General features: G+C 71.2%; 52 protein-coding genes (2 of these 52 only partly in view). 18 read left to right on the top strand and 34 right to left on the bottom strand.

Translation table 11 applies throughout. The annotated features are described in order from the left end of the window. On the bottom strand, positions 1–351 hold the 5' end (the start) of the coding sequence (locus AB0K28_RS11870; RefSeq protein ID WP_364368259.1) for a glycerophosphodiester phosphodiesterase family protein. It extends 555 nt beyond the left edge of the window; 351 of the gene's 906 nt are visible here — the first part of the coding sequence; its start codon is at positions 349–351; its stop codon lies beyond the left edge, outside the window. Between the two features lie 109 nt (positions 352–460). Here AB0K28_RS11870 and AB0K28_RS11865 point away from each other — a divergent pair, with 109 nt between their 5' ends. Further along, positions 461–1108 carry a GNAT family N-acetyltransferase gene (locus AB0K28_RS11865; protein ID WP_364368256.1) on the top strand — a complete coding sequence of 216 codons (648 nt, stop codon included), beginning with the start codon at positions 461–463 and terminating at the stop codon, positions 1106–1108. 7 nt (positions 1109–1115) lie between these two features. Here the strand turns inward: AB0K28_RS11865 and AB0K28_RS11860 are convergent, their stop codons facing one another. The 3 genes from AB0K28_RS11860 to fbaA all read right to left on the bottom strand — a co-directional run bounded on the left by AB0K28_RS11860 (position 1116) and on the right by fbaA (position 3966). Further along, on the bottom strand, positions 1116–2399 hold the full coding sequence (locus tag AB0K28_RS11860) for an adenylosuccinate synthase (protein WP_345393817.1): 1284 nt from the start codon (positions 2397–2399) through the stop codon (positions 1116–1118). Between the two features lie 99 nt (positions 2400–2498). After that, the gene (locus tag AB0K28_RS11855; RefSeq protein WP_345393820.1) at positions 2499–2909 is read right to left on the bottom strand and encodes a DUF3151 domain-containing protein; all 411 of its coding nucleotides are present in this window, start codon (positions 2907–2909) and stop codon (positions 2499–2501) included. Positions 2910–2943: 34 nt separating this feature from the next. Beyond that, positions 2944–3966 (bottom strand): class II fructose-bisphosphate aldolase, encoded by a 1023-nt coding sequence (gene fbaA, locus AB0K28_RS11850; protein WP_364368252.1) that lies wholly within the window; start codon positions 3964–3966, stop codon positions 2944–2946. Between the two features lie 130 nt (positions 3967–4096). On the opposite strand from fbaA, the gene AB0K28_RS11845 reads away from it, so the two are divergent. Further along, positions 4097–4810, top strand: a complete 714-nt coding sequence (locus tag AB0K28_RS11845; protein ID WP_364368249.1) for a VTT domain-containing protein — start codon at positions 4097–4099, stop codon at positions 4808–4810. Positions 4811–4874: 64 nt separating this feature from the next. Beyond that, a complete protein-coding gene (locus AB0K28_RS11840; RefSeq protein ID WP_364368247.1) occupies positions 4875–5342 on the top strand; it encodes a hypothetical protein in 468 nt (155 codons plus the stop codon). Positions 5343–5464: 122 nt separating this feature from the next. Here the strand turns inward: AB0K28_RS11840 and pyrE are convergent, their stop codons facing one another. Continuing rightward, positions 5465–5998: an orotate phosphoribosyltransferase gene (gene pyrE, locus AB0K28_RS11835; RefSeq protein WP_345393832.1), complete on the bottom strand. Its 534-nt coding sequence runs from the start codon at positions 5996–5998 to the stop codon at positions 5465–5467. 374 nt (positions 5999–6372) lie between these two features. On the opposite strand from pyrE, the gene AB0K28_RS11830 reads away from it, so the two are divergent. Further along, the gene (locus tag AB0K28_RS11830; protein ID WP_364368246.1) at positions 6373–8748 is read left to right on the top strand and encodes a sigma-70 family RNA polymerase sigma factor; all 2376 of its coding nucleotides are present in this window, start codon (positions 6373–6375) and stop codon (positions 8746–8748) included. Positions 8749–8934: 186 nt separating this feature from the next. Then, positions 8935–10302, top strand: a complete 1368-nt coding sequence (locus AB0K28_RS11825; RefSeq protein ID WP_345393844.1) for an NYN domain-containing protein — start codon at positions 8935–8937, stop codon at positions 10300–10302. A gap of 66 nt (positions 10303–10368) precedes the next feature. Here AB0K28_RS11825 and AB0K28_RS11820 read toward each other — a convergent pair whose 3' ends face one another. Continuing rightward, a complete protein-coding gene (locus AB0K28_RS11820; RefSeq protein ID WP_345393847.1) occupies positions 10369–10998 on the bottom strand; it encodes a response regulator in 630 nt (209 codons plus the stop codon). A gap of 3 nt (positions 10999–11001) precedes the next feature. Then, positions 11002–15195: a HAMP domain-containing protein gene (locus AB0K28_RS11815; protein ID WP_364368242.1), complete on the bottom strand. Its 4194-nt coding sequence runs from the start codon at positions 15193–15195 to the stop codon at positions 11002–11004. Positions 15196–15666: 471 nt separating this feature from the next. Here AB0K28_RS11815 and AB0K28_RS11810 point away from each other — a divergent pair, with 471 nt between their 5' ends. Then, entirely contained in the window at positions 15667–16860 is a 1194-nt protein-coding gene (locus AB0K28_RS11810) for a GAF domain-containing SpoIIE family protein phosphatase (protein ID WP_345393850.1), read from the top strand. Between the two features lie 114 nt (positions 16861–16974). Here AB0K28_RS11810 and AB0K28_RS11805 read toward each other — a convergent pair whose 3' ends face one another. The 3 genes from AB0K28_RS11805 to rho form a co-directional block, all read right to left on the bottom strand. Further along, on the bottom strand, positions 16975–18741 hold the full coding sequence (locus tag AB0K28_RS11805) for a prolyl oligopeptidase family serine peptidase (protein WP_345393853.1): 1767 nt from the start codon (positions 18739–18741) through the stop codon (positions 16975–16977). Between the two features lie 144 nt (positions 18742–18885). Beyond that, positions 18886–19914, bottom strand: coding sequence for a putative RNA methyltransferase (locus AB0K28_RS11800; RefSeq protein WP_345393856.1), 1029 nt, complete (start codon positions 19912–19914; stop codon positions 18886–18888). A gap of 20 nt (positions 19915–19934) precedes the next feature. Next, entirely contained in the window at positions 19935–21041 is a 1107-nt protein-coding gene (gene rho, locus AB0K28_RS11795; protein ID WP_364368238.1) for a transcription termination factor Rho, read from the bottom strand. Positions 21042–21463: 422 nt separating this feature from the next. On the opposite strand from rho, the gene AB0K28_RS11790 reads away from it, so the two are divergent. Together AB0K28_RS11790 and AB0K28_RS11785 are read left to right on the top strand one after the other, a co-directional pair. Then, the gene (locus tag AB0K28_RS11790) at positions 21464–21607 is read left to right on the top strand and encodes a hypothetical protein (protein WP_355415261.1); all 144 of its coding nucleotides are present in this window, start codon (positions 21464–21466) and stop codon (positions 21605–21607) included. 9 nt (positions 21608–21616) lie between these two features. After that, a complete protein-coding gene (locus tag AB0K28_RS11785; protein WP_364368235.1) occupies positions 21617–22360 on the top strand; it encodes an MBL fold metallo-hydrolase in 744 nt (247 codons plus the stop codon). 131 nt (positions 22361–22491) lie between these two features. Here the strand turns inward: AB0K28_RS11785 and AB0K28_RS11780 are convergent, their stop codons facing one another. Then, a complete protein-coding gene (locus AB0K28_RS11780) occupies positions 22492–24393 on the bottom strand; it encodes a nitrate- and nitrite sensing domain-containing protein (protein WP_364368232.1) in 1902 nt (633 codons plus the stop codon). A 62-nt stretch (positions 24394–24455) separates the two neighbouring features. On the opposite strand from AB0K28_RS11780, the gene AB0K28_RS11775 reads away from it, so the two are divergent. Further along, positions 24456–24881, top strand: coding sequence for a hypothetical protein (locus AB0K28_RS11775; RefSeq protein WP_364368229.1), 426 nt, complete (start codon positions 24456–24458; stop codon positions 24879–24881). 24 nt (positions 24882–24905) lie between these two features. Here the strand turns inward: AB0K28_RS11775 and AB0K28_RS11770 are convergent, their stop codons facing one another. Further along, positions 24906–25265: a hypothetical protein gene (locus AB0K28_RS11770; protein ID WP_345393862.1), complete on the bottom strand. Its 360-nt coding sequence runs from the start codon at positions 25263–25265 to the stop codon at positions 24906–24908. 75 nt (positions 25266–25340) lie between these two features. Between AB0K28_RS11770 and AB0K28_RS11765 the strand changes: the two genes are divergently transcribed. Continuing rightward, the gene (locus AB0K28_RS11765; RefSeq protein ID WP_345393864.1) at positions 25341–25868 is read left to right on the top strand and encodes a DUF6886 family protein; all 528 of its coding nucleotides are present in this window, start codon (positions 25341–25343) and stop codon (positions 25866–25868) included. Here the strand turns inward: AB0K28_RS11765 and AB0K28_RS11760 are convergent. From AB0K28_RS11760 to xylA, 9 genes are all read right to left on the bottom strand, one after another. Continuing rightward, positions 25834–26805, bottom strand: a complete 972-nt coding sequence (locus tag AB0K28_RS11760; protein WP_364368225.1) for a 2-dehydropantoate 2-reductase N-terminal domain-containing protein — start codon at positions 26803–26805, stop codon at positions 25834–25836. The genes AB0K28_RS11765 and AB0K28_RS11760 overlap by 35 nt on opposite strands. Before the next feature lie 19 nt (positions 26806–26824). Next, positions 26825–27553: a glycosyltransferase family 2 protein gene (locus AB0K28_RS11755; protein WP_345393867.1), complete on the bottom strand. Its 729-nt coding sequence runs from the start codon at positions 27551–27553 to the stop codon at positions 26825–26827. Between the two features lie 60 nt (positions 27554–27613). Further along, positions 27614–28156 carry an AAA family ATPase gene (locus AB0K28_RS11750; RefSeq protein WP_364368222.1) on the bottom strand — a complete coding sequence of 181 codons (543 nt, stop codon included), beginning with the start codon at positions 28154–28156 and terminating at the stop codon, positions 27614–27616. Next, positions 28153–29769 (bottom strand): lysine--tRNA ligase, encoded by a 1617-nt coding sequence (gene lysS, locus AB0K28_RS11745; protein WP_364368219.1) that lies wholly within the window; start codon positions 29767–29769, stop codon positions 28153–28155. Before lysS ends, AB0K28_RS11750 begins: the two co-directional genes overlap by 4 nt. Before the next feature lie 48 nt (positions 29770–29817). Then, positions 29818–30039 (bottom strand): hypothetical protein, encoded by a 222-nt coding sequence (locus tag AB0K28_RS11740; protein ID WP_355415279.1) that lies wholly within the window; start codon positions 30037–30039, stop codon positions 29818–29820. 1 nt (position 30040) lies between these two features. Beyond that, on the bottom strand, positions 30041–31378 hold the full coding sequence (locus AB0K28_RS11735; protein ID WP_364368216.1) for a S8 family serine peptidase: 1338 nt from the start codon (positions 31376–31378) through the stop codon (positions 30041–30043). Positions 31379–31454: 76 nt separating this feature from the next. Further along, complete coding sequence (locus AB0K28_RS11730) at positions 31455–32555, bottom strand: Gfo/Idh/MocA family oxidoreductase (RefSeq protein WP_364368214.1); 1101 nt, start codon at positions 32553–32555, stop codon at positions 31455–31457. After that, positions 32552–33295: a sugar phosphate isomerase/epimerase gene (locus tag AB0K28_RS11725; RefSeq protein WP_364368211.1), complete on the bottom strand. Its 744-nt coding sequence runs from the start codon at positions 33293–33295 to the stop codon at positions 32552–32554. The genes AB0K28_RS11730 and AB0K28_RS11725 overlap by 4 nt, the downstream gene beginning before the upstream one ends. Next, positions 33292–34446: a xylose isomerase gene (gene xylA, locus AB0K28_RS11720; RefSeq protein ID WP_355415287.1), complete on the bottom strand. Its 1155-nt coding sequence runs from the start codon at positions 34444–34446 to the stop codon at positions 33292–33294. The genes AB0K28_RS11725 and xylA overlap by 4 nt, the downstream gene beginning before the upstream one ends. 89 nt (positions 34447–34535) lie before the next feature. Here xylA and AB0K28_RS11715 point away from each other — a divergent pair, with 89 nt between their 5' ends. Beyond that, positions 34536–35648: an ROK family transcriptional regulator gene (locus AB0K28_RS11715; protein ID WP_364368208.1), complete on the top strand. Its 1113-nt coding sequence runs from the start codon at positions 34536–34538 to the stop codon at positions 35646–35648. 218 nt (positions 35649–35866) lie between these two features. Here the strand turns inward: AB0K28_RS11715 and AB0K28_RS11710 are convergent, their stop codons facing one another. Continuing rightward, positions 35867–36934, bottom strand: a complete 1068-nt coding sequence (locus tag AB0K28_RS11710) for an AraC family transcriptional regulator (RefSeq protein ID WP_364368205.1) — start codon at positions 36932–36934, stop codon at positions 35867–35869. 86 nt (positions 36935–37020) lie between these two features. On the opposite strand from AB0K28_RS11710, the gene AB0K28_RS11705 reads away from it, so the two are divergent. Further along, positions 37021–38064 carry an acyl-CoA dehydrogenase family protein gene (locus tag AB0K28_RS11705; protein WP_364368202.1) on the top strand — a complete coding sequence of 348 codons (1044 nt, stop codon included), beginning with the start codon at positions 37021–37023 and terminating at the stop codon, positions 38062–38064. Here the strand turns inward: AB0K28_RS11705 and AB0K28_RS11700 are convergent. Then, positions 38061–39959 carry a serine/threonine-protein kinase gene (locus AB0K28_RS11700; protein WP_364368199.1) on the bottom strand — a complete coding sequence of 633 codons (1899 nt, stop codon included), beginning with the start codon at positions 39957–39959 and terminating at the stop codon, positions 38061–38063. The two genes, AB0K28_RS11705 and AB0K28_RS11700, sit on opposite strands and share 4 nt — an antisense overlap. A 108-nt stretch (positions 39960–40067) precedes the next feature. After that, entirely contained in the window at positions 40068–40442 is a 375-nt protein-coding gene (locus tag AB0K28_RS11695; RefSeq protein ID WP_345393894.1) for a metalloregulator ArsR/SmtB family transcription factor, read from the bottom strand. Positions 40443–40685: 243 nt separating this feature from the next. On the opposite strand from AB0K28_RS11695, the gene AB0K28_RS11690 reads away from it, so the two are divergent. Together AB0K28_RS11690 and AB0K28_RS11685 are read left to right on the top strand one after the other, a co-directional pair. Then, positions 40686–41924: a sensor histidine kinase gene (locus tag AB0K28_RS11690; protein ID WP_364368195.1), complete on the top strand. Its 1239-nt coding sequence runs from the start codon at positions 40686–40688 to the stop codon at positions 41922–41924. Positions 41925–41932: 8 nt separating this feature from the next. Further along, positions 41933–42664 carry a response regulator transcription factor gene (locus AB0K28_RS11685; protein WP_364368933.1) on the top strand — a complete coding sequence of 244 codons (732 nt, stop codon included), beginning with the start codon at positions 41933–41935 and terminating at the stop codon, positions 42662–42664. Here AB0K28_RS11685 and AB0K28_RS11680 read toward each other — a convergent pair. The 8 genes from AB0K28_RS11680 to lanKC all read right to left on the bottom strand — a co-directional run bounded on the left by AB0K28_RS11680 (position 42640) and on the right by lanKC (position 49624). Continuing rightward, complete coding sequence (locus AB0K28_RS11680) at positions 42640–44325, bottom strand: ABC transporter ATP-binding protein (RefSeq protein WP_364368192.1); 1686 nt, start codon at positions 44323–44325, stop codon at positions 42640–42642. The two genes, AB0K28_RS11685 and AB0K28_RS11680, sit on opposite strands and share 25 nt — an antisense overlap. Beyond that, positions 44318–46030 (bottom strand): ABC transporter ATP-binding protein, encoded by a 1713-nt coding sequence (locus tag AB0K28_RS11675; protein WP_364368189.1) that lies wholly within the window; start codon positions 46028–46030, stop codon positions 44318–44320. The genes AB0K28_RS11680 and AB0K28_RS11675 overlap by 8 nt, the downstream gene beginning before the upstream one ends. A 75-nt stretch (positions 46031–46105) precedes the next feature. Then, the gene (locus AB0K28_RS11670) at positions 46106–46273 is read right to left on the bottom strand and encodes a hypothetical protein (protein ID WP_345393906.1); all 168 of its coding nucleotides are present in this window, start codon (positions 46271–46273) and stop codon (positions 46106–46108) included. 36 nt (positions 46274–46309) lie between these two features. Continuing rightward, the gene (locus tag AB0K28_RS11665) at positions 46310–46441 is read right to left on the bottom strand and encodes a hypothetical protein (RefSeq protein ID WP_345393909.1); all 132 of its coding nucleotides are present in this window, start codon (positions 46439–46441) and stop codon (positions 46310–46312) included. Positions 46442–46478: 37 nt separating this feature from the next. Continuing rightward, positions 46479–46616, bottom strand: coding sequence for a hypothetical protein (locus tag AB0K28_RS11660; protein ID WP_345393912.1), 138 nt, complete (start codon positions 46614–46616; stop codon positions 46479–46481). A 31-nt stretch (positions 46617–46647) separates the two neighbouring features. After that, a complete protein-coding gene (locus AB0K28_RS11655) occupies positions 46648–46770 on the bottom strand; it encodes a SapB/AmfS family lanthipeptide (protein WP_364368185.1) in 123 nt (40 codons plus the stop codon). 27 nt (positions 46771–46797) lie between these two features. Continuing rightward, positions 46798–46929: a hypothetical protein gene (locus AB0K28_RS11650; protein ID WP_345393918.1), complete on the bottom strand. Its 132-nt coding sequence runs from the start codon at positions 46927–46929 to the stop codon at positions 46798–46800. A gap of 82 nt (positions 46930–47011) precedes the next feature. After that, positions 47012–49624, bottom strand: a complete 2613-nt coding sequence (gene lanKC / locus AB0K28_RS11645; protein ID WP_364368182.1) for a class III lanthionine synthetase LanKC — start codon at positions 49622–49624, stop codon at positions 47012–47014. A gap of 470 nt (positions 49625–50094) precedes the next feature. On the opposite strand from lanKC, the gene AB0K28_RS11640 reads away from it, so the two are divergent. Next, positions 50095–50802 carry a hypothetical protein gene (locus AB0K28_RS11640; protein ID WP_364368179.1) on the top strand — a complete coding sequence of 236 codons (708 nt, stop codon included), beginning with the start codon at positions 50095–50097 and terminating at the stop codon, positions 50800–50802. A 91-nt stretch (positions 50803–50893) separates the two neighbouring features. Here the strand turns inward: AB0K28_RS11640 and AB0K28_RS11635 are convergent, their stop codons facing one another. Then, entirely contained in the window at positions 50894–51850 is a 957-nt protein-coding gene (locus tag AB0K28_RS11635) for a hypothetical protein (protein WP_364368176.1), read from the bottom strand. A gap of 86 nt (positions 51851–51936) precedes the next feature. Here AB0K28_RS11635 and AB0K28_RS11630 point away from each other — a divergent pair, with 86 nt between their 5' ends. Then, a complete protein-coding gene (locus AB0K28_RS11630) occupies positions 51937–53904 on the top strand; it encodes a histidine kinase (RefSeq protein WP_364368173.1) in 1968 nt (655 codons plus the stop codon). Here AB0K28_RS11630 and AB0K28_RS11625 read toward each other — a convergent pair. Further along, entirely contained in the window at positions 53901–54509 is a 609-nt protein-coding gene (locus AB0K28_RS11625) for a response regulator transcription factor (RefSeq protein ID WP_364368170.1), read from the bottom strand. The genes AB0K28_RS11630 and AB0K28_RS11625 overlap by 4 nt on opposite strands. Before the next feature lie 90 nt (positions 54510–54599). On the opposite strand from AB0K28_RS11625, the gene AB0K28_RS11620 reads away from it, so the two are divergent. Next, positions 54600–55334, top strand: coding sequence for an ABC transporter ATP-binding protein (locus AB0K28_RS11620; RefSeq protein WP_345393942.1), 735 nt, complete (start codon positions 54600–54602; stop codon positions 55332–55334). Then, a protein-coding gene (locus tag AB0K28_RS11615; RefSeq protein ID WP_364368167.1) for an ABC transporter permease crosses the window boundary here: on the top strand, positions 55331–55639 show its 5' end (the start). 2064 nt of this gene lie beyond the right edge of the window; 309 of the gene's 2373 nt are visible here — the first part of the coding sequence; it begins with the start codon at positions 55331–55333; the stop codon falls past the right edge of the window. Before AB0K28_RS11620 ends, AB0K28_RS11615 begins: the two co-directional genes overlap by 4 nt.

Here is a 55639-nt window from a genome sequence, read left to right as displayed (position 1 = left end):
CGGCATGCGGGTCTCGGGCATGGAGACCTGCGTGAGGGCGAACGGGTCGTTGGGGTGGCGCGGCAGGCGTACGCCCACGTCGAGCGTGCGCAGCTGCGCCAGCGTCAGGGAGTTGATGGGCTTGCCGACGTAAGGATAGTGGGGATCGCCGGGGTGGGCCGGCCGCCGGTCGGCGCTGGTGACGGCCGAGACCGTGAGGTCGTGCGTGAGCACGAGCCGGCGGTCGGCGGTGAGCGCGACGTCGAGCTCCAGCGCGTGGACGCCCAGCTCCATCGTGCGGCTCATCCCGGGCAGGGTGTTCTCGGGCCAGAGGCCGCGAGCCCCCCGGTGACCATGTATCTCAACGCGCACAACCGGGACCCTACCTGGCCGGGGGCCCTCTCAGGCAGTGCCACGCCGTGTCCTTTTCATCCTGATACGCCCGGTCGGGCGGATCGGGTCAGACAATAGGCTGTTCTTCATGACGGAGGTTCTCAAAGCAGCCCATTTCCCGACAGTCCGGGCATGGGTTGATGGGTGGGTCATCTCCCGCAAAGCCCCCAGGCCCGTACGCGAGCCCTGGGGCCTGCGCGTGGACGTCGGACTGCCCGGTCACGTGGCCCGCCACGTCGTGGCCGCGCCGACCCCCGAGATCCTCCGCCGCCTGACGGCCACCATCCGCACGCCCGGCACCTGGCTCAAGCTCTGCGCCCCCGCCGAGGCCGTCGAACCGCTGCTCCCGGCCCCCTGGGCCGTCCAGGACCGGGAGTTCATGATGACCGCCCGCCTCACCCGCGACCCCGTGCCCGCGCCACCCGGCTACACGCTGGCCGTCACCACGCGGGCCGGCGTCACCGTGGCCCGGCTGCTCACCGCCGCAGGCGAGGTCGCGGCGCGCGGCCAGTTCGCCGTCGCCGGCCGCACGGCCGTCGTGGACCAGGTGGAGACCGCCGCGGGACATCGCCGCCGCGGCCTCGGCACCGTCGTCATGAAGACGGTCGCGACCACGGCGGCCTCGATGGGCGCCACCACGGGCGTCCTGGTGGCCACCGCCCAGGGGCAGGCGCTCTACTCCACGCTCGGGTGGAGCCTGCACACCCCCGTGACGGCGGCCGTCCTCACCGCGTAGCGCGGGGTCACACCAGCGGGCGCACCACGATCGTCTGGTCGCGGCCAGGGCCCACGCCGATCGCCGAGATCGGGGCGCCGCTCATCGCCTCCAGCGTGCGCACGTACGCCTGCGCGTTCGGCGGCAGGTCCTCGAACGACTTGGCGCTGGAGATGTCCTCCTGCCAGCCGGGGAACTCCTCGTAGATCGGCTTCGCGTGGTGGAAGTCGGTCTGCGTCATCGGGATCTCGTCGTGGCGTACGCCGTCCACCTCGTACGCCACGCACACCGGGATCCGCTCCAGGCCCGACAGCACGTCGAGCTTGGTGAGGAAGTAGTCGGTGATGCCGTTGATCCTGGTCGCGTAGCGGGCGATCACCGCGTCGAACCAGCCGCAGCGGCGGTTGCGGCCCGTGGTGACGCCGTACTCGCCGCCGGTCTTGCGCAGCCACTCGCCCACCTCGTCGGTCAGCTCGGTCGGGAAGGGACCGGAGCCGACGCGCGTGGTGTACGCCTTGAGGATGCCGATGATCTTGGTGAGCCGGTTCGGCGGGATGCCCGCCCCCGCGCACGCGCCGCCCGAGGTCGGCGAGGAGGAGGTGACGAACGGGTACGTGCCGTGGTCGATGTCCAGCAGCGTGCCCTGACCGCCCTCAAGCAGCACGAACTTGTCCTCGTCCAGGGCCTTCGACAGCACCAGCGAGGTGTCGGCGATGTGCGGCTTGAGCCGCTCGGCGTAGGCGAGGTACTCGTCGAGCACCGCCGCCGGGTCGATGCCGCGGCGGTTGTAGACCTTGGTCAGCACCTGGTTCTTCTCGGTCAGCGCGACCTCGATCTTCTTCGCCAGGATGCCCGGGTCGAGCAGGTCCTGGACGCGCACGCCCATCCGGGCGATCTTGTCTCCGTACGCGGGCCCGATGCCGCGTCCGGTGGTGCCGATCCTGGCCTTGCCCAGGTAGCGTTCGGTCACCTTGTCGAGGGCCTTGTGGTGCGGCATGATCAGGTGCGCGCTCGCCGAGATCAGCAGCCGCTCGGCGGAGATGCCCCGCTCGGCCAGCCCGTCGATCTCGCTGAGCAGCACTCCCGGGTCGATCACCACGCCGTTGCCGATCACCGGCACCACCTCCGGCGACAGGATCCCCGTGGGGAGCAGGTGCAGCGCGTACTTCTGATCACCGATGACCACGGTGTGACCCGCGTTGTTGCCCCCCTGATAGCGGACGACGTAGTCGACGTCGCCACCGAGCAGGTCGGTGGCCTTGCCCTTGCCCTCATCGCCCCACTGGGCACCCACGAGAACGGCAGCCGGCATGGTTCAGTCTCCCGAGCACAAAACGAAAACCCCTGACGCAAGCGCGACAGGGGCTCTTGCGTAGAGAGACTACCCGAACGTGCCTATTCGTCCCAAGAGTCAGCCCTTGGTCAGCGCGTCGTAGCCGGTCGCCGTGCTGTCCTTGAGGAACTGCAGGCACCGCTCGGCCTCGTCCTTCTCACCGATCGCCTGCGCGGCGCGGGACAAAGCGTAGAGGCAGCGCAGGAAACCCCGGTTGGGCTCATGCTCCCACGGGATGGGCCCATGTCCCTTCCAGCCGCTGCGGCGCAGCGCGTCGAGCCCGCGGTGGTAGCCCGTACGGGCGAAGGCGTAGGAGGTCACGGCGTGGCCCTGGGCGAAGTATTCCTCAGCGAGAGCAGCCCAGGCCGCCGGATAGGCGGGGAAACGCGCGGCCACGTCGGCGGCCTTGGCACCGGATTCCAGTGCCTGCCTGGCCTCGGGGAGGTCCGGCAGCTGAGTCGGGGGCGGCCCGGCGAGAAGGTTATCCATAGGACAAGTCATACCCGCCGCGCCGCCCAAATGACTAGGAGATCTTCGTCCCAGCGCTCTTCAGGCTCTGGCACGCCTCGACCACGCGGGCGGCCATGCCGGCCTCGGCGGCCTTGCCGTACGCGCGGGGGTCGTAGGTCTTCTTGTTGCCGACGTCACCGTCGACCTTGAGCACGCCGTCGTAGTTGCGGAACATGTGGTCGGCGATCGGGCGGGTGAAGGCGTACTGCGTGTCGGTGTCGACGTTCATCTTCACCACGCCGTACGAGATGGCCTCCTGGATCTCCTCGAGCAGCGAGCCGGAGCCGCCGTGGAAGACCAGGTCGAACGGCTTGTCCTTGCCGTACTTCGCGCCCACCGCGTCCTGGATCTCCTTGAGCACGCTCGGCCGCAGCTTGACGTGGCCCGGCTTGTACACCCCGTGCACGTTGCCGAACGTGGCGGCCAGCATGTAGCGGCCCTTGTCGCCGACGCCCACGGCCTCGGCGGTGGCCAGCGCGTCCTCGGCCGTCGTGTACAGCTTCTCGTTGATCTCGCCGACGACGCCGTCCTCCTCGCCGCCGACGACGCCGATCTCCATCTCCATGATGATCCGCGCCCTGGCGCACTTCTCCAGGAGTTCCTTGGCGATCTCCAGGTTCTCGTCCAGCGGAACGGCGGAGCCGTCCCACATGTGCGACTGGAAGAGCGGGTCGAGGCCCTTGGAGACCCGCTCCAGCGAGATGTCGATCAGCGGCCGCATGAAGCCGTCGAGCTTGTCCTTCGGGCAGTGGTCGGTGTGCAGCGCCACCGTGACGGGGTATTTCGCGGCCACCACCCGCGCGTACTCGGCGAGCGCCGTCGCGCCCGTGACCATGTCCTTGACCGTGGCGCCCGAGAGGAACTCCGCACCGCCTGTGGAGACCTGCACGATGCCGTCGCTCTCGGCCTCGGCGAAGCCGCGCAGTGCGGCGTTCAGCGTCTGGGAGGAGGTCACGTTGATCGCCGGGTAGGCGAATCCGCCGGCCTTGGCCCGGTCGAGCATCTCAGCGTAGACCTCTGGAGTCGCAATAGGCATGATTCATCTCCCTGAGAAGTTACGGCTTCGCGCCAGGGCCCAGTATCCCGGCTCACTACCCGCTGTGGTAGAGACAACGCGCGCTTGATGGTCATCTCGCGCATCCTGGCTACAGGTAGGCTCTCCCCCCGTGGACTCGCTCTTGAATCTCCTTGACCCGACATGGTGGCTGACCCTTTTGGGGGCTTTTGCCACTATCGGAGTGCTCGCCATCATCTTCGCCGAAACGGGGCTCCTGCTCGGGTTCTTCCTGCCTGGCGACTCGCTGCTGGTGGCGGCGGGGATTTTCAGTGCGGCCGAGGTCGCGAAAGGGATGGGCATCGAGCCGCTCTCTTTCCCCCTCCTCGTGATCGGCACACCCCTCTGCGCCATCGCCGGCGCTCAGCTCGGGCATTTCCTCGGTGCGCGATTCGGCCGCAAGATGTTCGACAAACCCGATTCGCGGCTGTTCAAGCGCGACCACGTGGTCAGGGCGGAAGAGTTCTTCGAGAAGTTCGGTCCCGCCAAGGCGGTCATTCTGGCGAGGTTCGTGCCGATCGTCCGCACGTTCATGAATCCCGTCGCCGGCGTGCTCGGCATGACCCCCAAGCGTTTCTTCCTCTGGAACGTCATCGGCGGCCTCGTCTGGGTCGAGGGCCTGCTCTTCCTCGGCTACTTCCTGGGCGGCCAGGTCGACCCCAAGCAGATCGACAAGTACATCCTGCCCGGCGTCTTCCTCATCGTGCTCATCTCGCTGATCCCGATCTTCGTCGAGGCCATCAAGCACCGCAGGGCCGGCAAGCAACTCCCCGAGCCCAGCGGCAAGCACCACCGCGTGCCGACGGGCTTCGACGGCCAATTCTGACCGCCCGCCGCCCGGCCGCTCATGAGCCGGGCGAGGCGGATCATCTCCAGGTACGCTGCCCCCTGTGGGACGCCACAGGTCTGAACCGATGGGCCTCGCCCGATTAGCGCTCCTCGTCCTGGGCGCGTCAGCGGTGGTGGCACTCCTGTTCGTCGGCGGGCGGGCACTGCTCGGCTCGGTCGGCTCGATCGGCGAGGCCGCCCCCGAGCGCTCGCGCGAGCGTGCCCCCGCCACCGACACCGCCACGCCTGACGCGACCTCTGACGCCACCCCGGCGAGCACCGCGCGGGTGCCCACCGTACGCATCGAATGCCTCGCCGAGAACTGCCCCCTGGTCACGGTCCGCGTACCGGGCGGCGACGTCCTCCACTACCGCGACATGAGCCGCGGCGAGGAGGTCAGCTACTTCGAGCCGGAGCTGGACGTGGTCCTGACCGACGCCGGCACCGTCCGCGTCACGGCGAACGGCAAGCCCCGCGAACAGGGCGCCGAAGGCGAACGCGAAGCCTTCACGGTCACGTCCCCCGACTGACGGGCCGGGCGGCCAGAGGCGGGGCCGACCGGTTAGGACGTGAGCTGAGCCGGAACCCGGCGCAGGCCGCCCAGATCAAGCCAGGGCCCAGGCCGGCCGGCGCGCAGGGTGCGTAAGTCGAGTTAGAGGCCGAGGTCGGCCAGTGTGTAACCCGTGCGGTATTCGAGCCCTTCCGCCGTGACGCGCTCGGTGGCGCCACGGTCGACGATCGTCGCGACGGCCACCACCTCGGCGCCCGCCTCACGCAACGCCTCCACAGCGGTCAGCGGGGACGACCCCGTGGTGGAGGTGTCCTCGACGACCAGCACCCGCCGCCCCTTGACCTCGGGCCCCTCGATCCGCCGCTGCATGCCATGGGCCTTCTGCGCCTTGCGCACCACGAACGCATCGAGCGTCCGCCCCCGAGCCGCCGCCGCGTGCAGCATCGCGACCGCCACCGGGTCGGCCCCCATGGTGAGCCCGCCGACGGCGTCGTAGTCGAGGTCGGCGGTCAGGTCGAGCATCACCCGCCCGACGAGCGGCGCCGCCACGCCGTCGAGCGTGATGCGCCGCAGATCGAGATAGAAGTCGGCCTCCTTGCCGGAGGACAGGGTGACCTTGCCGTGCACGATGGCCTTCTTCGTGATCTCGGCCAGGAGGGTGTCGCGATCCGTCATGCGCCCAAGCTTAGGCTCCACCCCACCCCAGCCAGGGCCCAGCCCCACCCGCCCAGCCACGCCGGTCCGCCCAGCCACGTGCCTGCCCAGCCTTGCGCGCCCGCCCAGCCACGCCGGTCTGCCCAGCCACGTGCCTGCCCAGCCTTGCGCGCCCGCCCAGCCACGCCGGTCCGCCCAGCCTCGCGCCTGCCCAGCCTCGCGCCTGCCCAGCTCCGCACGCGCGGGGTCCCGTCCCCCTCCCACGACCTTCGCCCGTGCGGGCGGGAACTTGGGGTTCCGGGACGGGTGCTGGAGTAAAGGCGCATACCCGGTTTAGTCATTGGGGGGAGTGCGGAATGATTGCGCGGGCAACCCCGCGTAATCGTGAGGTCACTATGGGTACTGAATCGCCGCAGAGCGACGCAGAGCTGCTTCAGGCGGTCAGAGAGGGCAATGCCGCTGCTTACGGGCAGCTCTACGAGCGTCACGTGGCGGCGGCGCGCGCCCTGGCCCGGCAGCTCGTCAGGAGCGCCGAGGTCGAGGACGTCGTGGCGGAGGCGTTCACGAAGATCCTCGACCTGGTCGGCAGGGGCGGGGGGCCCGACTCGGGTTTCCGCACCTACCTGCTCACCGTCGTGCGCCGCACGGTCCACGACCGGTCGCGCGTCGAGAGCCGCCAGGTGAGTACGGGCGAGATCGAGCAGTACGACCCGGGTGTGCCTTTCGTCGACCCCGCCCTGGTGGGGCTGGAGAAGTCGCTGATCGCCAGGGCGTACCTGTCGCTGCCCGAGCGGTGGCGGGCCGTGCTGTGGCACACCGAGGTCGAGCGGGCCAGGCCGGCGGAGGTGGCGCCGCTGCTGGGGTTGTCGGCCAACGGCGTGGCGGCGCTGGCGTACCGGGCGAGGGAGGGGCTGCGGCAGGCGTACCTGCAGATGCATCTGGGCGCGCCGCCGCAGCGCGAGTGCCGTCCTGTGCTGGGCAAGATGGGCGCCTACGTACGCGGCGGGCTGGCGCGGCGCGACTCCAAGACGGTGGACGACCACGTCAAGGCGTGCGAGGAGTGCCATGGGGTGCTGCTCGAGCTGACCGACGTCAACAGGGGCCTGCGCGTCATGGTGGGCCCGCTGATCGCCGGGCCGATGTTCGGCGGCTACGCCGCGGCGCTGGCCAAGGTGATGGCGGGCGGCGGCGCCGGGGGTCTGCTGGGCGTGGTGCGGCGGCTGCGCCGGGCGTCCAGGCAGCAGCAGGCCATGCTGGCGGGCGGCACGGCGGTGCTGGTGGCCACGGCGGCCGGGCTGCTGCTGGTGTCCGACGAGCGCCCGCTGCGGGCCGAGCCGCCCGCGTTCACGCCGGTCGCGCAGTCGCCCGCCACGCCCGACCCGGTGCAGGTAGAGGCGCCCCCCGAGACCCCGGTCCCGGTACGCGCCCCGACGCCCAGCGAGGCGCCCGCCCGAGTGCCACCGCCGGCCGACCCCGAGCCGAAACCGGGCCCCGCGCGACTGCGTGCCACGATCGAGCCGCTGGGCGCCCTCGTCCGCGCCGAGCCCGGCATGATCGCCATCCGCCTCCGCAACCACGGCGGCTCCCCGAGCGCCACCCTCACCGCCGACGTCCGCTTGCCGGCCGGCGTGACGCTCATCCCCGCCGCGAAGGGCGGCTCAGGCTTCGCCGTCGCGGGGCCGGTGCGGATGGTGGACGGGTGGAGTTGCCGGCCGGCGGCAAGCGGGGCCAGGTGTGTCAGGAAGGCGCTGGCGGCCGGTCAGGGCACGGCGGTGTTCCTGCGCGTGGCGGTGGCAGGAGAGGCGCCTCACAGCAAGGGGCCTTCTGTGCTCGTCGCGGCCGGAGGGCTTCGAGTGCGGGCCAGAGCCGAGCATGGCGTACGGGCGATGGGGGCGCCGGCCAGATTCGCCACCGACGGGCGGGTGAGCGTGAGGGCGATCGGCAACACGCTGCTGAGCTGCCCGCGCAACGCCATGAGCTGCGCCGAGGCCCGCAGGAGGGCCGGCACCCAGCGTGACAACGACCTGTGGCCGATGAGCGCGCTCGACCTGGACGACCGGCCGGAGACAGAGTCGTCGAGCGGCGCGGCGCTGACGTTGCCGAAGGGCGGCGAGATCGTGTGGGCGGGGCTCTACTGGTCGGCGGCCGGTGAGGAGGCGGGGCCGATCAAGCTGCGCCCGCCGGGCCGGCGGCACTACGTGACGGTCAGGCCCGCCGACGTGGCGGTCCGCGAGCTGCCCCCTGGCCCGGTCTACCAGGCGTTCGCCGACGTCAGCGACCTCGTGGCAGGCGCCCGCAGGAGCGGCACGTGGTGGGCCGCCGACGCCCCCATGCGCGAGGGCGCCGCCCGCCACGCCGGTTGGAGCCTGGTGCTCATCGTGACCGACCCGGACGAGCCGTACAGCCAGGCCATGGTGCTCGACACGGCCACCGTGGTCGGCGGCGCGGCCCGCCGCGTACGCCTCCCGCTGGGCGGCCTCACGCCCGCCGCCGCGCCCGCGAGGGCGGAGCTGGTCGCCTGGGAGGGCGACGCCGACCTCCAGGGCGACAAGGTCTCGCTCGGCTCAGGCCCGCTGACCCCTGTGGGCGGCGGCCGCGACCGCGCGAACGTCTTCGACGGCTCGTCCGGCGGCGTGGCGGAGCTGACCTTCGGCGTGGACGTCGACACGGTCAGCGCCGAGCTCGGCGTCGATCCAGGGCTGACGATCGTCACGGACAAGGACGTGATCCTGTTCGGGGTGGCCGCGCTGAGCGTGCGGGCGCGGCCGTGACCACGAACGGGACAAACTGGTACGGTTCGCCTGATTGGTCTGGCACGACGGCGAGCGCTAGTCGAATCGTCGGGATTAAGCCTCGCGCGATCACCTGCTTTCATTACCCTGAGAGAGGGCCGCCGAGTCCGGTCTCTGACGGTGCAGAGCCAGCAAGGTCGGACCACCAGGAAAGGGGCGGGGTCAGTGGATCGCTGCGCGCTGTTCGTGGACGCTGGCTATCTGCTGGCTGATGGCGCGATGGCCGTGCACGGCACGCGTCATCGCGAAGCGGTCGCCTGGGACTACCCGGGGCTGCTCCAGCTGATGACCAGCCTGTCACGCGAGCGCACCGGCCTGCCGCTGCTGCGCTGCTACTGGTACGAAGCGACCGTCGAGGGCCGCCGCACCCCCGAGCACGACGTGCTGGCCGACATCCCCGGCCTCAAGCTGCGGCTCTCGCGCATCAGGCCGGGCCGCCGCGAAGGCGTCGACGCCCAGGTGCACCGCGACCTCATGACGCTCGCCCGCAACACCGCCATCTGCGACGCGGTCGTGGTCAGCGGCGACGAGGACCTGGCGCAGGTGGTGTGCGACGCGCAGGACCTCGGCATCAGGGTCAGCGTCATCCACATCGCGGCCGAGGGCGGCTGGGCCGTCTCGCGGTCGCTGCGCCAGGAGTGCGACGACCTGGTCGAGCTGGGGGCGGTCCACCTGCGCCCCTACGTCACGCTGGTCACCGGCGTCACCGAGGCGTCCAACGGCCACCACCAGCCGCTCAGCAACGGCCAGGCCACCCACTCGCTGCCGCCCGCCCAGCCCTCGCAGCCGTCGCTGCCGGCGTCGTCGCTGCCGCCCATGCCGAGCGCGCAGACGCCCCAGGTGCCGCAGTCCACCGGCAGCCACGCGGCCGGGTCCTCGTCGAGCGGCCAGGCCGCCTCCTCCGGCGGGTCCTCGTCAGGGCGTGGGCAGCAGCAGTCGCCGCCGGTGCTGCCGACGTACGCGAACTACCAGCCCGAGCAGCCGCCCGCGCCCGCGCCCGCCACCGGGCCCATCCAGGCGCAGCCACAGTCGGGCGGCAACGGCACCGGCCAGTTCCCCGCCCAGCCGAGCACGAGCTATCAGCAGCAGAGCCAGTCGACCACCAGCTACCAGCAGCCGAGCCAGTCGAGCACGTCATACCAGCAGCCCAGCCAGGCCGGCCAGTCGAGCACGAGCTACCAGCAGCAGGCCGCGCAGTCGAGCGGCTCCTACCAGCCCGCGCAGCTCGGCCCCTACACCGGCCCGCAGCCCGCGCCGGTCGCCCCGCCCGCCGCCACGGCGGGCGCGACCACGCTGGCCGACGCCGTCAAGGCCGCCCACAGGGAGGGCCACGACTTCGGCGAGTCCGTCGCCCGCGACGCGCCCGCCCTCTGGCTTGAGGCGGTGCTCGCCCGCAAGCCCCGCATGCCGTCCGACCTTGAGGCCCGCCTGCTCCAGGGCTCGTCGCTGCCGATCGACTTCCTGCTGCACGACGAGGTACGCCACGCGCTGCGGCGCGGCTTCTGGGACGCTTTGGAACGCGCCCGCCAGTGATCCTCACCGCCGCGGCGGTGAGAGATCAGGACAGGGCGTCGAACCCGGCACACAGCCGGGTGGGTGTCAGGACAGGGCGTCGAAGCCGGCGCGCAGGCGGGTCACGCGCTCGGCGAGATCGGACAGCGGCACGGCCAGCGCCGGGTCCTGCGACTTGCGGGCCAGCTCGCGCACCCTCGCCAGCTCGTCCTCGACGGCCGTCAGCCGCCGCGACAGCTCGGGCAGCACCGACGCCTGATCGCCGGCGCCCGGAGGCAGCTCGCCGCTGAGGCGGTCGCGCAGCAGCGAGGCCTGCTCGGCGAGCCGCTTGTTCATGTTGTACAGCTCGGTGAACACCGACACCTTCGCCCGCAGCACCCACGGGTCGAACGGCTTGGTGAGGTAGTCGACGGCGCCCGCCGCGTAGCCGCGGAAGGCGTAGTCGGGCGCGCTGTCGACGACGGTGAGGAAGATGATCGGGATGTTCCGGGTACGCTCACGCCGCTTGATGTGGGCGGCCGTCTCGAAACCGTCCATGCCGGGCATCCGCACGTCCAGCAGGATCAGCGCGAACTCGGTGTTGAGCAGCGCTTTCAGCGCCTCCTCGCCCGATCTGGCGCGCACCGGCACCAGGTCGAGCGAGCTGAGGATGGCTTCGAGGGCGATCAGGTTCTCCTCGCGGTCATCGACGAGGAGGATCTTGGCACGCTCCGGCATCGATCACGACCCTTCGGATGGTGCTGCGGACGCGTCTGAGGTGCTGCCACGCCCTCGGCTGAGCCAGCCGCGCAGGCGTTCGAGCAGACGGTCGACGTCGACGGGCTTGGGCACGTAGTCGGACGCGCCCGACGCGATGGACTTCTCCCGGTCGCCCCGCATGACCTTGGCGGTCAGCGCGATGATCGGCAGGTCGGCGAACTGCGGCATGCGGCGGATGGCGGAGGTCGTGGCCCAGCCGTCCATCTCCGGCATCATGATGTCCATCAGCACGAGCGCGACGTCCTCGTTCCGTTCGAGCTGTTCGATGCCTTCCCGTCCGTTTTCAGCGTAGACCACCGTGGAGCCGTGTCGTTCCAGCACGCTGGTCAGCGCGAAGACGTTGCGGATGTCGTCGTCGACGATGAGGATCTTCGCACCGTTGAGCGGGTCGTCGCCCTGCCACTGGCTGGGCGTCTCGACGGGCGGCTCGACCAGCTCGGGCATCGGCAGGTCGAGCGGCAGCGGCGGCTCGGGCGTGGCGGCGGCGGTGGGCACCTCCTCCGACGGCGGCGTCATGAGCTGGCGCCGTGAGGCGGAGCCGCCGTCGGTGGCGGCCAGCGGGCCGGTGTAGGAGGCGGGCAGGTAGAGCGTGAACGTGCTGCCCTTGCCCAGCTCGCTGTCGACGTGGATCTCGCCGCCGAGCAGCCGCGCGATGTCGCGGCAGATGGCCAGGCCGAGGCCGGTGCCGCCGTATTTGCGGCTGGTGGTGCCGTCGGCCTGCCGGAACGCCTCGAAGATGACGTCGCGCTTGTCGGGCGCGATGCCGATGCCGGTGTCGATGACCTGGAACGCGAGCAGGTCGTCGGCGTCGTGGAGCGTGTCGTCGTCGAACTGCACGCCCGGCGGCGGCGTGGACACGCGCAGCTTGACCTCGCCGCGCGGGGTGAACTTGACCGCGTTGGACAGCAGGTTGCGCAGCACCTGCTGCAGCCGCTGCTCGTCGGCGCGCAGCTCCTGCGGCACGTCGGGCTCGACCTCCACCTGGAAGGCCAGCCCCTTGTCCTGGGCCAGCGGCGCGAACGCGGCCTCCAGCAGGTCGACCATCTTCGGCAGCGAGACCTGGATCGGGTGGATGTCCATCCGGCCTGCCTCGACCTTCGACAGGTCGAGCATGTCGTTGATGAGCTGCAGCAGCGCCGAGCCCGCGCTGTGGATCGTGCGGGCGAACTCGACCTGCTGGGAGGTGAGGTTGCCCTCGGCGTTCTCGGTGAGCAGCTTGGCCAGCACCAGCAGGCTGTTGAGCGGCGTGCGCAGTTCGTGGGACATGTTCGCGAGGAACTCGGACTTGTAGCGCGAGGAGACCGCGAGCTGCTCGGCGCGCTCCTCCAGCGTGCGGCGGGCCTGCTCGATCTGGAAGTTCTGGATCTCGATGGCGCGGTTCTGCTTGGCCAGCAGCGCCGCCTTGTCCTCCAGCTCGGCGTTGGACCTGCGCAGCTCCTCCTGCTGGCGCTGCAGCTCGTCGGAGCGTTCCTGCAGCTCGCGGGTGAGCCGCTGCGACTCGGTGAGCAGGTCTTCGGTGCGGGAGTTGGCGATGATCGTGTTCATCGTGACGCCGATGGTCTCGACGAGCTGCGTCAGGAAGTCGAGGTGCACCTCGCCGAACGGCGTGAACGAGGCCAGCTCCAGCACGCCGAGCACGCGGTTCTCGAACAGGATCGGCAGCACCACGATCTGCGCGGGCGTGGAGCGGCTGAGCCCGCTGTCGATGGTGATGAACTCCGGCGGCACGTCGTCGAGCACGATGTGCCGGCCCTCGGCCGCGGCCTGCCCGACGATGCCCTCGCCGATGGCGAAGCGCCGGCGCGGCCCCCGGTCGGGGCGTACGCCGTAGCCGCCGATGAGGATGAGCTCGTGGTCGCCCTCGGGATCGATGCTGTAGAAGGCGCCGTAGCGGGCCGAGACCAGCGGGGTCAGCTCGCTCATCGTCAGCTTGGCCACTTCGAGCAGGTCGCGGTGGCCCTGCATGAGCCGGGAGATGCGGGCCAGGTTCGACTTGAGCCAGTCTTGCTCCTGGTTGGCCTGCGTGGTCTCGCGCAGGCTGCCCACCATGGAGTTGATGTTGTCCTTGAGCTCGGCCAGCTCGCCCTGCGCCTCGATGGCGATCGAGCGGGTCAGGTCGCCGCGGGCGACGGCGCTGGTCACGGTCGCGATGGCGCGGATCTGGGTGGTGAGGCTGCCCGCCAGCTCGTTGACGCTCTCGGTGAGCCGCTTCCAGGTGCCCTCGACGCCCTCGACGCGGGCCTGGCCGCCGAGCTGGCCTTCGGTACCGACCTCGCGGGCGACTCGGGTGACCTCGGAGGCGAACGACGACAGCTGGTCGACCATGCGGTTGACGGTGGTCTTGAGGGCGAGGATCTCGCCCTGGGCGTTGACGTCGATGCGGCGGGTGAGGTCGCCGTTGGCGACCGCGGTGGTCACCTCGGCGATGTTGCGCACCTGGTACGTCAGGTTGTTGGCCATCGAGTTGACGTTGTCGGTGAGGTCCTTCCAGACGCCCGACACGCCCTTCACCCGCGCCTGGCCGCCGAGCTGGCCTTCGGTGCCCACTTCACGGGCGACACGGGTCACCTCGTCGGCGAACGACGACAGCTGGTCCACCATCGTGTTGAGGGTGTCCTTGAGCTGGAGCATCTCGCCCTGGGCGTCGACGGTGATCTTCTTCGACAGGTTGCCCTGGGCGACTGCCGAGGACACCGCGGCGATCTGGCGTACTTGGGAGGTGAGGTTGTTGGCCATCGAGTTGACGTTGTCGGTGAGGTCCTTCCAGACCCCCGACACACCTCTTACCTGTGCCTGCCCGCCCAGCTGTCCTTCCGTGCCGACCTCTCGGGCGACTCGGGTCACCTCGGATGCGAACGACGAGAGCTGCTCGACCATCGTGTTCATGGTGGACTTGAGCTCGAGGATCTCGCCCTGCGCGTCGACGTCGATCTTGCGGGTGAGGTCGCCGTTGGCGACCGCGGTGGTGACCTGGGCGATATTGCGCACCTGGTACGTCAGGTTGGCCGCCATGGAGTTGACGTTGTCGGTGAGGTCCTTCCAGACGCCCGACACGCCCTTGACCTCGGCCCGGCCGCCCAGCTTGCCCTCGGTGCCCACTTCACGGGCGACTCGGGTGACCTCGTCGGCGAAGGACGACAGCTGGTCGACCATCGTGTTGAGGGTGTCCTTCAGCTGCAGGATCTCGCCCTGGGCGTCGACGGTGATCTTCTTCGACAGGTTGCCCTGGGCCACGGCCGTCGCCACCGTCGCGATGCTGCGCACCTGCGAGGTGAGGTTGTTGGCCATGAAGTTGACGTTGTCGGTGAGGTCTTTCCAGACGCCGGACACACCGGTCACCTGCGCCTGGCCGCCCAGCTGGCCCTCGGTGCCGACCTCGCGGGCGACTCGGGTGACCTCTTCCGCGAAGCCGGAGAGCTGGTCGACCATCGTGTTGACGGTGTTCTTCAGCTCGAACATCTCGCCCACGGCGTCGACCGTCACCTTGCGGCTCAGGTCGCCCTTGGCCACGGCGGTGGTCACCACGGCGATGTCGCGCACCTGCGCCGCCACGCGCGAGGACATCGTGTTGACCGCCTCGGTCAGGTCGCGCCAGCTGCCCGACATGCCGCGCAGGTTGGCGCTGCCGCCCAGCCGGCCTTCGGTGCCCGCCTCGCGGGCCACGCGGGTGACCTCGGAGTTGAAGAGCGCGAGCTGGTCGACCATGCCGTTGATGGCCTTGCCGAGCCGGCGCACCTCGCCGCGTGCCGACCTGTCGAGGTCGATGCGCCGTGACAGGTCGCCCTTGGCGACCGCGTCGATGACGTCGGCCGCGCCGCTCACCGGGCTCACCAGGGCGTCGATGAGCATGTTGACCGACTCGACGCTCTCCGCCCACGCGCCGACGCCGGGCCCGGGCGTCAGCCGCTCGCCGAAGCGGCCTTCCTTGACCACTTCTTTACGTACGCGGGTCAGCTCGTTGGCCAGGTGTTCGCGACGGTCGGCCACTTCGTTGAGCAGCAGCCGCACCTCGCTCAGAATGCCGGGAGGAGCATGAGGAACCCGACGCCGGAAGTCGCCGTCACGCCAGGAGAAGAGAGTCTCCAGGATGGGCACGAGATCCGACTCGGTGTACGTCCTCTCCTCCGGGCTTGGCTCGGCCTTGGCCGTGGTCATGGGGCCTCCTTCACTCGCGACTGGCTCCGGCGAGTGATTCAAGTCTGTCACGATGAGTAGCTCGTAGTCCTGTCCTTGGATTTACCCCAAGTCAGCGGGAAGTGTGGTAGGCACGTGAGGATGACTGCTTCTCCCCATGCGGTGCTCGCTGCGACGTTCGCGCCCGGCGATGCCGCTGTGACGGTTGCGATGAGGTTCACGCGCGAGGTGATGACCGCGTGGGCCACTGGCGGCATGCTCCACACCGCCGAGCAGGTCGCCGGAGATCTTACCGCGCAGGCCGCTGACGAGCCGTTTGAGGTGATTTGGAAGCATTTCGGGGACGCAGTCCAGGTCGAGCTGCGGCAGCGAAACCTCTCCCAAGCTGATCCGAAGGCTCCTTCCGTGCACGTCGAGGAGTGGGGAGTCACCTTTGCGGGCGATTCCCGTGTCCACTGGGCAAGGCTCACGCTACCCGGCTCCACGGACAGCATGGCAGCCGAATGGATGGAGGAGAGCAGCAGAGGGCCCCACTGGCTGGGCTTCCTCGCCGACGCCAGCGACCTGCTCGCCGGCACGCTCGACCCCGACATGGTGCCGGCCATCATCGCCCAGGTCGTGGTGCCCCGGCTGGCCAACTGGTGCGCCGTCTACACCTCCGACAACAACGCGCCGCCGCGCCTGGTCTATCTGTGGCACGCCGACGAGGCGCGCATCGACGGCCTGCGCGAGCAGCTCACGGAGATGGACGTCGCCGCCGCCGACACCAGGGTCACCTCCACCATCCACCTCGCCGAGTGGCAGGTGCTGGCGGTGCCGCTGATGGCCCGCGGCCGCAGCCTCGGCATGATGTGCCTCGGCCGCCCCGACCGCTTCCCCGACGAGGTCATCCAGTTCGCCGACGACATCGGCAGGCGCGCGGCGCTGGCCATGGACAACGCCCGCCTCTACGCCCAGCAGGCCGCCGCCAACCGGGCGCTGCAGCGCAGCCTGCTGCCGCCCAACGAGCCCGAGGTGCCCGGCCTCGACTACGGCGTCATCTACGAGCCCGCCGGCGAGGCCAACGAGGTCGGCGGCGACTTCTACGACCTGTTCAAGGCCGGCGACGACTCCTGGCGCTTCGCGATCGGCGACGTGTGCGGCACCGGCCCTGAGGCGGCCGCCGTCACCGGCCTGGCCCGCCACACGCTGCGGCTGCTGGCGAGAGAGGGCTACGGCGTGGCCGCCGTGCTCGGCCGGCTCAACCAGGCGATCCTGGAGGAGGGCGAGCGGGCGCGGTTCCTCACGCTGCTGCACGGCGACATCACGCCGGTGGCCGACGGCGGCCTGGAGGTGCGCCTGGTCTCGGCCGGCCATCCCGAGGCGCTGCGGCTCAAGCCGAGCGGCAAGGTCGAGGCGGTCACCACCCCGCAGTCGCTGCTCGGGGTCTTCCAGGAGGTCATGTTCGAGGCCGACACCGTGCGGCTCGACCCCGGTGACGTGCTGCTGGCCGTGACCGACGGGGTGACCGAGCGCCGCTCCGGAGGTCGGCTGCTCGACGACGACGGCGGCCTGGCCAAGATGCTGGCCGAGTGCGCGGGCCTGTCGGCCAGGGCGGTCGCCGAGCGCATCCGCAGGGGCGCGGCCGAGTTCGCCTCCGAGCCGAGCGCCGACGACCTCGCGATCGTGGTGCTGCGCGCCCGCTAGCGCCTGCCCGATCATGGCGGGCCCGGGTTCTTGCTGCTCACGTACGTTCTTCCAGCCGGGGAACAGGGTGCCGTGATGCTGACACGTCCGCTGACCTGAGGTCAAGCCCTCTCGTCAGGGGCACCCGACGTGCTTGCGCGCGAAGTCGAGCTGCAGGGCCGTCTGCGCGATGCGTTCGGAGACGACCAGCGAGCCGCGGATGGCGTCGTAGGTGTAGACCTCGTGCTCGCGGCCGTGCTCGGCCAGCCTCGCCACGTACTTCTCGATCTGGCGCAGCGGGCAGCGCGTGTCGTTCTCGCCGGCCAGGATCAGCAGCGGGGCCTTGATCTGGTCGACGTACGTGATCGGGGAGCTGGCCGCGTACCGCTCGGGCTGCTCGTCGGGCGAGCCGCCCAGCAGCGCGCGGTGGTAGGCGCGCAGGCTCTCGGCCTCGTCCTCGTACGACGTCTGGTGGCAGGCGATCGGCACCGCGGCGATGCCGCAGGCCCACATGCCGGGCTGGGTGCCGAGGCCGAGCAGCGCGAGGTAGCCGCCCCAGGACGTGCCGGCCAGCACCGTACGCGTGCCGTCCACGATGCCGTGATCGACCACCCACTCGCGCACGGCCGTCACGTCGGCCAGCTCGATGTGGCCGACGTCGCCGTGCAGCGCGTCGCGCCAGTCGGAGCCGTAGCCGGTGGAGCCGCGGTAGTTGACCCGCACCACCGCGAACCCGGCGTCCACCCAGGCCGCGACCTCGGGCGAGAACTCGTCGCGGTCGTGCGAGGTCGGCCCGCTGTGCAGCAGGAACACCGCAGGATAGGGGGCCGTGCCGGTCTCGGGCCTGGACACCAGCGCGTGGATGCGCCCGCCCTCGCCCTCGACGTCGATGTCCTCGACGGGCACGCTCGGCGGCGCGGGCGGGCCGCCGGCGTTGAGCACGACCTGGCCGCTGGTCGAGCGGATGACCGGCGGGCGGGAGGCGCTCGACCAGGAGTATTCGACGTGGCCGCCGGGCCTCGGCGCGGCCTCCTCGATCACGCCGTGCGGCGTCTCGATGAGGGTCAGCCCGCCGCCTCTGAGGTCGTAGCGGTGCAGGTGGGTGCGGGCGCGGTCGTCGCGCAGGATGAGCAGGCCGCGGCCGTCGTCGTACCACTCGGCCGAGAGCTCGCCCGAGTCGCGCAGCCAGATCTCGCGCTGCTCGCCGGTCGCCGGGTCCCAGACGAGGGGCTCGTTGCGGCGGCGGCGCTCGTGCAGGGCCAGCAGGCGGCGGTCGCCGACGACGGGGGCGAAGCTCAGGCCGACCACGCCCTTGCCTGGACCGTCGTGCAGCTCGCCGACCACCCGGCCGTCCTGGCGTATGACGCGCAGCGCCGGGTGGCGGAAGTCGCCGTACTCGCCGTGGTTGATGGCGATGAGGGAGCCGTCGAGCGACATGGCGGCCACCCAGGCGGCCTCGGTGTGCTCGTAGAGGGTCTCGGTGGGCGCGCCCGGGCGTACGAGGTGCACGCGGAACCTGTCGCCGCTGGCCAGGCTGATGGCGGCGGCGCCGGTGGTGGACAGCGCGATGCCGCTGGGCTGGCCCGGCTCCAGGTCGGTCGCGACCGGCTCGCCCTGGCCGCCGGTGAACGGCTGGCGCCACCATCCGCCGAGCTCGTCACCGTCGGTGTCGGCGAACCAGTAGATCCACTGGCCTGTGGGGTCGATGGCCGCGTACGCGGTGCCCTTGGGCTGGTCGGTGACCTGGCGGGTGGTGCCGGCGACGCGGTCCCACGCGTAGACCTCCCACTTGCCGGTGGCGTTGGAGCGGTAGATGGAGCGGTTCGGGGCCTGGCGCGCCCAGGACGGCAGCGTCATGCGCGACGCCCGGAACCTGGCCTGCCAGCGTTCCTCCGCCTTCATCCGGTGCGCCCCCTCCCATTGGTGTCCCGCGCCTCGGGGCGTGGGATGTCGTCCAGTATTGCGCCTGTGCCGGGGAAATTCTCCGAAAATGTGCGGGAATTTCGGACTAAATGCCCCATCAGTAACACCAGTCGCACAGGTCCGTCAAGAAACAGATCTTGATCGGGGCGCCGGTTCGAAGATAGACAGCTGAAACGCCGCACGGGTTACTACACCCTGCTTTCCTGCGGCGACATTCTCGGCCACAAATGCGGCAATTCGCGCATCGAGAGTGTCCGGCTCGCTATGCCACGCGTTCGGGCCCATGCCGACGACCTGGGCGATGTCACCATGCCCCAGCTCCATCTCGAACTCGATCGAGCGCCGGTCGATCTCCACGAAACCCTCGAGGCTGCGTGCCACCCTGCGCTCCTTCTCCTCGTCCACCGAGAGCAGCCCCAGCTGCTCGACCAGCGGACTCAGGTGATGCGGCGCCGGAGTGACGACCACCGCCGCGCCGCCGGGACGCAGGATGCGCCGGAATTCGGGCCCGTTCCTGGGCGCGAACACGTCGATCACCACATCGGCCACCCCGCTCCTGATCGGAAGCGGGCGCCACACGTCGGCCACGAACGCCCCTGCCCTGGGATGCACCCGCGCCGCCCGGCGTACAGCGTGCTTCGACACATCGAACGCCATCCCGATGCCATCGTTCATCGCATTGAGCACGGCCGCCAGATAGTGCCCGGTGCCCGTGCCTGCGTCGACCACCACCGGCGAGATCCTGCCCACCACGCCACGGTCGTCGACGATGTCCGGCTCCTGCCCGGAACCTCCTGGTCCCGTGCCGTCGCCAGCCTCCACTCCCGCCCCACGGTACGCCCTCAACTCCGCGCCGTCATTCGTTTCGGTGGAGGACTCATGTTCTGCTGGAACGATTCGGCTCCGTACGGCGCCGGCGAGCGCGTCGGCGAGTGGTGCGTAATGTCCTTTGTCGAGGAATTCGGCCCTGGCCGCCACCATCGCGGCGCTGTCGGCGGTGCCCGGCGGCCGCGATCCGACCAGCAGGCTGACGTATCCCTGCCGCGCCACGTCGAAGGAGTGCCCGGCCGCGCAGCGCAGGGCGGCGCCGTCCAGCCGGAGGTCGGCTCGGCAGACGGGGCAGATGAGGTGGTCGACGATGTCGGCGAGCATGCGGCCATTCTGGTGCACGCTCAGGCGGCGGCTGCTTCCAGGAGGAAGGCGGCGTTGGAGGGCGTCGAGCGCAGCCGCTCCACCAGCACCTCCATCTTGCGGGTCCGCTCCATCGCCGACAGCGAGCGGCGCAGCCGCCAGACGATCTGCCGCTCCTGGTCGTGCAGGAGGATCTCCTCGCGGCGGGTGCCCGAGGCGTCGAGGTCGACGGCGGGGAACAGCCGCCGCTCGGCCAGCTCGCGGGTCAGGTGCAGCTCCATGTTGCCGGTGCCCTTGAACTCCTCGTACAGGCTGTTGTCCATGCGGGAGCCGGTGTCCACGAGCGCGGTGGCGATGATGGTGAGCGAGCCGCCGCCCTCGACGTTGCGCGCGGCGCCGAAGAAGCGCTTCGGCGGGTAGAGCGCGCGGGCGTCGATGCCGCCCGTCAGCACGCGGCCGCCGTTGGGCGCCACGTTGTTGTACGCCCGCCCGAGCCTGGTCAGCGAGTCGAGCAGCACCACCACGTCCTGGCCCGTCTCGACGAGCCGCTTGGCCCGCTCGATGACCAGCTCGGCGAGCGCCGTGTGGTCGCGGTCGGGGTGGTCGAAGGTGGAGGCGTAGACCTCGCCGTCGATGCGGGCGCGCATGTCGGTGACCTCTTCGGGCCGCTCACCCACCAGCAGCACCATCAGGTGCACCTCGGGGTGGTTGCGGGCGATCCCGGCGGCCAGGGCCTGCATGACCATCGTCTTGCCGGCCTTCGGCGGGGCCACGATGAGGCCGCGCTGTCCCTTGCCGATGGGGGCGAACAGGTCGATGACGCGGGTGCTGAGCGACTCGGTCTCGATGCTCAGCCGCTCGGTGGGGTGGATGGGGGTGAGGGCGCCGAAGGCGGGCCTGTCGTGCCAGTCGGACAGGCCGTTGACCGACTCGACGCCGACCAGCTTGTTGCCGGCGAAACGCGCGGTGACGTGGTCGCCGGGGCGCAGGTCGTACTGGCGGAGTTTCTCGGGCGGGACGCGGACGTCGCCGGGTCCCGGCAGGTGAGCCGCCCTGATGAAAGCGGATTTGTCGTGTACGTCCAGCAGGCCGCTCACAAGGCGGACTTGAGGGGACGAACGCTGCTCGGGAATGGTGTGCACAGACATGGTGGGCCCCTTTGAGGGAGATGCGCCAGATCGTGCGTCACGATCGGCGGTGGTGAAAGAGCGGGCCGCCGCCGTCCAGTGGAAACCGGAAGAGAACGGGCGAAGCCCGAGTCGAGAGAGATCGAAGCGGAGCTGAAGCTCAACGCTTGGTGGGAACATACCACACGATCTGGTTCATACAACGCCTAGCCCTGTTGGGCTATTCCGGGGTCGTTCTCGTGTCTTCGCCCGCGCGGAAGTCTCTGGCGAGTGACAATGTTCTTCGTAGCACCGGCCCGCGAGGAAAATTACCGCAGCCGGTGTATCGAACGGCACAGAGCCCCCATCGGCGCAGCGTCATCGTGTCAAGTGGCATGCAGGATCCCTGCAACTCGATGAGGGTTCCATAGGCACATACGAAGAAGACTCCTTGGGGGAGCACCATGAAGACCGTCAGCCGCTGCCCGCGGTGCCACCACGAGCTCGACGAGGGCCCGATCATCTACCGCTGCGCCAACTGCCGCCGCGCCGTCTACGCCGCCGACATCGAGAACGAGTACGTTCCCCGGCAGCCAGTCGCCGCCTAGTCTGGGCGGATGCCGCACCAACCGATCATCACCGGCTCCGGCGTCGAGGTCACACCCCTCTGCGACGCCGTCGGGCCCATGGGGCCGTCGATCCGCCGCCCGCCGGCCGAGCTGTTCCCCGGCTCCAGGCTCCCCGACGAGCCCTGGGTCCTGCACTTCCACTGCTATCTGCTCCGCGACGCCGCCGACCGGCTGACCCTGGTCGACACCGGCATCGGCGCCGCGGACTCCCCGGCCGCGAGCTGGGCGCCGGTCCCCGGCACGCTGAGCGGCGAGCTGGCCGCCGCGGGCGTCACGCCCGCCGAGATCGGCACGGTCATCCTCACCCACCTGCACAGCGACCACGCCTCCGGCACGGTCGCCGAGGGCAGGCCGGTGTTCGAGAACGCGCGCCACGTGCTCCAGCGGGCCGAGCTGGACGCCGCCGCGGGCCCCATGCTCGACGAGGTCGTCACCCCGCTCAAGGACCTGCTCCACGTCGTCGAGGGTGACACCGAGGTCGCGCCGGGCGTCCACGTGCACGCCACGCCCGGCCACACCCCCGGGCACCAGATCGCCCGCGCGGGAGAGCTGGCCATGACCGGCGACCTGGTCCTGCATCCGGTGCAGCTCGCCGATCCCGCGATCCGCTACCTCTACGACGACGACCAGGAGACGGCCGCGCGCACCCGCGCCGACGTGCTCGCCCGGCTCAGGGCCGAGCAGGCGATCCTCGCGACGGCCCACTTCAGCGAGCCGTTCCACCGCCTCTGACGCCGCTGGGAACGCCGGGCCGGCCCCCTCAAACCGGGCCCCCTCAAACCGGGCCCCCTCAAACCGGGCCCCCTCAAACCGGGCCCCCTCAGAAGGGCCGCTCCCTCTGAATGGGCCGCCCCCTCGGAAGGTCAGCGGCCGGCCATGGCCGGCTGGTCGGCGAGGAGGGACGACGGCAGCGCCACCGTGGCGGTCAGGCCGCCGTACGGCGAGGACACCAGCCGGACCTTGATGCCGTGCCTGGCCGCCAGCCGGGAGACCACGAACAGGCCGAGCCGGTCGCTCTGCGCGAGGTCGAACTCGGGGGTGTTGGTCAGCCGGTCGTTGAGCTCGTCGAGCTCGGTCCTGGGCAGCCCGAGCCCCCGGTCCTCCACCTCCACCACCATGCCGTGCGGGCTGAGCGCGCTGCGCACGTCCACGCGGGTCCTGGGCGGTGAGAAGAGGGTGGCGTTCTCGATCAGCTCGGCCATCAGGTGGGCCACGTCGGTGACGACCGAGCCGATGAGCGCGACGGGCGGCGGCTGCAGCACCTCGACCCGCTCGTACTCCTCGACCTCGGCGACGGCGGCGCGCAGCACGTCGTGCACCGACACCGGGTTGCGCCAGCCGCGGCCTGGCGTCTGGTCGGACAGGATGATCAGGCTCTCGGCGTGGCGCCGCATGCGGGTGGTGAGGTGGTCGAGCTTGAACAGGTCGGACAGCGTCTCCGGCGCCTCCTCGGCCCGCTCCATGCTGTCCAGCTGCAGGAGCTGGCGGTGCAGCAGCGACTGGTTGCGGCGGGCCAGGTTCACGAAGACCTGGCTGACGCCGTGGCGCAGCCTGGCCTGGTCCACGGCGGCCTCCACGGCGGTGGCCTGCACGTCGTTGAACGCTTGCACGATGTCGCGGACCTCCGTGGTGTCCGCCTCCACCTGGAGGGGCGCGACCTCCTCGGCCGTGGGCGGCTCGGTGTTGGTCCGCAGCCGCTTGACCAGCCCGGCCAGGCGTACCTCGGCCAGCTCGGTGGCGGCGTCGCGCAGCGCGGCCAGCTCGCGGACCAGCCGCTTGCGGAAGCGCAGCGAGAGCAGGATCGAGGCGACGACCGCGAGGAGGCCGGCGCCGGCCGCCACGCCGATCTTGATGAGCATGCCGATCGCGTCCGGCGTCACCCGATCGGCCAGCGTCTTGGTGGACGCGGTCTGGTTGTGCTGGACCGCGGCCCACAGGTTCTCGCCGTCGATGGGCCAGGTGGCCGCCGCCGCGGGCAGGCCGTCCTTCGGCGACTGGTCCTTGACCGCGTCCTCGGCCTCCAGCCACTCCTTGTAGACCGGCGAGGCCGCCAGCCGCTCGTACGACGCCCGCAGCCCCCCGTCCAGGTACGACATCGCCTGCGCGTGGAGCAGCCGCCTCGTCGCGACCATGCCGGTGAACGCCTCCCGCTCGCGCCCGTCCACCCGGCCCCTGGCCAGCACGGCCGCGATCACCGCCCGCTCACGGGAGAGCACCTCGGTGGCCTCGCCCATCGTGATCAGCGCCTTGGCCTGCTGGTACAGCGTCATGTCGGGGACCAGGATCATGCTGTCGTACAGGCGGAAGGAGGCGTCGGCGATCTCGCTGTAGCCGTCGATGACGTCGATGGGCTCGACGACGGAGGCGTCCACCTGGCGGCGGATGTCGATGATCTGGGCGAGCCTGACGTTGAGCGCGCTGAGCTGGTTGAGCATCTCGGGCGGCAGGTTGCGGACGCGGGCGGCCGACGTCTGGAAATGCGTGATCGCCTGGTCGGTGGCGCGGCGCTGCTCGACCAGCTCGTCGGAGCCGCGCCCGTTCATCATGAGCCCGACGGACAGCAGCCGCTCGTTCTGCAGCGCGACGTTGACCTGCACGGACGGGCCGGTGAGGTTGTCTGACATGTCCTTTGCGGCCAGCAGGCGCAGGCCGTCGCCGCCGGTCAGGCCGGCCGCGAACGCCCACAGCCCCACCAGGGACAGCAGGGGGACGAGCAGGAGGACGAGCAGCTTGACGGTGATGGGGCGGCCACGCGTGGGGGGCATGCGACCTCCGGGTGCATGATGAGACCGCCTCGCAGATTACACCCCCCTTTGAGAGGATTTCCGTGCGTCTTCCGCGATCTTTCTCCGGCTGGACCATCGGCGTCTTCGGCGTTCTGGCCTTCGCGCTGGGTCTGCTCGGGCTGCTCTCGCCCGGCACGATGCTCACGATGCTCGGTTTCGAGGTGCCGGAGGCGCGGGCGGCCGGCGACTACACGCTGGTCTATCTGGCCGCCTCGTCGATGGCCGCGGTCAACATGGGCGCCTACTACGTCTTCGCCGCCTGCGCGGACTACGTGCCGTTCTTCCGGTGGACGGTGCCGTTCCGGCTGGTGACGTTCACGGTGTTCACCACGCTCGTGGTGACGGGGGCCGCGCCGGGCGAGTTCGTCGGCGTCGGGGTGTGGGAGGGGCTGGGGGCCGTGGTCACCGGGGTCGCGCTGTGGCGCGAGGGCAGGCTGCTGCCCTCGCGCCCGCACGCCGACGCCTGACCAGACGCCTGACCAGACGCCTGACTAGCGGCGTTCCTCGGCACGACCGGCGACCAGGTGGTCGCCCTTGGTCGTCGTGTGCTCGCGCTCGAGCCGCCGTTCCAGGTCGCGCTTCTCGTCCTCCAGCCGGGCCACCCGGTCGGAGGCCTCGGCCCTGGCGCTGCGCAGCCGGCGCCGCTGCCGGGCCGTCCTGCGCGAACCCGAGCCCATCAGCCACAGACCCACCACCAGGAGCGCCGCGGCGGCGGCCCCCGTGAGGAACATCTCGACGTGGCCGAGCTCGAAGGTGTAGCCGAACAGGATGTACCTGGAGCTCTGCTCGAAGAGCACCAGGGCGAAGGCGGCACCGGCGAGCAGGATCAGGAGCAGTCCCAACACGATCATCCAACTCACCCCTTGTCGGAAAGAGAGGCTCTCCACTGCCCGGAGATCGGCGGGATATGCGCGAAGATGACGTTCATGAGACCAGCGGCAGGGGAGGTCCTGCACTTCTCGGAAGACCCGGCGATCGACAGGTTCGAGCCGCATGTCGCGCCGACGAGCCGGCAGAGCGAGCCCTACGTGTGGGCGGTCGGCCACGACCGCTGCCCCGACTACTGGTTCCCGCGCGCCTGCCCGAGGGCGATGGCCTGGACGGGACCGCGCACCACCGAGCACGACAAGCTGCGCATCCTCGGCGCCGGTTGCGGGCCGCGCGTGCACGCCGTCGAGTACGCCTGGCTCAAGGCGATCATGGACGTCCGCCTCTACGCCTACCGGCTGCCCGCCGGCACCTTCGAGCCCATCGGCGACCCGCCGCACGCCATGGTCTCGACGGTCCCCGTGACGCCGCTCGGCCCGCCCGAGCAGGTGGGCGACCTGTTCGAGCTGCACGAGGAGGCGGGCATCCAGCTCAGGGTGCTGGACAACCTCTGGCCGTTCTGGAACGAGGTGACGGCCAGCACCCTGGAGTTCAGCGGGATCCGGATGCGGAACGCGCGTCGATGAGCGCGCGCACCTGCTCCGGCGTCATCGAGCCGGGGGCCAGCCGCTCGCGCGCGACCCGGTTGGCCTCCCGCCGCAGCGTCTCGTTGACCGGCGCGGGCACGCCGTGCTCGCGGCCGATCAGCACGATCTCGCCGTTGAGGTAGTCGGCCTCGATCGAGCCGCTGCCCCTGGCCAGGCTCTGCCAGGACGACCCGCCGCCGCGCTCGACGCCCTCGATGGGCCTGGCGTCCACCTTGTGGCCGCGGACCGCGGCCTCCTCCTCGGGCGTGTGGTAGGCGATGCCGGCCCGGTCGAGCACCGTACGCGCCTCGGCCCGCGCCGACTCGGCCAGCTCGGCCATGCCGGGCGCGTGGCCGACCAGCGCCTCGACGGCGTTGCCCAGGTTGCCGAGCAGCTTGAGGTATTTCCAGCGCATGACGTCGTCGGACGCGTGCGCCACCAGGCCGTGCTTGCCGAGGTCGGTGACGATCTGCTCGCCGAGCTCGTCCACACCCTGGGGATAGCGCCCGACGTGCAGCATCCCCGAATAGGGGTACGCGTGCGCCGCGATGGTCCCCGGCGCGGGGATCTGGGCCGGCAGCCACACGCACATGCCGTAGACCCGCTCGAAGCGCCGCAGCGCCATGCGCTCGTTGGCGACACCGTTCTGGGCGCAGACCACGGGCAGGTCGGACGACCATGGAGCCAGCGCCGCGACGGTGTCCTGCGACTTGGTGGCCACGATGAGCACGTCGCCGTCGCGGGTCGGCACGGGACCGTCGGCGGCGGGCACGGGCAGGGTCTCGGTGCTGTCGGGGGTGAGCAGGCGCAGGCCGTCACGCTTGAGAGCCTCGTAGTGGGCTCCGCGCGCGATGAGGACGACCTCGTGCCCGCCTTGGAACAGGCGGGCGCCGATGGTGCCCCCGACCGCTCCTGCTCCGATGACTATGTAGCGCATCGTCCGAGGATGTCACTCCTCATTTGGCCAGCGCCACCTGGGTGTGCGCGGTGACGGCGGAGCCGCGCGAGCGCTCGCGCCAGATGGTCCGCAGCACCCGCCAGCCGTCGCGGACGGCGTGCAGGTTGCTGGTGCCGTGGATGCGGGAGCGCTCGCGGCTCGGGACCTCGCGGATGACCAGGCCGGCCTGGGCGGCGCGGACGTTCATCAGGGTCTCGATCTCGAAGCCGTCGCAGTCGAGGTCGAGCACCTCCAGGTGGCGCCGCCAGAAGGCGTTGTAGCCGTAGCAGAGGTCGGTGTAGCGGGTGCCGTAGAGCAGGTTGGTGGTGCCGGTGAGGAACCTGTTGCCGAGCGAGCGGATCGGGCTGAGGTCGTCCGAGCCGCCACCAGGGGCGTACCTGGAGCCCTTGGCGAAGTCGGCGCCGTTGATGAGGGTGGCGACGAAGGAGCGGATCTCCCTGCCGTCGGTCGAGCCGTCGGCGTCGATCATGACGATGATGTCGCCGCGGGCGGCCTGGAAGCCCTCGATGAGCGCGTTGCCCTTGCCGCGCCGGGTCTGGACGACGACCCGGAGACCGGGGCGCAGCCTGCGCGCGACGGCGACGGTGTCGTCGGTCGAGTTGCCGTCGACCAGGATCACCTCGTCGATCCAGTCGGGCAGCGTGGCGAAGACGTGAGGAAGGTTCTCGGCCTCGTTCATCGCGGGGACGATGACACTGACGCTCGCGGCGAAAGGCTGCTTGTTCATGGACCCAAGGTCGACCCCAACACATGCAAGTCACTTGCCAATGCCTTGCATAGATCGCGGTTATTCCGGCGGGTCGGCTATTTGTCCTTCTTCGGCCCGGAAAATTATCTCATCAACGGTCTCCTCGACCGTTTGATGGGAGGTATCCAGCCAGAGGCCGATGCGTGGGGTCTCGTCCCGGAGAGCGGCGTCCAGCTGGGAGATCGTCCAGTTTCCGCTGTATCCGGACTTGGCGCGGGCGGCCTCGCGGCGCGCGACTGCGGCCGGATCGGGCGCCAATACGATCACATACAGCGGCCGCGAACGGATCATTTTCGTGAATCGCTGCAAATCCCCGCCGATAATCACATCCTGAACAATTGCCGTGAATCCGGCGTCGAAATACATATCGGCTGTGGCAGCCGCCAGGCGATAACGCAGCCGGAGCTGGCGCACCGCTTCGTCGCCGGCCTCCGGCGTCATCTCGGCGCGCCCGGCGACCACCATCCGGCGGAACACGTCACCGCGTACGTGCGCGGCGCGCGGCAGCCGCTCGGCCAGGGCCTGGGCCACGGTGGACTTGCCCGCGGCCGAGACCCCGGTGATCACGACGACGCCCTTCAAGCGCCCACCAGCTTGCGCACCCGGTCGGCGCCCACCGCCATCAGCAGCGTGGGCAGCCTGGGACCGGTGTCGCGGCCGACCAGCAGCTTGTAGAGCAGCGCGAAGAAGGCCCGCTGGGCCGCCTTGAGCTCGGGCGTCGCCTTCGCGTCGGCCGGCAGGCCCGCCTGGAGCTTCGGCACGCCGTAGACCAGGTCGGTCAGGCCGTCGAGCGTCCAGTCGTCGAGGCCGTCGGCCAGCAGCCGCAGCGCCTCGCGGTCGTCGGCGCCGAGCGAGTCGAGAAGTTCCTGGTCGGGCGACGCGCGCACGCGTGTGCGCTGGTCGGCGGGCAGGTGCTCGTCCACCCAGCGCTGCGCCCTGTCGAGCCTGGGCCGCGCCTCATCCAGCGTCTCGACGCCGTCGAGGTCGCGCAGGATGCGCAGGGTCTGCTCGGCGTGGCCGGTGGTGATGTCGAGCACCGAGGCCAGCGTGCGGTAGGCGACCGGGTGGGGCGTGGCGGGCAGGGGACCCGCCGCGGTGGACACGGCCCTGTCGTACGCCGCCAGCTCAGCGGGCTGCGCCTGCCCGCCCGCGACCTTGCGGCCCAGCGCGTCCCACTCGTCGTAGAGCCGCTGGATCTCGTGGTCGAAGGCGATCTTGAAGGACTGGGCGGGCTTGCGGCGGGCGTACAGCCAGCGCAGGACCGGCGCCTCCATGATGCGCAGCGCGTCGGACGGCGTCGGCACGTCACCCTTCGAGCTGCTCATCTTGGCCATGCCGGAGATGCCGACGAAGGCGTACATGGGGCCGATGGGCTGCTGCCCGCCGAACACCTCGCGGACGAGCTGCCCGCCCACGACCCACGCCGACCCCGGCGAGTGGTGGTCGACCCCCGAGGGCTCGAACACGACCCCCTCGTACGCCCACCGCATCGGCCAGTCGACCTTCCACACCAGCTTGCCCCGGTCGTGCTCGGCCAGCCGCACGGTCTCGCCGAAGCCGCACTCGCAGGTGTAAGCCAGCTCGGTGGTCTCGTCGTCGTAGTTGGTGACCGTGGTGAGGTCGCGCCCGCACAGGTCGCAGTAGGGCTTGTAAGGGAAGTAGTCGCCGCCACGCGGCGGCTCGCCCTCCTTGGTGCGGTAGCGGGAGAGCACGCCGTCGATCCTGGCCCGCTCGCGCACGGCCAGCAGGATTTGCTCGCGGTAGGCCCCCGACGTGTACTGCTCGGTCTGGCTGATGGCGTGCACCTCGACGCCCAGCTCGGCCAGCGCCTCGCTCAGCGGAGCCTTGAAGTGCTCGGCCCAGGAGGCGTGGGGGCTGCCGGGCGGCGCGGGCACCGAGGTCAGCGGTTTGCCGATGTGCTCGGCCCACGACGGGTCGATGCCCGCGGGCACCCTGCGGAAGCGGTCGTAGTCGTCCCACGACAGCAGGTGGACGCACGCGTGGCCGCGCCGCCTGATCTCGTCGGCGACCAGGTGGGGCGTCATGATCTCGCGCAGGTTGCCCAGGTGGATCGGGCCGGACGGGCTCAGCCCCGAGGCGCAGACGATGGGCCGGCCCGGGGCGCGCCGCTCCGCCTCGGAGATCACCTCGTCCGCGAACCTGGAGACCCAGTCGGTCTCCTTACTGTCAGCCATCGCAGCATTGTCGCGGGTCGGCACGGGTGAAGCCAACGCGTTACGCGATCAGCCGGGGTCGTGCGGCTCGATGCGGGGGTCGGCGAAGACCTCGGCCAGTTCGTGACTGACCCGCCTGGCCGCCTCCTCGGTCACCCGCAGCACGTGGCGGCCGGGGGCGACCGCCACGAGCCCGAAGTCGGCGTCGGCGTCGTCGTCGGACAGGCCGAGCAGGCGCAGCGCGTCGTCGAGGGTGGACTCGGGCGGCAGGCGGATCTGGATGATGGCCATGTCAGGCCGCGCGCGTGCGGTTGTGGCGGGCGAGCGCGGCGAGCACGGCGGGCGGGTCGATGACGCCGAAGCCGTAGTCGTGGTCGAAGCCGACCGTGCTGCGGTCGTCGGCCGTGCGGTGCAGCAGCGTACGGAGCTGGGCGGGCGTCAGCTCGGCCGCCGGACGCCCGGTCCTGACGGCGGCCACCACGCCGGCCGCGACGGGGCAGGCCGCCGAGGTGCCGGTGTCGGCCGGGCCGACCGCCTCAGACCCGGCGAAGTGCGTGTAGGCGCACAGGTCGGGCTTGCGCTCGGACAGCCGGCCAGGACCCTGGGAGGAGTAGCCGACGCGCTCGCCCCGCGTGTCCACGCCGCCGACCGACAGCACCGACGGATGCGAGTTGGCCCCGGTGATGGGCCGGTCGGGGTAGCCGCAGCGCCCGTCGGGGCACTCGCGCCCGCAGTTGCCCGCCGAGAACAGGATGTCGGCCCCCGCCGCCTCCAGGCTGCCCACGATCAGGTTGAACGGGTGCGCCGGGTTGTCGGAGTAGTTGCCCGGGTGTCCCGGCGGGAAGTCCATGTCGGGCGAGAACAGCCCCCAGCTGTTGCTGACCACCAGCGACCTGGACTCGGCCGGCATGGCCCGCAGCACGCGGTCGAGGTGGGCGTAGGCGGCCACGGCGTCCGACAGCAGCCCGTCGGCGAGCGTGCCGCCCTCGCGCCTGCTGAGCAGGACGGGGATGTCGATCAGGGTCGCCTTGGGCGCGGCGAGCAGCACGTCGAACGCGCACATCGAGCCGTGGCCCACCGGGTGGCGGCCCGGCCGCGCGGGCACGCCGGGCGGGCTCCAGCTGCGCTGCGCGTCGAGTGTCACGTCGTGGCCGATGCGGGCGGCGACGTGGCCGGTGTTGACGCCGCCGTCCACGACCGCGACCGTCACGCCGGCGCCGTCGTGGCCCGCCGACCACAGGTCCTGGACGTGCAGCAGCCGCCTGACCTCCGCCCAGTCGCCGACCGGGCCGTCGCCGCCGCAGGTGGGGCTGGGCTGGATGTAGGGGTCGGCGAAGACGCCGGCGACCTCGCGTACGGAGGAGGACAGCAGCGCCGAGCGGGTGGCCAGCTCGCCGTCGGAGATCTCGCCCCTGACCAGCACAGAGGCGTCCTCGGGCGCGAGCGAGAACTGCATGCGCTGGTGGGGCGAGAGCGAGAGCGGGCGGGGGACGGCGACCGGCTCGTACGCCGGGTCGATGAGGACTCCTGGCAGGTCACCGGCGACGTCGGCCGCCACGCTGCGGACACCGGAGTCCATCACCGCCGCGACGACGTCGGGGGCGGGCCGGAGCTGGATCAGGACACGCATGGGGATCCCCTTGAGATTGCTGTGACCGAACGATTACGTATCGTAATCATGCCCGGTCTCCTCAAGGGGATTCCTCTTACAAGGTCGCGGCCTGCGGGTCCCAGCCGTCCGGCAGCGGCTCGGGGGCGTCCGGCGCGGAGCCGATGTCGCGGAACTCCGCCCGCTCACCCGACTCCGTGATGGCCGCCATGAGTTCGAGCACGTGGTAGGTCAGCTCGCCCGACGCGCGGTGCGGCGTGCCGGCGCGCAGCGACCTCGCCATGTCGAGCACGCCGATGCCGCGCCCCGCGGTCGTGCCGGTGATCGGCAGCTCCCGCCAGTCGGCGTCGCGCAGCCCGCGGACCAGCAGCGGGCCCTCGAACGTGTTGGGATCGGGCAGCGAGAGCGCGCCCTCGGAGCCGATCACCTCGATCATCCGCCGGTTGATCGCCGAGTCGAAGCTGAACGTGGCCGACGCCGTCGCCGTGCCGGGGAAGTCCAGCAGGACGTTGACGTGGGTGGGCACGTCCACTGGGAACAGCTTGCCCGCCTTCGGCCCCGAGCCCACCTCGCGCTGTTCGCGGGCCCTGCGCGTGCCCGCCGCCACCCGGACGACGGGACCGAGCAGCGAGACCAGCGCGGTCAGGTAGTAGGGCCCGAGGTCGAACAGCGGTCCGCCGCCCGGCTGGTAGAAGAACTCCGGGCTGGGGTGCCAGGACTCCGGCCCGAGGCTCTGCGTGGCCGCGGTGACCGCGACGGGCTTGCCGATCAGCCCCGAGGAGATCGCGTGCAGGGCCGACTGCAGGCCCGCCCCCAGGAACGTGTCGGGGGCACCGCCGACCCGCAGCCCCCGGTCGGCCGCCTCGGCCATGACCTTGGCGGCCTCGTCGGTGGTCATCGCCATCGGCTTCTCGCCGTACACGTGCTTGCCGGCGCGCAGGCTCTCCAGCGCGACGGCCGCGTGCGCGGACGGGACCGTGAGGTTGACGACGATCTCCACCTCGGGGATCGCCAGGGCGTCGGCGAGGGTGCCGGACACCTCGACGCCGTGCTCGCGGGCCACCTCGGCGGCCCTGCCGGTGTCGATGTCCGCGACGGCGAGCACGCGCACGTCGGGGAAGGAGGTGAGGTTGCGTAGGTACTGGCCGCTGATCACACCGGCGCCGACGAGCGCGACGCCGACCGGGCCGTTGCTCAATGCCCCTCCAAGGAGGTGAGGTACGTGTGGCTCTCCGCCAGGGCGGCGAAGACGTCGGTCGCGCACTCGTCGAGCTCGACCACGCGCCGGGCGTCGGGGGCGGCGGCGAGGATCTCGGGCACCGGCATGGCGCCCGCGCCCACCGCCGTGTGCGGCTCGCCCTTGACCACCGGGCCGTCCTTGACGTGCAGCGCGATCACGCGGTCCGCCAGGCGGCCGAGCAGCGCGGGCACGTCGGCGCCGCCCACGGCCGCCCAGTAGGTGTCGATCTCCAGGAACACCTCGGGCGCCAGCAGGTCGGCCAGCACCTCGATGGCGTGCCGGCCGTCCACCTCGGGTTCCAGCTCCCACCAGTGGTTGTGGTAGCCGATCCGCATACCGTGCCGCGCGGCCTGCACGGCCAGATCGTTGAGCAGGTCGGCGGCCCTGGCGATGCCGTCGCGGGTGGTGAACTCCTCCGGCGCGATGCCGGCCGGCACGATCACCTTGTCCGTGCCGAGGGTGGCGACCGCCTCGAACACCTCGGCGGGCTCACGCTGGAGCACCGCGCCCGCGTGCGTGCCCGACACGCTCAGCCCCAGGTCGTCGGCGACGGCGCGGAAGCCCTTCGGGTCGTTCAGCGGGTCGTACGGCTCGACGGCCCGGTAGCCCGCCTCGGCGACCCGGCGCAGCGTGCCGTCGCGGTCGTCGGCCAGCGCCTGCCTGACCGTGTAGAGCTGGACGCTGATCGGTCCGCTCATCCGCGTACCCCCAGGAGGTGCTCGAGCGCGAGCTGGTTGAGCCGGGTGAAGTGGAAGCCGCGGGCGGCCGCCTCCTCCACGTCGAAGTCGTCCTTGGCGAGGTCCTGCCAGGTCTCGCCCTCGGCGAGCGTGGGCTTGGCCAGCTCGTCCACGCGCGAGGCCCTGATCGCCTCCTGGACCTCGGGGTCGGCGCGGAAGGCGCGCGACTTCTCCTTGAGGATCAGGTACGTGCGCATGTTCGCCGCCGCCGAGTCCCACACGTCCTGCGGGTCCTCGGTGCGCAGCGGCTTGTAGTCGAAGTGGCGGGGGCCGTCGTAGCCGCCGTTCTCCAGCAGGTCGACCAGGAAGAACGCGCTCTTCAGGTCACCGTGGCCGAAGATCAGGTCCTGGTCGTACTTGGGACCGTGCTGGCCGTTGAGGTCGATGTGGAAGAGCTTGCCGTGCCACAGCGCCTGGCTGATGCCGTGCACGAAGTTGAGCCCGGCCATCTGCTCGTGGCCGACCTCCGGGTTGAGGCCCACCATCTCGGGGTGCTCCAGCTCGTTGATCAGCGCCAGGGCGTGGCCGATCGTGGGCAGGAGGATGTCGCCGCGCGGCTCGTTCGGCTTCGGCTCCAGGGCGAAGCGGATGTCGTAGCCCTTGTCGATGACGTACTGGCAGAGGAGGTCCAGGCCCTCCTTGTAGCGGTCCATGGCGGCCTTGACGTCCTTGGCGGCGTCGGACTCGGCGCCCTCGCGCCCGCCCCAGCACACGTACGTCTTCGCGCCCAGCGAGGCGGCGAGGTCGAGGTTGCGCATGACCTTGCGCAGCGCGTAGCGGCGGACGTCGCGGTCGTTGCTGGTGAAGGCGCCGTCCTTGAAGACCGGGTGGGTGAAGAGGTTCGTGGTCGCCATCGGGACCTTCATGCCGGTCTCGTCGATGGCCTTCCTGAACGCGGCGACGGCCTTGTCGCGGTCGGACTCGACGGCGAGCAGGTCGTCGTCGTGGAACGTGACGCCGTACGCGCCGAGCTCGTGGAGGCGGTGGACGCTCTCCACCGGGTCGAGCGCGGGCCGGGAGGCGTCGCCGAACGGGTCGCGGGCCTGCCAGCCCACGGTCCACAGGCCGAAGGTGAAGCGGTCGTCGGGAGTCGGCGTGAAGGATGCGGTCATTTTCGGGCCCCTGTAACTTTTAGTCCATAATCTGTACTTATCCTGAGGAGGTGGATGCCATGTCGTCAAGAGGGGTCAGGCATGATTCCATGCGCGCCCGTAACCTGGCCGTAGTGCTGGCGACCATTCACCGATCAGGACCTCACACCCGGGCATCGCTCGCTGAGCGGACCGGGCTCACGAAGACCACCGTATCCAGCCTGGTCGCCGACCTCCTTGAGGCGGGCGCGGTGACCGAGAGCGGCGCCGTGCGGGCGGGCGAGCGGGGGCGTCCCGGCGTGGCGGTCAGCCTCAGCGGGCACCGGGTGGCCGCGCTCGGGCTGGAGATCAACATCGACTACCTCGCCGCCTGCGTGGTCGACCTCACCCGTACGGTCCGGCTGCGGCGCATCATCCCCGCCGACAACCGCAACTCCGACCCCGCCGCCATCCTGGAGAGCCTGCGCGCCCTGGCCAAGGAGACCACCGCCGAGGCGGCCGCCGCAGGGCTGCGCGTCATCGGCGCCGCGCTCGCCGTCCCCGGCCTGGTCGAGGGCGGCATGCTGCGCAGCGCCCCGCACCTCGGCTGGCGCGACGTCCGCGTGTCGGACCTCGTGGACATGCCGTTCGAGATCGACAACGAGGCCAACCTGGCGGCGCTCGGCGAGCTGTGGTTCGGGCCCAGGGAGAGCGACTTCCTCTACGTCTCCGGCGAGATCGGCATCGGCGCCGGCCTCGTGGTGCAGGGCGGCGTGTTCAAGGGCACGTACGGGCTGGCCGGCGAACTGGGCCACGTCGTGGTCGTGCCCGACGGGCCCGGCTGCCGCTGCGGCGGGCGGGGCTGCCTGGAGGTGTACGCCGGCCAGGACGCCCTCCTCGGCGACCTCGGCTCGGTGCGCGAGCTGGTGAGCCGCCTGGAGTCGGGCGACCAGGCGGCCCTGGAGGCGTGCCGGCGGGCCGGGCACGCGCTCGGCGTCGCGCTCACCTCGGCCGTGCACCTGCTCGACCCCGGCACGATCGTGCTCGGCGGCATCTTCGCGCCGCTGTTCCCCTGGCTGGCGGCGCCGGTCTCCGGCGGCCTGGGCACGCGGCTCGCGCAGATGCGCGGGGCGCCCCCCGACCTCGTGGTCTCGGCCACCGGCTCCGACGCCGCCGTGCTCGGCGCGGCCGGGCTGGTCATCCAGCAGATCATCGCCGAGCCCGCCAAGCTGCTCGGCCTCTAGCGCCCGGCCCGAGACCGTGAACGGGCTGGTAAGGGCCGGAGAGATCTTCCTCCTGGACGCTTAGATCCGCATTACGCGCCGCCTTTTATGGTGACGGCCGAGACCGTACCTCGGGAGCAGCCCATGTCAGAGCGAAAGGCGAAGCGCAGGCGGGCCGCCATGCGACGTGAGGAAACCCTTCTGCGGGAGCAGCGTCGGCGACTCGGACGCCGGATCGGCTACGGCGCCGCCGCCGTGCTGTCGGTGGTGTTCGTGGCGATCGGCGTGCTGGCGTACCTGTCGGTGGGGAACGACCAGCCGCCCTCCGCCGGCACCGCACCTCCTACCGCCACGGCGTCCACAGCGTCTACAGCGTCCACAGCGTCTACAGCGTCCGCGTCGGCCTCCCCGACGTCGTCCGCCACCAAGTGAGGGGTGCGGCGGAAGTGGCTGGGTGAGATGCCGTACTCGCGGCGGAAGGCCCCGGAGAAGGCGAACTCGGTGGCGTAGCCGACCTGCCTGGCGATCGCCGCCAGCGGCGCGTCCGTCTCGCGCAGCAGCCGCGCGCCCCGGTCGAGCCGCAGGCCGATCAGGTATTTCATCGGCGGCCGTCCCATGACGGCGGCGAAGCGCCGGGCGAAGGCCGTCCGTGACAGGCCCGCCGCCGCGCTGAGGCGATCGACCGTCCACGGACGTTCGGGGTGGTCGTGCATCGCGCGCAGCGCGGCGGCGATGCCCGGGTCCTCGGTGCCCGGCCAGCCGGTGCCGTGCCGTTCGTGCCACTGGCGCAGCACGTGGACCAGGATCAGGTCGAGCAGCGCGGGCAGCGTCGCGCCGGTGCCCATCTGCGCGCCCGACACGTCCGTGCCGAGGAGGTCGACGAGCACTCGCAGCTCGGGGTGCGCGTCGTAGTCGGGCGAGATCGCGATGAGGTCGGGCAGCGCGCGCAGGTAGCGCGGCGCGGCGCCGTGCGCGAGCCGGTAGGAGCTGCACAGGAACTCGAAGTCGAACGGCCCAGGCGCGGGCGGGATCGGGCCCGTCCCGGCGGGCGGCAGGTCGCGCAGCGCGCGTGGCGACCTGCTGAGGCCGTGCTCGGCGCCGGAGGAGGTGAGGACGACGTCGCCCGGCCGCAGCGGGACCGGCTCGGCGTCCTCGGTGATGAGCCAGCAGGCACCGCGCAGCACGATGTGGATGCCGCTGCCGGAGAAGGCGGGGAACCGCATGCCGGGGGAGCCCGACGACCTGATCACGCGGCCGGCCGCGCTGCCGACGCGTACGGTGCGGATCACCTCGCTGAGCAGGTCCATGGTTTCGATGGTATGAGCGGAACACGTATGGGCCGGTACGTCCCGCGTATGGTGCTCAGGCCGGTCAAAGGGGTGTCATCGATGACGTGTCCGATGAAACCACCGAGATCCTGCGGCTGCACGCGGAGAAGACCGAGCAGGGTGACCGGCCCACCAGGGAGAGCATCGACGCGCTGCGCGCGGACGGCGCGTTCGCGCTGCGCACGCCCCGCGCGTACGGCGGCGCCTGGGCGGGCACGGAGGCCATCGCCCTGCGCCTGAGCGAGCTGGGCCGCGCCTGCCCGTCGAGCGCCTGGCTCGCGGGAACCTGCGTCACCTCCAAGAACCTCACCACGCGGTGCCTGCCCGACGAGGCGCTGCGCGCGTGCTTCGCCGACCCGGACGCGCTCTTCTGCGGCTCCGGGGTGCCGCGCGCCCGTGGCGAGCGCACGGCCGACGGCGTGCGGATCGACGGCCGCTGGTCGTACGTCTCCGGCTGCGAGGACGCGACCTGGGCCGGGCTCGGCCTCATGATGGACGGCCGGTTCTCCTACGCCGTCGTGCCGACGGCCGACCTCGTCGTGGAGCGGACCTGGCACATGGCGGGCATGCGCGGGACGGGCAGCCACACGCTCGTCGCCTCGGGCGTCGTGGTGCCGGACGCCCACGTGCGGGCGGCGGAGCCGTTCGGGGGCCGTGACCTGCTGCTGTACGGGACGACGGTGCTCGCGCCCGTGGTCGGCGCCACGTGGGGGGCGCTGGACCTGACCGAGGCCATGTTCGCCTCCGACCGCAAGCCGTTCATGACCGGGTACGCCCGGATGGGCGACTCGCCCGGGGCTCGGCACTGGCTGGCGGAGGCGGCCCACCTCGCCCGGCGCGCGCGGCGCACCATGCTCGCCGTGGCCCGCGCGGCGGACGACGAGGACCTGCCCGAGGCCGAGATCCCGCGCCTGCGCATGGAGCTGGCGGACGCCGGCAGGGACTGCAGGGCGGCGGTCGAGCGGGTGATGGACCTGCACGGCACCGGCGGCTTCGCCGCGGCGAACCCGCTGCAGCGGTTCTGGCGTGACGTGTCGGTGGGCAGCCGGCATCCCCACCTGAACCCGTACCTGGGGATCGAGAACTACGGCACGGCCCTGGCCGGCTAGCTCGCGAGCACGTCGTCGAGCCGCCACAGGCGGGTGACGCCGTCCTGGCCGCCGGCCGCGAACGTCGTGCCGTCGGGGGAGAACGCGACCGCGCGCGTTGACTCGCCGGAGACCTCCTTGAGGAGTCTGCCCGAGCGGGGGTTCCACAGGCGGACGGCGTCGGCCGCAGTGACGAGCACCGAGCCGTCAGGGCTGTAGGCGACGTCGTTGACTGTGGTCCCGTGGCCGCGCAGGGCGTGGCGGAGCCGGTTCGTCCTGGCGTCCCAGACGAAGACGTCGCCCGACGCGTCGCCCGACGCGAACGTGCTGCCGTCGGGGGCGAAGGCGAGCGCGTGCAGGGTGGTGTCGCGCTCCGGGACCAGCTCGGCCAGTTGTTCGCCCGTCGTCACGTCCCACCTGCGGATCGTCTCGCCCGCCGCGGTCGCCAGACTCTGCCCGTCGGGGGCGAAGGCCACGGCGCTCACATCGCCCAGGTGGCCGGTCAGCGTCCTGAGGTGCTCGCCCGTCTCGGCGGCCCACAGGCGGGCGGTGCCGTCGCGGCTCGCGCTCGCCAGCAGCCGGCCGTCGCGGCTGAACGCCAGCTCGCGGAGGGCGTCGGTGTGTCCCGTCATGCCCTTGACGGATCGGCCGGTGCGCGGGTCGAAGAGGCAGGCATCCCGGTCGCACGAGGTGGCGACGCGGTCGCCGGCGGGGGCGAAGGCGACCGTCCTGGGGTCGGGCCAGGGGTTGTCCAGGGTGCGGAGCTGCCGTCCCGTCCGCGCGTCCCACAGGCGGACGCGGTCGCCCGCCGCGGTGGCGAGCAGGTCGCCGCCGGGGCCGAACGCCACGTCGTCCACGGTGTCCTCCTGTCCGGCGAGGACGAGGGCGGGGGCCGGCGTGGCGGTCAGCGCGATCAACGTGCCGCCGAGCAGGACGGCGACCCCGATGACGGCGGCTGAGACGCCGTAGCGGGCGCGGCCCGGAGGAGAAGGTGGCGGCTCCTCGACGAGGGTCGGCGGGATCGGCGGCCGGTAACCGGTGACCACGGTCTCCGCGTCGGTGCGGGTCCCTGTGTCGGTGCGGGTCTCTGTGTCGGGGCCGGTCATCGCCTCTGGGGCGAGGGACGCGCAGACGGTCATGACGTGGGCGAGCCTCGGACGGTCGGCGGGGTCCTTCGCCAGGCAGGCGCCGATCAGCTCCGCGAGCGGCTCGGGCAGGCCGGACAGGTCGGGCTCGTCGTACACGATGCGGTGGGTGATCGCGTGCGCCGGCCCCTCACCGTACGGGCCGCGTCCGGAAGCGGCGAAGGCCAGCACGCAGCCCAGCGCGAACACGTCGGCGGCCGGCCCCACCGGATGGCCGGTCACCTGCTCGGGCGCCATGAACGCGGCGGTGCCGAGGACGGCGGCGGTCCTGGTGTAGGAGGTGGTGTCGAGGGCACGCGCGATGCCGAAGTCGATCAGGCGCGGCCCGTCGGCGGCCAGGATGACGTTGCCCGGCTTGAGGTCGCGATGCACGATCTGGCAGGCGTGCACCGCGCCGAGCCCCTCCGCCAGCCCCGCGCCGAGCGCGGCCACCTCGGGCAGAGGGAGCGGGCCGTGGTCGCGTACCGCGTCGTGCAGGGAAGGGCCGCGCACGTAGGCGGTGGCCAGCCAGGGCGGGTCGCCGTCGGGGTCGGCGGCCACGACCTCGGCGGTGTGGAAGCCGCCGACGCGGCGCGCCGCGGTGATCTCGGTGGCGAAGCGGCGCCGGAAGTCGGGATCGTCGGCCAGCTCGGGACGTACGACCTTGACCGCGACCTCCCGCCCGCCCGGCGACCTCCCGAGGAACACCTCTCCCATGCCGCCGCCGCCCAGCCGGGCCACCACCCGGTAAGGACCGATCCGGCGCGGCTGCCGCGTGTTCGCTGCGCGCACGATCCTCCCGCGACTGCTCGTGATCCACGTCTGACGAAACAGTAACCAACCGATCGCGATCGGTCATGTCTCATCGAGTGATCACGTCTGCCTTGGAGACCGGCCTTACTAGGACTTCGACGGTGACGCCGCGTAGATGCGCGACGGTGAGGCCGCGTAGACGGCCGCCGAGGGTGACGCCGCGAAGACGGAGGACAGCTGGCCCTCCTCGATCGGCTGCCGGCTCAGGAGCGACAGAGCCAGCCCGAGCGCCTCCTCCATCACGGTCAGGTTGAGGCGGTACCAGATGGTGGTGCCCTCCCTTTCCCCGATGATGAGGTCGGCGCCTTTCAAGATGTTGAGATGGCCGGACAATGTCGGTCTGGGTATCGCCAGGCGCTCGGCGATCTGGCCGGCCGAAAGGCGATCATGTTTCCGAAGAATGCGTAACACTTCGCGTCGTCGTACGTGGGCCAATGCTTCGAATGTGTGATTTACCGGCACCCTCGACCACCTGTTTCAACGCTGGTCTTCGGCGAGCTCCCCGCTGCCCAAGGCGTACATCGTAGATCTGGGCGGTCAGGGCTCAGTATCCTGCCCGGGGCACATACGGGTCATGGCCGGGAGTCAGATGACCATGACTCGAGTCATGGCCGGGCGGTGGCAAAGCATGACCATCACCACGCTGTGCTGCGGCAAGTGGACGGTTATGCTCGCGGTGTGCCGGGCGCGGGGTCCATTCGAGACATGAGTCGTTGGGTGGGGTTCACCGACGACCGTCCTCCTCTCGTGTTCGGCGTCTTCTTCTGGGGCTCCGCGCTCATCAGCGCTCTGGTGTTCCTGGCCGGGTTGGCGGAGTTAGGCCGGCTCGGCCCGGCCGACTGGCCTCTGACGCAGGTGTTCGTGCTGATCAGTGCCGGTGCGCTGGCGCCGAGCTGCGTGCTCTGGCCGTTCCTGCCGTGGCGGACGCAGCCGCCGCCGCTGCGCAAGGCGGTGACCGTGGCCTTCCTCGCCACGAGCCTGCTGCTCATGCTGGCCGGCGGCATCGCGGCGCTGCTGATCGTCAGCGTGGCGGTGGGCAACGCGCTGGTCGTGTTCGGGCTGCGGGGCAGCATCGCGTACGCGACGACGGCGGGCCTGTTCCACTTCGGGGTCGGCGCCGTCAATCCCGGGCAGGCGACGCTGGCGGCCGTGCTCAACGGGGCGAGCGTGCTGCTCCTGTGCCTGGTCATCATGGTCGTGGTGATCGCCATGATCGAGTCGCAGCGCCGCGCCGAGGTCACCAGGCAGCTCCTGTCCGACCTCGAAGAGGCCCACTCCGAGCTGCGCCGCTACGCCGCCCAGACCCGCGACCTGGCCATCGCCCAGGAGCGCGCCAGGATGGCCAGGGACATGCACGACTCCGTCGGCCACTACCTCACGGTCATCAATGTGGGCCTCGCCAACGCCCAGCGCTACCGCACCGCGCGCCCCGAGGCCGCCTGGGAGGAGGTGCGGCAGGCCAAGGAGCTGACCCTGGAGGCCCTGACCGACACCCGCCGCTGGGTGCGCGCGCTCAAACCGCTGCGCATGGAGGGCCGTACGGGCATCGCCGCCCTGCGCGCGCTCGCGGAGTCGTACGGCTCCGCCGACACCGATGTGACCTTCACCGCCACGGGCGCCTGGCCGGACGTGGACGAGAACGGCGAGCTCGTCTGCTACCGGATCGTCCAGGAAGGTCTGACCAACGCCCTGCGCCACTCCAAGGCCCGCCACATCACGGTCACCGTCGACGCCACCCCCGAGCGGGTGCGGGTGACGGTCTCCGACGACGGCGCGGGCGCCGAGGGGGAGGCGATCGCGAACGGGTTCGGGCTGCGCGGCCTGCGCGAACGTCTGGAGTCGATCGACGGGTCTTTGGACGTGCACAGCGATCCGGGGGAGGGCTTCACCCTTGAGGCCACGGTGCCGGCGCGAGCCACGGATATGGGGAGAACGACGACGTGATCCGGGTCATGCTGGTCGACGACCAGATCTTGATGCGTGAGGGCCTGCGCAAGCTGCTGGAGATCGAGCCGGGCATCGAGATCGCCGGCTCCACCGGCAACGGCGCCGACACCCTCGCCCTGCTGGCGAACACCCCGCCGGGCGAGCATCCCCATGTGGCGCTCGTGGACGCCCGCATGCCCGTGATGGACGGCGTCGAGCTGGTCGAGCGGTTGCGTACGGACTTTCCGCGGATCGCCTCGGTGATCCTGACGACGTTCGACGACGACGACTACATCTTCGGCGGGCTGCGCGCGGGCGCCAAGGGCTACCTGCTGAAGGACATTCCGCCCGACGAGCTGGTGACGGCGATCAGGCGGGTGGCGGGGGGTGAGACCGTGCTCGGCGGCACCGCGACGGAACGCCTGGTGGCGGCCTTCCGCGACGGCGCGCACCAGCCGGACCCCCGGCCCGAGCCCGAGCCGGAGCCGCCGGCCGAGCCGCCCTGCGGGCTGTCCGACCGCGAGTACGAGATCGCCATGCTGGTCGGCTCGGGCGCCTCCAACAGGGAGATCGCGCGCCGCCTCTACATCACCGAGGGCACCACCAAGAACCACATCTCCAACTGCCTGCGCAAGCTGGGGCTGCGCGACCGCACCCAGCTCGCGGTCTGGGTGTCGCAGAACCCGCCCCAGCAGAACCCGCCCCCCCAGCAGAACCCGCCCCAGCAGGCCGGTCAGCCGCCGACCAGCTCGGCGTAGAGGTGTGAGGAGCCCAGCAGTTCCCGGTGGTCGCCGAAGCAGGCGCGGGTGCCGTCGAGCAGCAGGATCCGGTCGGCGCGCAGCGCCGACGACGCCCGGTGCGCGATCACGATGAGCGTGCCCGGCCGGGCGCGGAAGGCCAGCTCGGCGCGGGCCTCGGCGACCGGGTCGAGGTGGCAGCTCGCCTCGTCGAGTATGACCACGCGGGCTCGGCTCACGTAGGCCCTGGCCAGGCCGATCAGCTGCTTCTCCCCTGCCGACAGGCGGGCCGGGTCCACCGCCGCCGCCGGCCCGCCGAGTCCCGTCACCAGGACGTCCGCGCCGACCTCGCGTACGGCGTGATCGAGCTCCTCCTCGCTCGCATCGGGGGCGAGGTAGCGCAGGTTCTCCCCGACGGTCCCGGAGAAGACGTACGACTCCTGCGGCACCAGCACGATGTGCTCCCTGCGCCGGTCGGACGGCAGCCGGTCGGGCGCCGTCCCGCCGACCCTGATCCGGCCGCCGTCCGGCACGGCGAGGCCGGCCAGCAGCATGGCCAGCGTCGACTTGCCGATCCCGCTGGGGCCGACGATGGCCAGGTGGCCGTCCTCTTCGACGGTGAAGGACAGGTCGCGCAGGACCGGCTCGACCTGCGTGCCGTAGGCGAAGGTGAGGTTCTCGACCGTGATGTCCGTGCCGTGCAGCACCGCCGCCGGGTCGCCGGAGAGCTCCCTGCGGGCTGCGCCGGCCTCGGCGAGCCTGCGGACCGTGACCGCCAGCTGCAGGCCCGCGCCGCCGATGACCTCGGTGAGCATCCGCATGGCGGGCTCCAGATGCGTGCTCAGGTAGGTCGCCGCGCCGACCAGCACGCCCACGGTCGTCCCGTTGCTCACCAGCCAAGGCGCGGCGAACAGCAGGCACAGCAGCGGCAGCTGCCCGCCGAGCGTGGTGATCACGCTGCGCGTCGCGGTGGCGTGTGCCAGGCGCTGCTGCGCGCTCCGCTCGCCGGCCATCGCGGTGGTGACGGCGCCGACGACGGCGTCCTGGCGGCCGAACGCCGCGATGTCGCGGTGCCCGGCCAGCGCGCCGCCCACCTCCCCTGCGACGCGCTCGTTCGCGGCGATCGCCGCGCGCTGGCGGTTGACGAGCTGCCGCAGCAGCCCGGCGAACAGCAGCGCCGCCACGAGCACCGGCGGCAGGGTCAGCCAGACGATCTCGGGGGCGAGCGCGCTCAGCCCCGCGACGGCCGCGACGATGGTGAACACGAACCGCCGCAACCCGTTGAGCAGCGACGAGACGGCCTTGCGTACGGACTCGACCTGGCTCGTGGCCCGCGAGACCGCCGCGTCGTCCACGCCGTCCCCGCGCACGACACCGGTGACCACGGCCCGCAGCAGGTCGTCGCGGAGCGGCTCGACGATCGCCCCGACGACGGGGGAGGTGAAGCGCGAGGCCACGGCGCCGATCGCGTACGCGAGGAGCATGCCGCTCAGCCACCACAGCCCCGTGGACACGGAGCCCCGCAGGAACCCCTCGTCGATGGCCTTGGCCATCAGCACGCCGGTGGTCATGGCCGGCGCGGCCTCCAGCACCGACCAGCCGGCCAGGACGATCAGCGACCGGCGGCGGCGCAGCAGCGAGCGGTGGATCAGCCGCCAGCTCACGACGTTCTCGTCAGGCACGGCTCAGCTCCCGTTCCTCGCGACGGTGGTCTTCGGGGCCGGGCTGGAACAGCCGGCGGTAGTCGGCGACGCGCCACAGCTCCTCGTGGGGCGCGAGCGCGCGGATCCTCCCCTGGTCGAGCCAGGCCACCAGGTCGGCGCGCGCGGCCACCGAGAGCTTGTGGGTGACGAGGAGCCTGGTGAGGTCAGTACGCGCGGCGACGGCCTGGCAGATGCGCAGCTCGGTGACGCTGTCCACGCTGGACAGGGCGTCGTCCATGATGAGCAGCCGGCCCTGGTGCGCCAGGCCGCGGGCCAGGCCGAGCCGCTGCTGCTCGCCGCCCGACAAGGGGGTGCTCGCGCACGGGGTGAGGTAGCCGTCGGGCAGGCGGCTGATGAACAGGTCCGCCTGCGCGGCCATGGCGGCCTCGCGGGTCCTGTCGGGGTCGGCGCCGAAGCGGATGGCCTCGGCGAACGTACCGGCCAGGTAGGAAGGCCGCTCGAACGCCCAGCCGACGGCGGAGGCGAGCGCGCCGGCGGACAGCTCGCGCAGCGGCACGCCGTCCAGGAGCACGCGGCCCTCGTCCGGGTCGATGAGCCGGCCCGCGACGGACGCGAGCGTGGACTTGCCCGAGCCGGACGCGCCCACCACCGCGACCGTGCCGCCGCCCGGCACCCGCAGGTCGATCCCGTCGAGCACCGGCCCGTCCTGGCCCACGACCGTGACGTTCTCGAAGACGAGCTCGCCTGGCCCGGCGGGCAGCGTACGGTCGCCGTGCCCGGTCACCGGGACGGACAGCACCTCCTGCACCCGGCGGGCGCCCGCCCGCGCCTGGGCCAGCGCCATGAACATGTTGGCCTGGCTCAGCAGGCCGAGCGCCATCCCCGCGTACCCGGCCGCGGCCGTGAGCTGCCCCGGCGTGATGTCGCCGCCCACCAGCGCGTACCCGGCGGTGCCGAGGACCGTGACCTGGATCAGCGGCATGAGCAGGGCGGCGCGCAGGTTGAGCCGGCCCTGGAGGTTCCATGAGTCGCGCCCGGCCTCGTGCAGGCCGGGCAGCTCGGACAGGACGCGGTCGATCTCCTGGCGTTCGGTGCCGGCCGCGCGTACGGTGTGGATGCCGGTCAGCACCTCGACCAGCCGTCCCGAGATCCGGCCCTGGATGGCCAGGTACGTGGTCAGCAGCGGCGAGATGCGGCCGACGAACGCGCGGATCATGATCGTCGCCAGGGGAGCGCCGACGAAGAAGGCGACGGCCAGCCGCAGGTCGATCAGGCACAGCGCGACCAGCGCGCCCCCCGACACCAGCAGCGAGGACGCCCACACGGTGAACAGCGGCACGACGGACGCCGCCTCCGTGACGTTCGTCAGCAACCGGCTGGTCAGGTCACCGCCGGCGAACCTGCCGCGGTCCCTGACCCCGAGCCGCAGCACGTGCTGGAGGAACCGGCGGCGGAGGTCGAGGACGAGCGAGTTCACGCACCAGGTGGCGATGAGCTGGTTCGCCACCTCCGTCAGGAGCAGCAGGCCCACCAGGGCCGTCAGCCGCAGGAGCGCGGTGTCACCTGAGCCGGTGAGCCGTTCGTCGATGGCCGCGGCGACCAGGGCGGGCAGGGCGATGGCTCCGGCGGAGCGGCAGAGATTCAGGGTGAGGAGCGCGGCGTTCCAGGCCCAGCCGGACCGCACCGTACGCGCGAGCAGGCGGTCCGCGTCTGTCCAGGTCATGCGTGGTGCCTCCGTGGTCACGGAAAGGGGACGGCCGGGGTGCGGTGCGGGCACCCCGGCCGGGTCATGCGGACGTCACATGCAGATGGCCGCGCTGAAGGTGCTCAGGGTGGCGCAGATCGAGTAGCTCAGCGTGCTGCCGGCGCACGCGACGGTGGCGCTGGCGGTGCTGAGGATCGAGTCCGGCCCTTCGCCCGCGGCGGCGGCTCCGCTGCGGCCCTGGAGGTTGAGGACGTAGCCCATGGTCGTTTCCTTTCGATCGTTCTTCGGGGAGGGGGACTAGCAGAGGACGACGCTGGTGGTGCTGAAGCAGGTGACGGGGCTGAAGAAGCTGAGGCTCTGCGGCTCGGGGCCGTCCGCGGCCCTGCCCTCGCTGACGCTCTTCACCTGGAGGTCGAGAACGAAGCTCATGATGGTTTTCTCCGCTTCTGTGAGTGGTCTGCCGGGATCAGGTGGTGATGCAGAAGATCTGGCTGGCGCTGCTCTGGCAAGCGAACCAGCTGTTGGTGCTGATCGAGAGCGCGGCCTCGTCGTCGGCGGGGGCGCCGTTCCGCGTCATCTCCTGGAGGTTGAGCACGTAACCCATGGCGATGTCTCCTTAGGTGATCGGCCCGGGCTCAGCAGAAGGCCCAGCTGGCGTTGCTGAAGCAGAGGGACAGGCTCGCCGAGCTCGGCTGGGCCATGCCGCGGTCGGCGCTCTGCTCGGCGCGGATGCCCTGAAGGTTCAGGATGTACGACATGTCGGCTTTCTCCTTTCGGGGTGAGGTTCAGCAGCCGACGAGGGTCCAGCCGCTGACGCACAGCGACGGGCTCAGGGAGCTGGGACCCAGCGGCTCGTAGTCGCCGTTGGCCCGGTCGGCCGCGACGGTGCGGCTCTGCAGGTCGAGGATGAACGACATGGTGAGGGTTCCTTTCTGGTGATATGCGGGGCGGATCAGAAGGCCGCACGGCCTTCCGCCGGTTGGGGCCGGTCTTCGTCTCTCAGCCGGTCTCGCGGCTGGAGAAGGGGTGGAGGAAGGGAAGCAGGGGCAGGCCCGGGTCGCGCAGGGTGGCCAGGGCGTGCAGGACGCCGGCGCTTCCGGTGGCGAAGTCCATGGACAGCCGCATGAGCTGGTCGCCGGGGAAGGCGATCTCGCCCTTGAGCCCCACCATGTGCAGGCGCAGGCGGTCGCGCTTGGCCGCGATCAGCTCGTCGATGCGGTCGGTGTCCTGGTAGAGCCGGCGGATGTGGTGGAGGAAGCCCATCTGACCGGCCGTGCCGTAGAACATCATCGGGCAGATGTGGAACTCCGCGTGCGCGGCGCGGCGCAGCCGGTCCATGGCCGTCGACAGCTCGTCGGTACGCCGGTGCCGCAGCAGCTCGCTCAGCGCCAGCCCGATGCCGGTCGAGCCCACGCCGATGTACGGCATGGTCCGCCAGCCCTCGTTGACGTACAGCACGTCGTTGTCCTCGAAGAGCGTGCAGCAGTCCAGCTCGTAGCCGATGGCGCGCTCGGCGAGGTCGAGGAAGGCCGAGTCGCCGGTGTCCTCGAAGAGCCGGACGAACAGCAGGGCCTGGCCCGAGGCGCCGTGCATCAGTCCCGCCCTGCGGTGCCTGCCGTCCTCGCCCTGGGTCATGGGCGGCTGGTTCGTCAGCCGGTCCGCGATCTCCTGAGCGTTCTTCAGCGCCGCGTCCCGCAGGCCCTGATCGTCCAGCTTGGTGGCGAAGTAGAGCTGGTTGAGCGCCACCCCGCTGAGCCCGCTGAGCAGCTCGTCGGCGAGCGTCACCCGGCCGGCCTTGTCGATCAGGTCGAGGACCTCCAGCGCGGCGTCCCTGCGGCCGATCTCCTCGAACGCGTACGCGATGCCGTGCAGGCCGTCGTAGAAGCCCAGGCGGTGCAGGCCCTTGTGGTTGCGCACCCGGTCGAGCAGCCATTGCTCGTGCTCCTCGTTCCGGCCGTGGCCGGACTTCGCCATCGCGTACAGGACGCCTGCGGCGCCGTAGGCGAAGCCGTAGCCGTCGAGCTTGAACTGCTCGACGTCGCCGGGGAAGAGCCGGTCCTCGCGGTCGGGGGTGGCGCTGGCCCACAGGGCACGGGCGATCGACGCCTCGATGGCCGGCCAATCGTGCTCCGCGCCGTCGTGCCCGCCGATGAGGGCGCTGCTGCGCGCCATCTGCTCCTCGGTCCCGGCCCAGTCGGACGGGCCGAGGTCGAGCAGTTCGAGCACGCGCTCGCCCCAGCCGGCCGGCATGGGGAACCGGCTCTCGACGAACTCGACCAGCGCGGCGGCCCGGGTGGTGTCGAGGGTGAACAGGACGGTGAGCGGGACGAAGGGCGCGATCTTGAGGCAGCCGAGCGCGTACCGGTCCGCCGCGAGTGCCTCGCGTGTGTCCGGCGGCACGAAGCCCGGCGCGCCCATGCCGATCCGCTGCTCCTGATCCACGTAGGTGGCCAGCTCGAAGTCGACCAGCCGCACCCGGCCGTCCTCGGTGATCATGATGTTGTTCGGGTGCAGGTCGCCGAAGGCGATGCCGCGCTCGTGCAGCGTCGCTATCACCGCTTCGAGCTGGTCAGCCATGTCCACGGCCCACTCGGTGAACTCGCGCATGTCCTCGTCGGTGACGTTCGCCTTGATCAGCGGGGTCCGCGCCACCATGCGCTTGTTGAGCGTGACGCCGTCGACCAGCTCCTGCACCAGGAAGTGGTGCTCCCAGAGCTCGAAGTAGTCGTAGCAGTCGACGACCGCCTCCACGTCGGCGAGCTGCTTGAGGAATTCGTACTCCCGCTTGAGCCGGCTCACCGCGTCGCGGCCCACCTGGTCGAGGCCGGCGCCGGGGCGGGCCTCCTTGAGCACCACCTGCCTGCCGGTGGCCTTCTCGACCGCGACGTAGATTCCGCCGCCGTTCGAGAAATGCAGGGCGGACTCGATCTCGTACGGGAAGTCGGACGGCGGCTCGCCATTCTTGCGGTCCTCGAGGAACGAGTGCAGGAATGGCGGGGGCTCCACCCAGTCGGGCACGTAGAAGACCGGGTCGCGCTTGTCGACCACCAGCTCGCCGTCCGGCGTCTCGATGGCCATGGCGGGCTCGCCGAGGTCGTTACGGGTGAACCGCTCGACGAACCCTCCGTAGCGCAGGTAGAGCGGCCCGTCCTTCCAGCGCAGGTCACTCAGGATGTACGGCCCGCCGAGCCCCTGCAGCTTCGGGTCCAGGTCGTCCAGAATCTTCTCCAGCTGGACGTCGTCGGCCGGGTAGATGGTGATGAACTTCCCGCTGCCGCCGCGGTCGGCGTACTTCAGGTTGCGGCCGATGAACGCCGCCTGGCTGGTCAGAAACTTGAACGAGATCTTCTGCTCGATACAGTAATCGGCGGTGATGTCGAGCACCTGCTGCGCAGTTTCGCGATTTGCCGAAATATGAATTTTCCAGCCCTGCGCGGGAAACTTCGACGATTCGCACATGTAGTTGTACCAGGGGCCTTTGCGGGCGGTGATCCAGCCGTCGGGGGCCGGGCTCTCCGCCTGCCGGTAACCTGCCTGCGCGGTCTCCCACTTTGCCGGCTCCTCATAGAAGAGCCGGTCGGCGAAACAATATTCGAAGTACTGCAGTTTCATCCCAGCGCCTCCCGCACCGATGTTCCGGGGTACAGGTCAAAACGATAAGCAAGCCGGAAGGCTTGTCCAATTACCCAGTGTGATGGCGGGCGGTCGTACGGGCCTGCCGGGCGCTTGTCGGCTGGGCTGGAGCGCGACGCGGTGAGAATATGACAAGTCACGCTCCGTGAAAGTTCTCTGGCATTTTCGACTGGCATCTGGCCATACGCCTCGGCGGACGTTATGGTCGATGGTTTAAACGGGCATGAACACGGAGCGTGTCAGCGGCCCGAAGAAAAAGCCGAGAAAAAAGGCTATTTTGATGTGTCGCGAAAGAATGAAAAAGTAATAACGGCGACAAATGGCCGCCCATGACTTCGGTCATGGCCGCCCGGCCGGTCAACATGACCTCTCCGTGCCGCACGACGGATACCGCGGCCGGGTGCAGTGGATCTACGTTCTGAAATGTCACGTCGATCGGAGGAGGCCGCATGGACCGGACCCGCGTCCAGAACCAAGAGCCCGCGGATCCCACCGCGGCACGCCTGCCGTGGGCGGGCATCGTGGCCTCCGCCGTGGGCTTCATCGTCATGGTCGCCATCGCCTGGACGCTGTGGGACTCCCTCCCGGAGACCATCGTCACCCGCGAGGCCACCGAGACCCGCTCCGGCGTCGCCGTGCCGCGCGTCGTCATGGCCTTCGCCCTGCCCGGCGTGCTGATCGTGGTCGGCGCGATCATGACCGTCTCGACGGTCATCGGCGGCCGCATGCGCCACTACGTCGACCCCCGGCTCGTCGCCTCGCCGCGCTCCCAGACGCGATCGATGAACGTGCTCTTCGTCGTCCTGCCCCTGCTGCTGGTGACCCTCCAGGCCGGCCTGCTGTCCAGAGCGGCCGGCCACGAGTTCCCGCTGGAGCGCGCGGTGGGGGTGGCGGTCGGGATCATGCTGATCGGCATGGGCAACGTCCTGCCGAAGATCAGCCCGTCCCGCATGCCGGACGGCCCCAACGGCGCCCTGGCCCTGGCCTGGCAGCGCTCACAGCGCGCGGGCGGCCTGGCCCTGATGATCCTGGGCGCGATCTGCGCCGTGGGCTCCTTCTTCTTCCCGCCGTTCCTGCTGGTGATGAGCGCGGCCCTGCTCGTGGTGGCCGCCTACGTCCTGATGATCCTCCTCATGGTCTTCCGGACGCGCCGGTAGTGACCGGCAGATCATCGACCTTCGCGTCCGGATACGTCACCGGCCCATCCGGCGCTTCCACCGCCGATGATCGCGACTTCTTCGCCGTCCTTCACCCTTCCACGACCAGTGCCGGCGGCTTCTCGGCGCGGCGGGTGGCGTAGGTGAGGACGGCTGTGGTGGCGAGGGCGGCGAGGAGGGCGAGGATCGCGGCGGCTGTCCAGGTGCGGGCGTCCGGGTGGATGAGGGGCTGGCCGCGCTCCGCCTGCCAGAGCAGCAGGGCGGTCAGGGCCGCGTAGGCTGCGGCGGCGACGATCACGAGGCCGGTCCTGGCTCCGTCGAGCGCCCGCCACGGCAGGCGGCGCAGCGCGAGCGCGAGCAGCGGAAGCACCTGCAGGGCGTGGATGCCGACGAAGTGGGCCACGCGCAGGTCGCCTGCGCCGGTCTCCCAGCCGGTGAGCGGCAGGCCGGCGCCGGTGTCGGGGGCGCCGACGCTGTGCGCGCCGATCGTCGTCAGGTCGAGCCCGGCGATGAGGCTCTGCTCCTGGCCGGGGGTGGGGGCGGTCATCAGGTAGCCGACGGACATGCCGGCCAGGGAGACGAGGAAGCCGAGCGCGATCGCCCAGGACATGGCGCGGTCGACGCGGCGCTGGAGCACCAGGAAGACGCCGAGTGCGGCGGTCAGCAGCCAGCCCAGGTACGCGGCGCCGCCCATGACCATGAACACGGTCTCGTCCAGGCCGGGGGTGAGGTTGAAGTGGCTGCGCACCCCGCGGGCGGCCTGGAAGGTGATGGCGGAGATCTCGGGTACGAGGAAGCCGGCGACGATCACCGTGCCGAGCCACCAGAGCGTCCTGCGCCAGCGGTCCACCTGGCCGATCAGCCAGGCGAGGGTGAGTGCGTACAGGGCGAAGGAGACGGCGAACTTCAACGGCTTGAGCCAGACGGCCTCGCCGAGCACGGTCCGCTCGTCCACGACGAGCCCGACGGCGCTCACGAGCGCGAGCACCGCCATCGCGCCCGTGCAGTAAAGGAGCGGCCGGTGTGCGAACTTTCCTGCGGTCGTCATGGGCACAAGCCTGCTGACGTGCGGATTCACCGGCCAGAGAGGAGATCACCAGTCGAACGTGATCAGCTCATGAATAGGATAAACGGGTGCAAAAGCGGGCGGATTTAATCGTCGCCGTGGTCTTCGCCGGCTTCGCCAGCGTCTACCTGGTGGCGGGCTCACCTCTGGCCCTGGCGGTCTTCGGCATCCAGACCGTGCTCATCCGGCGGCGGGTGTGGTGGCTGGCGGCGCTGCAGGTCGTCACCGCGTACGCCGCCGTCCTGCTGTTCGGCACCAGCGTCGGCATCCTCGGCTTCGCGGCCGGAGCCCTGCTGCTGACCGGGCCGCGGCTGCTCGCCCTGCCGGTGGTGGCCGGCGCCGTCCTGCTCGGCCCCCTCGATCCGGCGATCAGCGCGGTGCTGATCGCGATGGTCACCTACGGCCTCACCACGATGATCGACAGGTTCGAGGACGTCCGGGCGGCCCGGCTGTCCGTGGCCATGCGGGTGGTGGCCGAGGAGCGGCTGGCTATCGCGGCGGAGCTGAACGACAAGCTCGGCCGCGCGCTGCGGACGATCGGCGAGAGCGCCAGGGCGGGCGTCCCCGACGTCGACACCACCCGCGCCTCGCTGGCCGAAGCCAGGAACGCCGCGGCGAGCTTCCGCGCCGTCTCCCTCACCCCCGAGATCACCACGGCCAAGGCGATGCTGACGGCGCAGGGCGTCCACGCCGAGGTGCGGATCGGCCACGACGAGCCGCTCGGTCCCGCGGGCGCGCTGCTCGCCGCCGTGCTGCGCGCGTCCGTCGTGGAGATCGTCCGCCGGCGTACGGCGGAGACCTGCCTGATCGAGACCTTCGCCGAGGAGGGCACGGTACGGCTCCGCGTCACCGACGCGAGCGCCCGGGTGGCGGGGGACGAGTGGCTCGGCGACCTGCCCCGCCAGGTCGAGGCGGCGGGCGGCGCGCTCACGGTCGGGCTCGACGGAGACGCGCGGCTGACCGTCGAGGCCGTCCTGCCCGCCCAGCGGCCCGCCGCCCGCCCGGCCTCCGACCACGGCCTGTCGACCACGCTGCTGGCGGCCGTGGCGATCGGGTTCTCGATCAAGCTGCTGCTGCTGGCGGGCACGTGGTGGCCGGCCGTCCCGCTCGCCGTGATCATCGTCATGCAGCTCCGTTCCCTGCACGGCCGGCACATGGTCGCCCTGTCGGTGATGGCGGTGCTGACCTTCGCGCCGATCCCGATCTTCGGGCAGGACTGGCTCGGCGTCTCGGGGTTCCTGATCGGGCCGCTGCTGCTGGCGTTCCCCTGGGCCGTCGCCCTGCCGCTGGCCGGCGCCGTCGTGGCCGTGACCGCGATCTGCGGGTGGCTGCTCGGCCTGCCGGTCGCGCTGGCCGTGAACAACCCGATCAGCGTCGTCGTGACGGGTCTGGTCATCTACGGCCTGGGCCGGCTGGCGCAGCTCACCGCCGAACTCCGCGACTCCGCGGCCGCCCTCGCCAGGACGGCCCTCGTCGAGGAACGCCTGCGCGCCGCCCGCGACCTGCACGACCTGCTCGGCCACTCGCTGGCCGCGATCCTGCTCAAGTGCGAGCTGGCCCGCCGCCTCGACGCCGAGCGGGCGCGGCAGGAGCTCGACGACGTCCTGGTCATGACCGAAAGGGCCATGGCCGACCTGCGCAGCGTCTCCGGCGACGGCAGCGGCCTCTCGCTGGCCGCCGAGGCCGAGTCGGCGCGCTCGGTGCTGAAGGCGGCGGGCGTCGAGGTCGAGCTGGACCTCGGCCACCCCCCGCTCGGCGAGGCGGCGGAGACCACGCTCGGCGTCGTGCTCCGCGAGGCGGTCACCAACGTCCTGCGGCACAGCTCCGCGCGGCACGTCGCGATCGTGACCCGCGAGCGCGACGGCGAGGTGTGGCTGAGCGTGAGCAACGACGAGGCCAGGGCAGGCCGTGGACGACGCGGCTCGGCCGGCATCGGCAACCTGACGATGCGCCTGGCCGCGCTGGAAGGACGATTGGAGACGTCGTTGGAGGACGGCTGGTTCGAGCTGACCGCCCGGCTGCCCGCGCCTGGCTAGATCCAGCCCGCCTCGGTGGCGATGCGCACCGCGTCCGTACGGTTACGCGCGTTGAGCTTGCTCACGATCGTCGTGAGGTAGTTGCGCACCGTCCCGGCGGTCAGGAACAGCTGCCCCGCGATCTCGGGCGGTTCCGCCCCGCCCGCCACCAGCCGCAGCACGTCCGCCTCCCGCTCGGTGAGCGGGTTCTCGGCCAGGTGCCACGCCGTGACCGCCAGCGAGGGGTCCAGCACGCGCTCGCCCCGCGTCACCTTCCTGATCGCCGCGGTCAGCTCCTCCGGCGGCGCCGTCTTGAGCACGAACCCGTCCACCTGCGCGGCCAGCGCCCGGCGCAGATGCCCAGGCTTGCCGTACGCCGTGAGCATCAGCGTCCTGACCCCCGGCAGCTCGGCGCGCAGCCGGCCGGCGGCGTCGATCCCGTCGAGCTCACCGGGCATGTCGATGTCCATGACGGCCACGTCGGGCCCGTGGACCAGGGCGGCGGCCACCGCGGCCGCCCCTGAGCCGACCGCGTCGACGACCTCGATGTCCGGCTCGAGGGCGAGCAGGGTCTGCAGGGCGCTCCTGACGACGTGTTGGTCCTCGGCCAGCAAGATGCGGATCACTCGCCCAGTATGTCCGATTCATGAGGACGTCATCCCTGACCGGTGACCGGCTCTCTGGCCGCGGCAGCGGCCGGACAGCAGGCTCGAACCATGACGGACGTAGTGCGATTGGACGCGGTGAGCAAGGTGTACGGCAAGGGGCGCGCCGCCGTGGCGGCGCTGCGCGAGGTGACGGTGGGCGTCCCCCGCGGCACCTTCACCGCGGTGATGGGGCCGTCCGGCTCGGGGAAGAGCACGTTCCTCCATTGCGCGGCGGGGCTGGACGTCCCGACCTCCGGCTCCGTACGGCTGAGCGGCACGGAGCTGTCGGGCATGAACGAGACCAGGCTGACCGAGCTGCGGCGGGAGCGGATCGGCTTCGTGTTCCAGATGTTCAACCTGGTTCCCGCGCTGACCGTCACCGAGAACATCAGCCTCCCGCTCGAACTGGCGGGCGCCAGGACCGACCGGGCCTGGCTGGCCGAGATCATCCGCAGGGTCGGCCTCGAAGGGCGGGCACGACACCTGCCCGCCCAGCTGTCGGGCGGCCAGCAGCAGCGCGTGGCGCTCGCCAGAGCGCTGGTGACCAGGCCGGACGTGGTGTTCGGCGACGAGCCGACCGGCGCGCTCGACACCATGACCGCCCGCGACGTGCTCGGCCTGCTGCGCGAGGTGGTCTCCGAGCTCGGCCAGACCGTCGTGATGGTCACCCACGACCCGATCGCCGCCTCGTACGCCGACAAGGTGCTGTTCCTGGCCGACGGCCGGATCGTCGACTCGGTGACCTCCCCCACGGCCGACGGGATCGCCCGCCGGATGACGGGCCTGGGAGCGTGGACGCGATGACGAACCTCGTCATGAAGATGCTGACGCACCGCAAGGCCGGGTTCGCCGGCGCGTTCGTGGCGCTGCTGTGCGCCGCCGCCCTGGTGACCGCCTGCGGGATGCTGCTGGACACCGGCCTGCGCGGCGCCGTGGCGCCCGAACGGTACGCGGGCGCGCCGGTGATCGTCGCCGGCGACCAGTACGCGAGGCTGACCAAGGAGAGCGGCAAGGAGAAGGCCAAGGCGCTGACCGAGCGCCGCTGGATCCCCGCGTCCCTGGCCGGCGAGGTCGCCCGTACGCCGGGGGTCGGGAAGGTCGTCACGGAG

This window comes from Nonomuraea sp. NPDC049504, from assembly GCF_040676845.1.
In the GTDB taxonomy this organism is placed as follows: Bacteria; Actinomycetota; Actinomycetes; order Streptosporangiales; family Streptosporangiaceae; genus Nonomuraea; species Nonomuraea salmonea.
Note: the sequence above shows the minus strand (reverse complement) of the source record. Positions and strands in the feature narration are given on the sequence as shown.

Excerpts from the sequence above, each read along its gene's own strand:
- rho (WP_364368238.1), bottom strand. The coding sequence starts at position 21,041 with ATGTCTGTGCACACCATTCCCGAGCAGCGTTCGTCCCCTCAAGTCCGC.
- AB0K28_RS11855 (WP_345393820.1), bottom strand. The coding sequence starts at position 2,909 with ATGGATAACCTTCTCGCCGGGCCGCCCCCGACTCAGCTGCCGGACCTC.
- AB0K28_RS11735 (WP_364368216.1), bottom strand. The coding sequence starts at position 31,378 with ATGCGTGTCCTGATCCAGCTCCGGCCCGCCCCCGACGTCGTCGCGGCG.
- AB0K28_RS11785 (WP_364368235.1), top strand. The coding sequence starts at position 21,617 with ATGCCGCACCAACCGATCATCACCGGCTCCGGCGTCGAGGTCACACCC.
- AB0K28_RS11690 (WP_364368195.1), top strand. The coding sequence starts at position 40,686 with ATGAGTCGTTGGGTGGGGTTCACCGACGACCGTCCTCCTCTCGTGTTC.
- AB0K28_RS11780 (WP_364368232.1), bottom strand. The coding sequence starts at position 24,393 with ATGCCCCCCACGCGTGGCCGCCCCATCACCGTCAAGCTGCTCGTCCTC.
- AB0K28_RS11675 (WP_364368189.1), bottom strand. The coding sequence starts at position 46,030 with ATGACCTGGACAGACGCGGACCGCCTGCTCGCGCGTACGGTGCGGTCC.
- AB0K28_RS11740 (WP_355415279.1), bottom strand. The coding sequence starts at position 30,039 with ATGGCCATCATCCAGATCCGCCTGCCGCCCGAGTCCACCCTCGACGAC.
- AB0K28_RS11830 (WP_364368246.1), top strand. The coding sequence starts at position 6,373 with ATGGGTACTGAATCGCCGCAGAGCGACGCAGAGCTGCTTCAGGCGGTC.
- xylA (WP_355415287.1), bottom strand. The coding sequence starts at position 34,446 with ATGACCGCATCCTTCACGCCGACTCCCGACGACCGCTTCACCTTCGGC.
- fbaA (WP_364368252.1), bottom strand. The coding sequence starts at position 3,966 with ATGCCTATTGCGACTCCAGAGGTCTACGCTGAGATGCTCGACCGGGCC.
- AB0K28_RS11640 (WP_364368179.1), top strand. The coding sequence starts at position 50,095 with ATGGACCGGACCCGCGTCCAGAACCAAGAGCCCGCGGATCCCACCGCG.
- AB0K28_RS11725 (WP_364368211.1), bottom strand. The coding sequence starts at position 33,295 with ATGAGCGGACCGATCAGCGTCCAGCTCTACACGGTCAGGCAGGCGCTG.
- AB0K28_RS11790 (WP_355415261.1), top strand. The coding sequence starts at position 21,464 with ATGAAGACCGTCAGCCGCTGCCCGCGGTGCCACCACGAGCTCGACGAG.
- AB0K28_RS11665 (WP_345393909.1), bottom strand. The coding sequence starts at position 46,441 with ATGAGCTTCGTTCTCGACCTCCAGGTGAAGAGCGTCAGCGAGGGCAGG.
- AB0K28_RS11865 (WP_364368256.1), top strand. The coding sequence starts at position 461 with ATGACGGAGGTTCTCAAAGCAGCCCATTTCCCGACAGTCCGGGCATGG.
- AB0K28_RS11685 (WP_364368933.1), top strand. The coding sequence starts at position 41,933 with ATGCTGGTCGACGACCAGATCTTGATGCGTGAGGGCCTGCGCAAGCTG.
- AB0K28_RS11815 (WP_364368242.1), bottom strand. The coding sequence starts at position 15,195 with ATGACCACGGCCAAGGCCGAGCCAAGCCCGGAGGAGAGGACGTACACC.
- lanKC (WP_364368182.1), bottom strand. The coding sequence starts at position 49,624 with ATGAAACTGCAGTACTTCGAATATTGTTTCGCCGACCGGCTCTTCTAT.
- AB0K28_RS11710 (WP_364368205.1), bottom strand. The coding sequence starts at position 36,934 with ATGGACCTGCTCAGCGAGGTGATCCGCACCGTACGCGTCGGCAGCGCG.
- AB0K28_RS11650 (WP_345393918.1), bottom strand. The coding sequence starts at position 46,929 with ATGTCGTTCATCCTCGACCTGCAGAGCCGCACCGTCGCGGCCGACCGG.
- pyrE (WP_345393832.1), bottom strand. The coding sequence starts at position 5,998 with ATGACGGATCGCGACACCCTCCTGGCCGAGATCACGAAGAAGGCCATC.
- AB0K28_RS11715 (WP_364368208.1), top strand. The coding sequence starts at position 34,536 with ATGCGCGCCCGTAACCTGGCCGTAGTGCTGGCGACCATTCACCGATCA.
- AB0K28_RS11760 (WP_364368225.1), bottom strand. The coding sequence starts at position 26,805 with ATGCGCTACATAGTCATCGGAGCAGGAGCGGTCGGGGGCACCATCGGC.
- lysS (WP_364368219.1), bottom strand. The coding sequence starts at position 29,769 with ATGGCTGACAGTAAGGAGACCGACTGGGTCTCCAGGTTCGCGGACGAG.
- AB0K28_RS11860 (WP_345393817.1), bottom strand. The coding sequence starts at position 2,399 with ATGCCGGCTGCCGTTCTCGTGGGTGCCCAGTGGGGCGATGAGGGCAAG.
- AB0K28_RS11810 (WP_345393850.1), top strand. The coding sequence starts at position 15,667 with ATGGCAGCCGAATGGATGGAGGAGAGCAGCAGAGGGCCCCACTGGCTG.
- AB0K28_RS11670 (WP_345393906.1), bottom strand. The coding sequence starts at position 46,273 with ATGGGCTACGTCCTCAACCTCCAGGGCCGCAGCGGAGCCGCCGCCGCG.
- AB0K28_RS11655 (WP_364368185.1), bottom strand. The coding sequence starts at position 46,770 with ATGTCGTACATCCTGAACCTTCAGGGCATCCGCGCCGAGCAGAGCGCC.
- AB0K28_RS11820 (WP_345393847.1), bottom strand. The coding sequence starts at position 10,998 with ATGCCGGAGCGTGCCAAGATCCTCCTCGTCGATGACCGCGAGGAGAAC.
- AB0K28_RS11765 (WP_345393864.1), top strand. The coding sequence starts at position 25,341 with ATGAGACCAGCGGCAGGGGAGGTCCTGCACTTCTCGGAAGACCCGGCG.
- AB0K28_RS11800 (WP_345393856.1), bottom strand. The coding sequence starts at position 19,914 with ATGCTCGCCGACATCGTCGACCACCTCATCTGCCCCGTCTGCCGAGCC.
- AB0K28_RS11620 (WP_345393942.1), top strand. The coding sequence starts at position 54,600 with ATGACGGACGTAGTGCGATTGGACGCGGTGAGCAAGGTGTACGGCAAG.
- AB0K28_RS11660 (WP_345393912.1), bottom strand. The coding sequence starts at position 46,616 with ATGGGTTACGTGCTCAACCTCCAGGAGATGACGCGGAACGGCGCCCCC.
- AB0K28_RS11770 (WP_345393862.1), bottom strand. The coding sequence starts at position 25,265 with ATGATCGTGTTGGGACTGCTCCTGATCCTGCTCGCCGGTGCCGCCTTC.
- AB0K28_RS11635 (WP_364368176.1), bottom strand. The coding sequence starts at position 51,850 with ATGACGACCGCAGGAAAGTTCGCACACCGGCCGCTCCTTTACTGCACG.
- AB0K28_RS11805 (WP_345393853.1), bottom strand. The coding sequence starts at position 18,741 with ATGAAGGCGGAGGAACGCTGGCAGGCCAGGTTCCGGGCGTCGCGCATG.
- AB0K28_RS11755 (WP_345393867.1), bottom strand. The coding sequence starts at position 27,553 with ATGAACAAGCAGCCTTTCGCCGCGAGCGTCAGTGTCATCGTCCCCGCG.